48 protein-coding genes (1 of these 48 only partly in view) are annotated in these 57671 nt (G+C 43.7%); 34 read left to right on the top strand and 14 right to left on the bottom strand.

From position 1 onward, the window contains the following. Positions 1–104: 104 nt before the first annotated feature. Positions 105–1343, top strand: a complete 1239-nt coding sequence (locus OCU50_RS05395; RefSeq protein WP_060467474.1) for a CinA family nicotinamide mononucleotide deamidase-related protein — start codon at positions 105–107, stop codon at positions 1341–1343. A gap of 164 nt (positions 1344–1507) precedes the next feature. Here the strand turns inward: OCU50_RS05395 and OCU50_RS05400 are convergent, their stop codons facing one another. Genes OCU50_RS05400 through OCU50_RS05410 form a run of 3 tightly spaced genes read right to left on the bottom strand, consistent with a single transcriptional unit; the run spans position 1508 to position 5425 of the window. Continuing rightward, on the bottom strand, positions 1508–2353 hold the full coding sequence (locus OCU50_RS05400; RefSeq protein WP_060467475.1) for a dimethyl sulfoxide reductase anchor subunit family protein: 846 nt from the start codon (positions 2351–2353) through the stop codon (positions 1508–1510). Position 2354: 1 nt separating this feature from the next. Next, positions 2355–2975, bottom strand: a complete 621-nt coding sequence (locus OCU50_RS05405; protein WP_004733360.1) for a DMSO/selenate family reductase complex B subunit — start codon at positions 2973–2975, stop codon at positions 2355–2357. An 11-nt stretch (positions 2976–2986) separates the two neighbouring features. Then, entirely contained in the window at positions 2987–5425 is a 2439-nt protein-coding gene (locus OCU50_RS05410; protein WP_060467476.1) for a DmsA/YnfE/YnfF family dimethyl sulfoxide reductase, read from the bottom strand. Between the two features lie 198 nt (positions 5426–5623). Here OCU50_RS05410 and OCU50_RS05415 point away from each other — a divergent pair, with 198 nt between their 5' ends. Together OCU50_RS05415 and napF are read left to right on the top strand one after the other, a co-directional pair. After that, positions 5624–6190: a molecular chaperone TorD family protein gene (locus tag OCU50_RS05415; RefSeq protein ID WP_060467477.1), complete on the top strand. Its 567-nt coding sequence runs from the start codon at positions 5624–5626 to the stop codon at positions 6188–6190. Further along, the gene (napF, locus tag OCU50_RS05420) at positions 6190–6705 is read left to right on the top strand and encodes a ferredoxin-type protein NapF (protein ID WP_060467478.1); all 516 of its coding nucleotides are present in this window, start codon (positions 6190–6192) and stop codon (positions 6703–6705) included. The genes OCU50_RS05415 and napF overlap by 1 nt, the downstream gene beginning before the upstream one ends. Before the next feature lie 193 nt (positions 6706–6898). Here napF and yfaE read toward each other — a convergent pair whose 3' ends face one another. The 4 genes from yfaE to ubiG form a co-directional block, all read right to left on the bottom strand. Beyond that, positions 6899–7177: a class I ribonucleotide reductase maintenance protein YfaE gene (yfaE, locus tag OCU50_RS05425; protein WP_017632068.1), complete on the bottom strand. Its 279-nt coding sequence runs from the start codon at positions 7175–7177 to the stop codon at positions 6899–6901. After that, positions 7177–8310 carry a class Ia ribonucleoside-diphosphate reductase subunit beta gene (nrdB, locus tag OCU50_RS05430; RefSeq protein WP_060467479.1) on the bottom strand — a complete coding sequence of 378 codons (1134 nt, stop codon included), beginning with the start codon at positions 8308–8310 and terminating at the stop codon, positions 7177–7179. The genes yfaE and nrdB overlap by 1 nt, the downstream gene beginning before the upstream one ends. Before the next feature lie 101 nt (positions 8311–8411). Then, the gene (gene nrdA / locus OCU50_RS05435) at positions 8412–10694 is read right to left on the bottom strand and encodes a class 1a ribonucleoside-diphosphate reductase subunit alpha (protein ID WP_060467480.1); all 2283 of its coding nucleotides are present in this window, start codon (positions 10692–10694) and stop codon (positions 8412–8414) included. Between the two features lie 508 nt (positions 10695–11202). Beyond that, on the bottom strand, positions 11203–11913 hold the full coding sequence (gene ubiG / locus OCU50_RS05440; protein ID WP_060467481.1) for a bifunctional 2-polyprenyl-6-hydroxyphenol methylase/3-demethylubiquinol 3-O-methyltransferase UbiG: 711 nt from the start codon (positions 11911–11913) through the stop codon (positions 11203–11205). Between the two features lie 292 nt (positions 11914–12205). On the opposite strand from ubiG, the gene gyrA reads away from it, so the two are divergent. Next, a complete protein-coding gene (gene gyrA, locus OCU50_RS05445; protein ID WP_060467482.1) occupies positions 12206–14866 on the top strand; it encodes a DNA gyrase subunit A in 2661 nt (886 codons plus the stop codon). Between the two features lie 237 nt (positions 14867–15103). Next, a complete protein-coding gene (locus tag OCU50_RS05450) occupies positions 15104–15733 on the top strand; it encodes a TPR domain-containing protein (protein ID WP_060467483.1) in 630 nt (209 codons plus the stop codon). Between the two features lie 120 nt (positions 15734–15853). Here the strand turns inward: OCU50_RS05450 and OCU50_RS05455 are convergent, their stop codons facing one another. Both OCU50_RS05455 and nrfA read right to left on the bottom strand, forming a co-directional pair. Continuing rightward, positions 15854–16198, bottom strand: coding sequence for a rhodanese-like domain-containing protein (locus OCU50_RS05455; protein WP_060467484.1), 345 nt, complete (start codon positions 16196–16198; stop codon positions 15854–15856). 146 nt (positions 16199–16344) lie between these two features. Continuing rightward, complete coding sequence (gene nrfA, locus OCU50_RS05460; protein ID WP_201023941.1) at positions 16345–17775, bottom strand: ammonia-forming nitrite reductase cytochrome c552 subunit; 1431 nt, start codon at positions 17773–17775, stop codon at positions 16345–16347. A 483-nt stretch (positions 17776–18258) separates the two neighbouring features. Between nrfA and nrfB the strand changes: the two genes are divergently transcribed. From nrfB to OCU50_RS05535, 15 genes are all read left to right on the top strand, one after another. Continuing rightward, positions 18259–18843, top strand: coding sequence for a cytochrome c nitrite reductase pentaheme subunit (gene nrfB, locus OCU50_RS05465; protein ID WP_060467486.1), 585 nt, complete (start codon positions 18259–18261; stop codon positions 18841–18843). Between the two features lie 3 nt (positions 18844–18846). Beyond that, the gene (nrfC, locus tag OCU50_RS05470; RefSeq protein ID WP_060467487.1) at positions 18847–19533 is read left to right on the top strand and encodes a cytochrome c nitrite reductase Fe-S protein; all 687 of its coding nucleotides are present in this window, start codon (positions 18847–18849) and stop codon (positions 19531–19533) included. A 2-nt stretch (positions 19534–19535) separates the two neighbouring features. After that, positions 19536–20510, top strand: a complete 975-nt coding sequence (gene nrfD / locus OCU50_RS05475) for a cytochrome c nitrite reductase subunit NrfD (RefSeq protein WP_060467488.1) — start codon at positions 19536–19538, stop codon at positions 20508–20510. A gap of 128 nt (positions 20511–20638) precedes the next feature. Then, the gene (locus tag OCU50_RS05480) at positions 20639–22555 is read left to right on the top strand and encodes a heme lyase CcmF/NrfE family subunit (RefSeq protein WP_060467489.1); all 1917 of its coding nucleotides are present in this window, start codon (positions 20639–20641) and stop codon (positions 22553–22555) included. After that, positions 22536–23090 carry a DsbE family thiol:disulfide interchange protein gene (locus tag OCU50_RS05485; RefSeq protein WP_060467490.1) on the top strand — a complete coding sequence of 185 codons (555 nt, stop codon included), beginning with the start codon at positions 22536–22538 and terminating at the stop codon, positions 23088–23090. Before OCU50_RS05480 ends, OCU50_RS05485 begins: the two co-directional genes overlap by 20 nt. After that, a complete protein-coding gene (locus OCU50_RS05490; RefSeq protein ID WP_060467491.1) occupies positions 23087–23527 on the top strand; it encodes a cytochrome c-type biogenesis protein in 441 nt (146 codons plus the stop codon). The genes OCU50_RS05485 and OCU50_RS05490 overlap by 4 nt, the downstream gene beginning before the upstream one ends. A gap of 89 nt (positions 23528–23616) precedes the next feature. Continuing rightward, complete coding sequence (locus OCU50_RS05495; protein ID WP_017055143.1) at positions 23617–23793, top strand: hypothetical protein; 177 nt, start codon at positions 23617–23619, stop codon at positions 23791–23793. A 259-nt stretch (positions 23794–24052) separates the two neighbouring features. Beyond that, positions 24053–24649: a GTP cyclohydrolase II gene (locus OCU50_RS05500; RefSeq protein ID WP_060467492.1), complete on the top strand. Its 597-nt coding sequence runs from the start codon at positions 24053–24055 to the stop codon at positions 24647–24649. 176 nt (positions 24650–24825) lie between these two features. Beyond that, positions 24826–26085 carry an imelysin family protein gene (locus OCU50_RS05505; protein WP_060467493.1) on the top strand — a complete coding sequence of 420 codons (1260 nt, stop codon included), beginning with the start codon at positions 24826–24828 and terminating at the stop codon, positions 26083–26085. Between the two features lie 110 nt (positions 26086–26195). Further along, positions 26196–27584 carry a di-heme oxidoreductase family protein gene (locus OCU50_RS05510; RefSeq protein ID WP_060467494.1) on the top strand — a complete coding sequence of 463 codons (1389 nt, stop codon included), beginning with the start codon at positions 26196–26198 and terminating at the stop codon, positions 27582–27584. Between the two features lie 176 nt (positions 27585–27760). Continuing rightward, the gene (locus OCU50_RS05515; RefSeq protein ID WP_060467495.1) at positions 27761–28822 is read left to right on the top strand and encodes an imelysin family protein; all 1062 of its coding nucleotides are present in this window, start codon (positions 27761–27763) and stop codon (positions 28820–28822) included. Next, complete coding sequence (locus OCU50_RS05520) at positions 28812–29891, top strand: DUF1513 domain-containing protein (RefSeq protein WP_060467496.1); 1080 nt, start codon at positions 28812–28814, stop codon at positions 29889–29891. The genes OCU50_RS05515 and OCU50_RS05520 overlap by 11 nt, the downstream gene beginning before the upstream one ends. A gap of 80 nt (positions 29892–29971) precedes the next feature. Further along, entirely contained in the window at positions 29972–31510 is a 1539-nt protein-coding gene (locus OCU50_RS05525; protein ID WP_060467497.1) for a L,D-transpeptidase family protein, read from the top strand. Positions 31511–31709: 199 nt separating this feature from the next. After that, complete coding sequence (mepK, locus tag OCU50_RS05530; RefSeq protein WP_060467498.1) at positions 31710–32258, top strand: peptidoglycan L,D-endopeptidase MepK; 549 nt, start codon at positions 31710–31712, stop codon at positions 32256–32258. Between the two features lie 100 nt (positions 32259–32358). Next, complete coding sequence (locus OCU50_RS05535) at positions 32359–33012, top strand: MBL fold metallo-hydrolase (RefSeq protein WP_060467499.1); 654 nt, start codon at positions 32359–32361, stop codon at positions 33010–33012. A gap of 119 nt (positions 33013–33131) precedes the next feature. Here the strand turns inward: OCU50_RS05535 and OCU50_RS05540 are convergent, their stop codons facing one another. Continuing rightward, positions 33132–33932 (bottom strand): DUF2982 domain-containing protein, encoded by an 801-nt coding sequence (locus tag OCU50_RS05540; RefSeq protein WP_060467500.1) that lies wholly within the window; start codon positions 33930–33932, stop codon positions 33132–33134. Positions 33933–34152: 220 nt separating this feature from the next. On the opposite strand from OCU50_RS05540, the gene OCU50_RS05545 reads away from it, so the two are divergent. The 9 genes from OCU50_RS05545 to OCU50_RS05585 all read left to right on the top strand — a co-directional run bounded on the left by OCU50_RS05545 (position 34153) and on the right by OCU50_RS05585 (position 46079). Beyond that, entirely contained in the window at positions 34153–34545 is a 393-nt protein-coding gene (locus OCU50_RS05545; RefSeq protein ID WP_060467501.1) for a hypothetical protein, read from the top strand. A 509-nt stretch (positions 34546–35054) separates the two neighbouring features. Beyond that, entirely contained in the window at positions 35055–36155 is a 1101-nt protein-coding gene (locus tag OCU50_RS05550; protein WP_370736473.1) for a TRAP transporter substrate-binding protein, read from the top strand. Between the two features lie 196 nt (positions 36156–36351). Then, a complete protein-coding gene (locus OCU50_RS05555; RefSeq protein ID WP_060467503.1) occupies positions 36352–36897 on the top strand; it encodes a TRAP transporter small permease subunit in 546 nt (181 codons plus the stop codon). A gap of 9 nt (positions 36898–36906) precedes the next feature. Beyond that, a complete protein-coding gene (locus OCU50_RS05560) occupies positions 36907–38190 on the top strand; it encodes a TRAP transporter large permease (protein WP_060467504.1) in 1284 nt (427 codons plus the stop codon). A 104-nt stretch (positions 38191–38294) separates the two neighbouring features. Continuing rightward, positions 38295–39650 carry a cache domain-containing protein gene (locus OCU50_RS05565; protein WP_060467505.1) on the top strand — a complete coding sequence of 452 codons (1356 nt, stop codon included), beginning with the start codon at positions 38295–38297 and terminating at the stop codon, positions 39648–39650. After that, positions 39643–40281, top strand: a complete 639-nt coding sequence (locus OCU50_RS05570) for a response regulator transcription factor (protein ID WP_060467506.1) — start codon at positions 39643–39645, stop codon at positions 40279–40281. The genes OCU50_RS05565 and OCU50_RS05570 overlap by 8 nt, the downstream gene beginning before the upstream one ends. Before the next feature lie 169 nt (positions 40282–40450). Then, a complete protein-coding gene (locus OCU50_RS05575; RefSeq protein ID WP_060467507.1) occupies positions 40451–42049 on the top strand; it encodes a BCCT family transporter in 1599 nt (532 codons plus the stop codon). A 258-nt stretch (positions 42050–42307) separates the two neighbouring features. Next, on the top strand, positions 42308–43879 hold the full coding sequence (locus OCU50_RS05580; protein ID WP_060467508.1) for a BCCT family transporter: 1572 nt from the start codon (positions 42308–42310) through the stop codon (positions 43877–43879). A 316-nt stretch (positions 43880–44195) separates the two neighbouring features. Next, positions 44196–46079, top strand: coding sequence for a methyl-accepting chemotaxis protein (locus tag OCU50_RS05585; protein ID WP_060467509.1), 1884 nt, complete (start codon positions 44196–44198; stop codon positions 46077–46079). A 327-nt stretch (positions 46080–46406) separates the two neighbouring features. On the opposite strand, the gene cydC is transcribed toward OCU50_RS05585, so the two are convergent. The 3 genes from cydC to trxB form a co-directional block, all read right to left on the bottom strand. Beyond that, positions 46407–48134, bottom strand: coding sequence for a heme ABC transporter ATP-binding protein/permease CydC (gene cydC / locus OCU50_RS05590; RefSeq protein ID WP_060467510.1), 1728 nt, complete (start codon positions 48132–48134; stop codon positions 46407–46409). Next, positions 48127–49911, bottom strand: a complete 1785-nt coding sequence (gene cydD / locus OCU50_RS05595) for a heme ABC transporter permease/ATP-binding protein CydD (RefSeq protein WP_060467511.1) — start codon at positions 49909–49911, stop codon at positions 48127–48129. The genes cydC and cydD overlap by 8 nt, the downstream gene beginning before the upstream one ends. A 162-nt stretch (positions 49912–50073) precedes the next feature. After that, positions 50074–51033 carry a thioredoxin-disulfide reductase gene (trxB, locus tag OCU50_RS05600; RefSeq protein ID WP_060467512.1) on the bottom strand — a complete coding sequence of 320 codons (960 nt, stop codon included), beginning with the start codon at positions 51031–51033 and terminating at the stop codon, positions 50074–50076. Positions 51034–51463: 430 nt separating this feature from the next. On the opposite strand from trxB, the gene OCU50_RS05605 reads away from it, so the two are divergent. The 3 genes from OCU50_RS05605 (at position 51464) to OCU50_RS05615 (ending at position 54884) form a co-directional block, all read left to right on the top strand. Further along, positions 51464–51997, top strand: a complete 534-nt coding sequence (locus OCU50_RS05605) for a porin family protein (RefSeq protein WP_060467513.1) — start codon at positions 51464–51466, stop codon at positions 51995–51997. Between the two features lie 1008 nt (positions 51998–53005). After that, positions 53006–53665 (top strand): 2OG-Fe dioxygenase family protein, encoded by a 660-nt coding sequence (locus tag OCU50_RS05610; protein ID WP_201023942.1) that lies wholly within the window; start codon positions 53006–53008, stop codon positions 53663–53665. Next, positions 53649–54884 carry a cysteine desulfurase-like protein gene (locus OCU50_RS05615; RefSeq protein ID WP_060467515.1) on the top strand — a complete coding sequence of 412 codons (1236 nt, stop codon included), beginning with the start codon at positions 53649–53651 and terminating at the stop codon, positions 54882–54884. The genes OCU50_RS05610 and OCU50_RS05615 overlap by 17 nt, the downstream gene beginning before the upstream one ends. A gap of 217 nt (positions 54885–55101) precedes the next feature. On the opposite strand, the gene OCU50_RS05620 is transcribed toward OCU50_RS05615, so the two are convergent. Continuing rightward, positions 55102–55926 (bottom strand): DUF2797 domain-containing protein, encoded by an 825-nt coding sequence (locus OCU50_RS05620; protein ID WP_060467516.1) that lies wholly within the window; start codon positions 55924–55926, stop codon positions 55102–55104. Between the two features lie 291 nt (positions 55927–56217). On the opposite strand from OCU50_RS05620, the gene OCU50_RS05625 reads away from it, so the two are divergent. Both OCU50_RS05625 and OCU50_RS05630 read left to right on the top strand, forming a co-directional pair. After that, entirely contained in the window at positions 56218–57513 is a 1296-nt protein-coding gene (locus OCU50_RS05625; RefSeq protein WP_060467517.1) for a GGDEF domain-containing protein, read from the top strand. A gap of 122 nt (positions 57514–57635) precedes the next feature. Further along, a protein-coding gene (locus OCU50_RS05630; RefSeq protein WP_060467518.1) for a GlpM family protein crosses the window boundary here: on the top strand, positions 57636–57671 show its start. Its footprint extends 315 nt past the window's final position; 36 of the gene's 351 nt are visible here — the first part of the coding sequence; the start codon lies at positions 57636–57638; the stop codon falls past the right edge of the window.

Here is a 57671-nt window from a genome sequence, read left to right on the forward strand (position 1 = left end):
GTTCAGACATGGTCAATACTTATGAAAGGTGAAATGTATCAAATTCAACCATAGACTAGTTTGTAAATAATACAGTGTCTTTTTATGACAACAAGGGAAGTAATATGACGAAAATCGCAATGTTAAGTACAGGTGAAGAAGTTCTTCATGGAGACATTGTCGACACAAACGCAGCCTGGATGTCTGCTGAGTTTTATCAGCACGGTTTTGCTCTTGCGAAACGTTCCACTGTGGGTGACCAAATGAATGCTTTGGTTGAAGAATTACTGATGCTGAGCTTTAACTATGATGTGGTTATCGTCAATGGTGGTTTAGGGCCGACAACCGATGACATGAGTGCCGCCGCCGCTGCCGCTGCTTCCGATCAAAAGCTAGTCATGTTCCCTGAATGGCTCGCTCGTATGGAAGAGATGTTCTCAGGACGAGGTATGCCGATGCCTGACAGCAACCTTAAGCAAGCTTTGTTGCCAGCAAGCTCTGAGATTGTCGATAACCCTGTTGGCACTGCATGTGGCTTCAAGATGAAAATCAACGATGCGACTTTCTATTTCACGCCAGGTGTACCGAGTGAATTCAAGCGCATGGTGATCTTTGAAATTCTGCCCGATTTGTCTCGCACGTATCCTCAAGTGGTTGCCTCTGAATGCAGTCGTTTGTTTACGTTCGGCTTATCTGAGTCGGGTATCTCGGATGTGTTAGACCAGTTAAAGCTGCCTGAAGGCTATGAATTAGGCTATCGCTCTTATCTGCCGTTCATTGAGGTGAAACTGTTTGGGCCTAAGTCTGGCTTAGAAACGCGCGTTAAACTGCTACAAATGGTGTACAAGCTGCTAGAGAGCAACGTAGTCAGTGTTGATGAGCCGATGATTGATCATATTGGCCACATCATGGCAGAGAGAAAGAAAACCTTGTCTGTATCTGAAGTGTCGACTAAAGGTGCGCTTTCGGCTTGGCTACAATCGAGTGAGCAGGTTGAAGATTGCTTCGGTCACTCATGGGTGATGGCTGAACCCAAAGAGAGTGAGCTCGAAAAGAGCGACCCATTAGCGGCGACTTTTGCCTTGGCGGGCGCAACCAGAGAAAAGTGCGGCACGGAATTGGCCTTGGTGACTGGCAAATTAGAGGGCAATACATTCAGTATTGCGCTATCGAGCGAAGCAGGTGAGTGGGGACAAGTGCTCGAGTTCTACCGCCAATACAACCGCGAAGATGCACGCACCATTATCAAAACCGTGGCCGCAGATATGCTGAGAAGACACTTAGATAGCAAGCCTATGTTTGGTGACTATTCTTCACTAAAACGCGTGAAGGATATGTTTATCCCTTCGGCGATCATCAAGTAAGCAGCTCTTGTAGCCAACTAAGTTCTTTTGAACCAACATTAAGACAGAACAAATAAAAAGGCCCCACATCCATATGGTTGTGGGGCCTTTTGTTTATCTAGCCTTCTAGATAAGTCAACAGGTGGCGAATAGCTTTGTAGCTAGCATTTAAACTGAGTAAGTGATTACAAACCGCTTGTCATGTGTAGGCTGTAGAACAAACCACGGCCAATTAATTCTGAAGCTAAGAACAGTACCAATGCTAGGCCTAGGTTTACTGGGTTCACTTTTGCTTTGTTGAGCATAGGTAGAATCCAAATCAGTAAGCTTGCCATCAGCAATGCAACTTGAAGAATCACATAGCTGCCTAAACCGTCAACCAACTCAGATGCTTTTGTTGCTGAAGTTTGGATGTCACCGATTAGGTTCAGTTTGCCTACTGTCACAAGTAAGCTTATCGCAACAGCAATTACAGCCAGCATGGTAATGTTACGGTCAACCGTAAAGCGACTGTCGTTGGCGAACACAATCACGAACTGAGACAGCAGCAAGCCACCCACAACCATCGTCATGATGAAGCTCAGTGGTGTGTAGATGTTGTCCCAAGTCGGTACAGTGTTGATCATGTAGACGTTGATCATCGCGTACATGAAGATAACACCCAACACCATAGCGCCAACCATCAGTGCTTTTTGGATAGCCACGCTACCTTTCTTAACTACAGATAGTAGCCATTGCAGGCCACCTACTGCGAAGAATGCCGCACCGAAGAACACTTCGTTAGACAACCAAGCCGAGCCTAGTTGGTTAAAGGCATTAAACGCGCGCAGTGGAGAGCCCAGGTGCGTTGTCGAGAACATAAAACCAAGGCCCATTAATGCCCACAGAATGAACATTGGAACCTTGTAGCTGTTTAGTTTCTCTTCGTCATGACCAAGTACCAGTGCACGTGCGCCAATAAGTAAGTAACCACCCACGGCTGTTTGAGCCAGTACCGTAAAGAAGATCAAAGACCACTCATGAAAAATCATCTTACACCTCCTTCGGGTTTGCTAGGTGACCACTGGTATCGCCAGTCGGCTTCGCGTTTTTGTTCAGCTTAATCACGATGTTCGGTAGCGTTTCTGTTGAAGATGGCAGTGGCGCCACATCTGCACCAGAACCGTACTTCTCACGAAGTGTATTGATTTCACCAAACTCCAATGCACGAAGTGGGCAAGATTCAACACAGATAGGCTGTTTTCCTTCAGAAACACGTTGGTAGCAACCATCGCATTTGGTCATGTGACCTTTCTTCGCATTGTATTGTGGTGCGCCGTAAGGACACGCATTGCTACAGTGCTGACAACCAATACACACACTCTCGTCAACCACAACCAAGCCGTCTTCATCACGTTTGTGCATTGCGCCCGAAGGACACACTTTCACACACGCAGGGTTGGTACAGTGGTTACAAGCGATAGATAGGTAGTAAGAAAAAACATCTTTCTGAACCCAGGTATCACCATCTTGAGTGAAACCACCACCTGCGTATTCGTATACGCGACGGTAGTTCGTTTTGATGTCTAGATCGTTATAATCTTTACAAGCAAGCTGACAGGTTTTACAACCCGTGCATTTACTTGAATCAATGTAAAAGCCGTATTGTTTCATTCCAACCTACCTTATGCTTTCTTTAGCGCTTTGATTTGAACTAGGTTTGTATGCTGAGGGTTACCCTTAGCAAGTGGGCTCGGGCGCTGAGTAGTCAGCACGTTGATAGAGCCTGCATGGTCGATCTTCTGACCATCGGGTGCGTACCATGCACCTTCGCCTAGTGCGACAACTCGAGGAAGAATCCTTGGTGTCACTTTCGCTGGAATATGTACTTCGCCACGGTCGTTGAAAATACTCACCATGTCGCCGCTTTCAATACCACGCTCTTTCGCATCGATTGGGTTGATCCACAACTCTTGCGGTGCTGCAGCTTTGATCTCTGCAACGTTGCCGTAAGTTGAGTGAGTACGAGCCTTATAGTGGAAACCAGTTAGCTGTAGTGGGTACTTCTCTGCTAGTGGATCGTTATGACCTTCAAAAGAGTCCGCGTAAATCGGAAGCGGGTGGATCACTTCGTCTTCTTTTAGCTTCCAAGTCTTCGCGATATCAGCCAGTTGCTCTGAGTAAATCTCGATTTTTCCACTTGGTGTAGTAAGCGGATTTGCTTCAGGGTCTTTACGGAAATCTTCGTAAGCGATGTAGTGGTGGTCGTAGCTACGCTTGTAGATACCCAGCTCTTTCATCTCTTCGAAGGTTGGTAGTGTTGGATCGTTCTTACGAGTTTCTGCGTAAAGGTGCTCGATCCATTGCTCTTGAGTTCGGCCTTCTGTGAACTCTTTTTCTACGCCCATGCGCTTAGCAAGTTGAGTACACATCTCGTAAATAGATTTTGCTTCGAACTGAGGTTCAATCGCTTTCTGTGCATAGATGAAGTAAGGCATATTCGCTGCTTTACCATCCATACACCAGTCGTCTTGCTCTGATGTTGTTAAATCAGGCAGGATGATATCGGCGTATTTCGCAGAAGACGTCATGTGGTTATCGACTACAACAATCATTTCACATGCGGTGTCATCTTGAAGGATCTCATGTGTTTTGTTGATGTCTGAGTGCTGGTTGATAATACAGTTACCCGCATAGTTCCAGATCATCTTGATTGGGTTCTTAAGGCGTTCAGCGCCGCGAACACCGTCGGTGATGTCAGTCATTTCATGGTGACGGTAAATAGCGTCTGTCCACATGAACATTGAAATAGACGTTTCAACTGGGTTTGGCACAGTAGGGAAGCGCACAAACGGAATGTTGATGTCGCTTTCACGGGCACCGGTAGAACCGCCCGACACACCCACAGAGCCGGTTAGTAGCGACAGCATCGCGATTGCACGACACGCTAGCTCACCGTTCGCAGTACGTTGTAGGCCCCAACCTTGGTGGATAGCACACGGTTTCGCTGTGCCCATTTCACGGCCAAGCTTCACGATAGTATCAACCGGAATGCCTGTGATCTTAGAAGCCCACTCTGGTGTCTTCTCTACGCCATCTTCACCTAAACCTAGGATGTAAGATTTGTAGTCACTGTTTTTAGGCGCTGATGCAGGAAGGGTCTTCTCATCGTAACCGACACAGTATTTGTCTAGGAACGGTTGGTCGACTAGGTCTTCAGTGATCATCACGTGTGCAAGACCCGCTACCAATGCAGCATCGGTAGAAGGACGAATTGGGATCCATTGATCTTCTCGGCCACCGGCAGTATCGGTGTAGCGTGGGTCGATGATGATCGTTCTTGCGTTTGACTTGTTTTTGCTTTCTACGTAGTGGTGGATCAGACCGCCGCCAGACATACGAGTCTCAGCAGGGTTGTTACCAAATTGGATGTTAAGCTTAGTGTTCTCTAAGTCAGAGAAAGAGTTGTTGTTTGCCCAACCACCATAGGTGTAGCTCAACCCTTTCGTGATTTGCGCTGTTGAGTAGTCACCATAATGGTTTAGGTAGCCACCACTTAGGTTCATTAGGCGAGCAATCAACGTTTGAGCTGGTGGCCAAGACTTAGTGACCGTACCACCAAGCGTACCTGTACCGTAGTTTAGGTAGATAGTGTCGTTACCGTAATCTTTGATAAGGCGTTGCATAGTGCCAGCGACTTCATCAAAAGCCTCTTCCCAGCTAATACGCTTGAACTTACCTTCACCACGTTTGCCCACTCGTTTCATTGGGTATTTGAGGCGATCTGGGTTGTAAACACGGCGGCGCATAGAGCGACCACGTAGACAAGCACGCACTTGGTGATGACCGTATTCGTCAGTACCTGTGTTGTCGGTTTCTACGTATTTGATTTCACCGTTTTGCACATGCATACGCAGTGGGCAGCGAGAGCCACAGTTTACCGTACATGCACTCCATACGATTTTCTCATCCACGTTCTCAGCAACCGCAGCCGCTACTGGTTTGGATTTGAAAGGTAAAGCGATACCGCCCGCGAGTGCGGCTGCACTACCTACCGCCGAAGAAGCTTTCATGAAGCCTCTTCGAGTAAGATTCATTACCCCAGATTCTTTCTTATTCGTCATTCTAAGATGCCTATTGTTATTGATAGCTAGCACTTTATAGGTAGTTTGGCTTCTATGTTTTTATTTCTGATTATTGATTGATTGGCATCAAATAAGAGAGGAATTTAAATCTTATGAATCGAATGTATAAAATAGATCAAAGAATCCAGTCGTCGTATTTATATAATTGTCGTTAAACCAATGACGGTATAAATAAGAATGATTATTGATACGCATAAATTGCTCGGTTCATTATTTTATCAAGCAACAAATAAAGAACAGTTATTAGATATTGTTCAGGCACTAGTAGAGAGCCAAGTCTTATCAGAAGGTTGTTTACTGGCACTTCAAAACGAACAGGAAGATGCGCTAGCTGCAGAGTTCAGCCGCTTGTTTGAAGGCGTTGGAGACATGCCAGCTCCGCCTTGGGGGTCTGTGTACCTAGATAAAGACCGTGTCGTGTTTGGTGCATCGACTGTGGAATATCGACAGTTTTTAGAATTAAACCAAATTGAATTGGATACAGGTTTAAGAGAGCCAGAAGATCAATTTGGTTTAATGTTATTCGCCCATGCGTATTTGTTAGAAAACAATAATATTGATTCATCTCGTGAATTGTTAGAGTATCATTTATTAACTTGGTCCTCTGTTTATTTAGAAAAATTTAATTCAGTATCAGAGTTATCTTTTTATAAGAAATTATCAAATGATGTAATAGATTGGCTTAATCAATTAACATCTGAATATGATTTAAACGTTGCCACTAAAAAGGTATATATCGACTAATGCCTGAGCAAATAAATTCAAATAGACGTGGTTTCTTAACTCGACTCTCTAAGCCGGTTAAAGCTGCGGCAAGTTATGAAGAGAAATCACTGCGCCTACATGCTAGGCCACCTAGGGCGGTCGATGAGGTGCTGTTTGAGCGTCTTTGCGACGGTTGTGGGCTGTGTGAGAAAGCGTGTCCGAATAGCGTTATTGAGATGCTAGAAGGCAGTGCGCTGCTGAATTTGGATTACAACAGTTGTTCTATGTGTAACAAATGCACTGAAGTGTGTCCGACTGGCGCACTTCATCAAACAGTGACGCCTTACATCGACTTGAAACCTAGCTTTGCTGATAGCTGCAATAACTACATGCAAATGGATTGTAATGCGTGCCAAACCGCGTGTTCTGTCGGTGCGATACACATTGAAGCAGGAGAGTTGCCTACGGTCGTTCAAAATAAGTGCAATGGCTGTGGAGAGTGTCGAAGCGCTTGTTACATTGGCTCTGTGACTCTTAACCTGATTCAACAGTAACGATCTGGTTTGGCTTGGTGGTTGAGATCTAAAGACACGAATAGAAAAAGGGTCCGCATTCCAAGAGGAGGCGAACCCTTTTTAATACTTATCATCTTTGATTAAGTGTTGCTTTTAAAAGCGTTTGAACTTACGTGACTCTATCTAAAGCGAAACCAAATAAAACTAAGCAAACGAACTTAAATCGAATAGGTTAGGCGCGCTTCTGTTTGCTTCTGTGAATCACGTTACTCAGCGATAAATCGGTTTTTGCTTTGCAGATGCATGGCAAAATCTCATCGCCTTGTGTGTAAGCCATAGCAAAACCAACGTACTCAACCTCACCAGAATCCAACGTACAGCGGCATGCACCACAGTGACCATCTCGGCAGTTGTATTCTGGTTCTAACCCAGCTTGTTCCATTGTTTCCAACAGAGTGTTTGAAGGGTTAGATTCAATCGAAGTCAGCTTGTTGATTTTGATTGTCGGCATTACAGCTCAAATCCTTCAAAGTCGTCAGCTTTTACTTCGTTGTCGATTTGACCAACTAGGTAAGAACTGATTTCAGCTTCTTGCGGAGCAACTTGTACGTTATCTGAAGATAACCAAGCGTTGATCCATGGGATTGGGTTCGACGTTGCTTCTGGGTAAGCAGTACCTAGACCAACCGCTTGCATACGGATGTTGGTAATGTACTCAACGTATTGGCAAAGAATGTCTTTGTTCAGACCTATCATAGAGCCGTCTTTGAATAGGTATTCTGCCCACTCTTTCTCTTGCTCGGCTGCTTCTTTAAATAGGTCAAAACACTCTTGCTTGCACTCTTCTGCGATTTGCATGAATGCGAAATCGTCTTGACCGTTACGTAGCAAGTTGATCATGTGCTGAGTACCAGTTAGGTGAAGCGCTTCATCACGAGCGATTAGCTTGATGATTTTAGCGTTACCTTCCATTAGCTCACGCTCAGCGAATGCAAATGAACATGCAAAGCTCACGTAGAAACGGATTGCTTCTAGTGCGTTTACAGACATTAGGCATAGGTAAAGTTTCTTCTTCAGGTCATGAAGTGAAACCTTAACGTCTTCGCCGTTGATGCTGTGGTTGCCTTCACCGTAGCGGTGGTAGTCAGCCGTTAGCTTGATTAAATCGTCGTAGTAAAACGCAATGTCTTTCGCACGCTTAAGGATCTCTTCGTTTTCAACGATGTCGTCGAATACTACGCCTGGATCATTCACGATGTTACGGATGATGTGCGTGTAAGAACGAGAGTGAATCGTTTCAGAGAAAGACCAAGTTTCAATCCAAGTTTCCACTTCTGGTAGAGATACCAATGGAAGCAGGGCAACGTTAGGGCTGCGGCCTTGGATAGAATCTAGAAGCGTTTGGTACTTCAAGTTAGAGATGAAGATGTGCTTTTCATGATCAGGTAGCTTGTTGTAGTCGATACGGTCGCTAGACACGTCTACTTCTTCTGGACGCCAGAAGAAAGAAAGCTGCTTCTCGATAAGCTTTTCGAAGATCTCGAATTTTTGTTGGTCGTAACGTGCAACGTTTACCGACTGACCTAAGAACATTGGTTCTTTTAGTTGATCATTTTTTTTCTGAGAAAAAGTACTGTAAGCCATAAATGCCTCAAATCCTTTAAAGATCCGTAATAAAACGGACCCTGTTAATGCTTTAAACCCAGAGAAGATAACTTCTCTGGGGTCTTAATGTTTATTGCAGTTTAGATCTTACAACCGCCGCCTTCACAATCTTCTTCTGGCACTTGAACTGCATCGCCTTGGTCGTCTTTAGCACCATCACGAGTGTTATGGTAGTAAAGCGTCTTAACACCGTATTTGTACGCTGTTAGTAGATCTTGAAGCAGTTGCTTCATTGGTACTTTACCGCTGCCGTAAATACTTGGATCATAGTTAGTGTTTGCAGAGATAGCTTGGTCAACGAATTTTTGCATGATACCCACTAGGTGCAGGTAACCATCGTTAGAACCAATGTTCCAAAGCAGCTCGTAGTTCTCTTTAAGATTTAAGAAATCAGGAACTACTTGCTTCAGGATGCCGTCTTTTGATGCTTTCACAGAGACATAGCCACGTGGTGGCTCGATACCGTTAGTTGCGTTCGAGATTTGAGACGATGTCTCAGAAGGCATAAGTGCTGTTAGCGTAGAGTTACGCAGACCGTGCTCCATGATCTCTTCACGTAGAGAATCCCAATCGTAGTGCAATGGCTCTTCACATACTAAGTCGATATCTTTTTTGTAAGTATCGATTGGCAGTAGGCCTTTCGCGTAGTTGGTCTCGTGGAAAGATGGGCAACGACCTTGCTCTTTCGCTAGGTCAACAGATGCTTTTAGCAAGTGGTATTGAATTGCTTCAAATGTGCGGTGAGTCAGGCCATTTGCACTGCCGTCAGAGTACTTAACACCATTTTTAGCTAGGTAGTATGCGTAGTTGATTACACCCACACCTAAAGTACGGCGGTTCATTGTTGACTTGTATGCAGCTGGAAGCGGGTAGTCTTGGTAATCAAGGAGCGCATCTAGGGCACGAACAACCAATTCAGAAAGCTCTGCTAGGTCATCAAGTTCATTGATTGCACCAAGGTTGAATGCTGAAAGCGTACATAATGCAATTTCGCCTTCGTTATCTTCTACGTTAGAAAGCGGCTTAGTTGGTAGCGCGATCTCTAAACATAGGTTCGATTGACGAACAGGGGCAACTTCAGAATCAAACGGGCTGTGTGTATTACAGTGGTCAACGTTCTGAATGTAGATACGACCAGTAGAAGCACGCTCTTGCATTAGCAGAGAGAATAGCTCAACGGCTTTGACTGTTTCGCGTTTTACTGAAGGATCGTTTTCATACTTAACGTATAGCTCTTCAAAACGGTCTTGGTTTTCGAAGAACGCATCGTAAAGGCCTGGTACGTCTGACGGAGAGAACAGACTGATGTTGCCACCTTGCACAAGGCGAGAGTACATAAGCTTGTTCAGCTGCACGCCGTAGTCCATATGACGAACACGGTTCTCTTCAACACCGCGGTTGTTTTTCAGTACTAATAGAGACTGAACTTCACCATGCCATAGTGGGTAGAATACCGTTGCTGCACCACCACGAACACCACCTTGAGAACAACATTTCACTGCTGTTTGGAAGTATTTGTAGAAAGGGATGCAGCCAGTGTGGAACGCTTCACCATTGCGGATCTCAGAACCAATCGCACGAATACGACCTGCGTTAATACCAATACCAGCACGTTGCGACACGTAACGAACAATTGAGCTTGCTGTTGCGTTGATTGAATCTAGGCTGTCACCACATTCGATCAGTACACAAGAACTGAATTGACGAGTAGGTGTACGTACACCAGACATTATTGGTGTAGGTAGAGAAATCTTAAACGTAGATGATGCATCGTAAAAACGTTTGATGTAATCAAGACGAGTCGATTTTGGGTATTTAGCGAATAGACACGCAGCAACTAGGATGTAAAGGAACTGAGCACTCTCGTAGATTTCTTTTGTTACACGGTTTTGCACGAAGTATTTACCTTCAAGCTGCTTAACCGCTGCATAAGAAAAGTCTAAGTCACGTTTGTGGTCGATATACTCGTCAAGCTCGTCGAACTCAGCTTTCGTGTAGTCTTCCATTAAGTGTTTATCGTACTTACCCATACCAACCAGTTTTGTCACGTGGTCATAAAGCGCAGGCGGCTCGTATTCACCGTATGCTTTTTTACGTAGGTGGAATACTGACAGGCGTGCTGCTAGATATTGATAATCAGGAGTCTCTTCAGAGATTAAATCCGCTGCTGACTTGATGATTGTTTCATGAATGTCAGTTGTGGTGATGCCATTGTAAAACTGAATGTGAGCTTTCAATTCTACTTGTGATACAGAAACATTGTGCAAGCCTTCAGCTGCCCATGTGATCACGCGATGGATCTTCTCTAGATCGATAGTTTCTTTGCGCCCGTTACGCTTGGTAACAGTAAGTTGTTGGTTCATTCTGCTTAATTTCCCTAACAAAACTGAACAAGGCCGTGTTTTTGTGTGTTTCTTTGTAATTTTTGTAAATTACGTTCCGGCCTTGTGATCTTGGTCTACCCATACATTGTAGTTGAAACACAACATATAGGGGTCATTTGTTTGTTGGGTTACAAGATAGTGCTACATCCGATATTTTTCAAGGTAAAGAAATGGGAGTGCTTGTGGATAAGTGGTGGATTGAAAAAAAACTGTAAGTGACCACTAACTGATGAAGTTAGATGCGACTTGATTGTATAAAAGTCGGTTTTTCATGATGCTTTATTTTTGCTCGCCCATAAAAAAAAATCCCTTGATCTTTGAGCAAAATGGGCGACGGATTTTAGACGATTAAATTTAAATCGAGGTGGTCAAAATGGAAGCTAGCGCACGAAATTTAGACTGAAAAAAGTCGCAAACTTATGTTAATTGCAACCTTTTTCGTGAGCCTATTTGCTAAATAATTTTACGGTTGGGGTGTCGATATTTTTTAGGCGAAATTTTGGGTGTGAACGATGTAGTTAACGTCTACATTTATCCCTAAACGGTAAGTGTCCGTTAATGGGTTGTAGTGCAGCCCTGTAATCCCTAATTCTTGCAGCGGTGTGTTATCAATCATCTTGATAAGTTCAGCAGGGCGAATGAACTTCTCGTGCTCGTGAGTGCCCTTTGGAACGATCTTTAATAGTTTCTCCGCACCAACAATTGCAAACAAGTAAGATTTGAAATTCCGGTTCAAGGTAGAAAAGAATACGTGGCCGCCAGGTTTCACTAACTTTGAACATGCGCTAATCACCGATTGTGGGTCAGGCACATGTTCTAACATTTCCATACAAGTCACCACATCGTAAGTTTGTGGGTTTTCTTCTGCGTGGTCTTCGATTGTGCTCTGAATGTAATCTAGCTTGGTGCCGGTTTCTAATGCATGCAAGCGAGCCACTTCAAGCGGCTCTTTACCCATGTCTAGACCTGTCACTACTGCGCCTTCAACGGCCATGCTTTCAGCCAAAATGCCACCGCCGCAGCCAACATCGAGTACTTTCTTGCCAAACAGGCCTTCGGTTTTCTCTAGTACATAATTTAGGCGCAATGGGTTGATTTGATGTAATGGCTTAAACTCGCCTTCTAGATCCCACCAGCGTGATGCCATATCTTCGAATTTCTTGATTTCTGCTGGGTCTACATTCTGTGATTTAGTCATAATCGGGCATTTCCAAGTTAAATAATGCATCCATGAAATTGCAGGCATTATAGCTTGCCTTTTCGCCTTGACCAGAAGATCTACAATTTTGCTAATTTATTGGGTGTAAAGTGACCATGTTTCAGCGAGATATGACGCGGAGGTGCAATTTCTCATCAATTGATTGGCTACAAGGGTCACAAGATGGTAAAAGGAGAGGGAAAGTGATGCCTCCGTAGGTAAATTTGTGTTATATTTTTCGGTCTTATACGTATTCAAAAATACGATCTGACTATAGAGGGAAAATGGCTCTATGAGCGATCTAGCGAAAGAGATCACGCCCGTAAATATTGAAGATGAGCTTAGAGGTTCATACCTAGACTACGCGATGTCCGTCATCGTTGGTCGTGCCCTTCCAGATGTGCGTGATGGCCTAAAGCCTGTACACCGCCGCGTTTTGTTCGCGATGAATGTACTAGGTAATGATTGGAACAAACCATATAAAAAGTCTGCTCGTGTAGTAGGTGATGTAATCGGTAAATACCACCCGCATGGTGATAGTGCGGTATACGATACGATTGTTCGTATGGCTCAACCGTTCTCACTGCGTTATATGCTAGTTGATGGCCAAGGTAACTTTGGTTCTATCGATGGCGACTCCGCGGCTGCAATGCGTTATACCGAAGTTCGTATGGCGAAAATTGCTCACGAGCTCCTGGCTGACCTTGATAAGGAAACTGTGGATTACGTACCGAACTACGATGGTACAGAGCAAATTCCAGCAGTACTTCCTACAAAAATTCCTAATCTATTGGTAAACGGTGCTTCTGGTATCGCAGTAGGTATGGCTACTAACATCCCACCACACAACCTTGGTGAAGTTGTTGATGGCTGTTTAGCATTTATCAATAATGAAGATATTACTATTGATGAGCTAATGGACTATATCCCTGGTCCTGATTTCCCGACAGCAGCACTTATCAGTGGTCGTAAAGGCATCGTTGATGCTTATAAGACTGGCCGCGGTAAAGTTTACATGCGTTCAAAAGCGAATATTGAAGTAGAAAATAATGGTAAAGAAACCATTATCGTTACTGAAATTCCTTACCAAGTAAACAAAGCTCGTTTGATCGAGAAGATAGCTGAACTGGTTAAAGATAAGAAAGTTGAAGGCATCAGTGCTCTGCGTGACGAATCTGATAAAGATGGTATGCGTATTGTTATTGAATGTAAGCGTGATGCTGTAGGTGAAGTTGTTCTGAACAACCTTTACTCACAGACTCAACTGCAAACGACTTTCGGCATCAACATGGTTGCGTTGAACAACGGTCAACCACAGTTGTTCAACATCAAAGATATGCTTAAGTGCTTCGTAGACCACCGTCGCGAAGTAGTGACTCGTCGTACTATCTTTGAGCTGAAGAAAGCACGTGACCGTGCACACATCCTTGAAGCACTGTCTCTAGCACTGGCTAACATCGATGAAATCATCGAGCTTATCCGTAACGCTCCAACACCAGCTGAAGCAAAAGCTGGCTTAGTGGCTCGCGGATGGGATCTTGGTAACGTTGCTTCCATGCTTGAACGTGCTGGTACTGATGCGGCTCGTCCTGATTGGTTGGAAGACCAATACGGCATCCGTGATGGCCAATACTTCCTAACGGAAACACAAGCACAAGCTATTCTAGAACTTCGTCTTCACCGCCTAACTGGCCTTGAGCACGAGAAGATTCTAGATGAGTACAAAGCACTTCTAGAAGAAATCGCTGAGCTAATGCACATCCTTGCGAGCACTGAGCGTTTGATGGAAGTTATCCGTGAAGAACTTGAAGCGGTACGTGAAGTCTATGGCGACGAGCGCCGTACAGAAATCACAACGGCAGTTCATGACATCGACATGGAAGAGCTGATTGCTCAAGAAGACGTTGTAGTAACGCTTTCTAACGCAGGTTACGTTAAGTACCAAATCCTAAGCGATTACGAATCTCAGCATCGTGGTGGTAAAGGTAAGAGTGCAACTAAGATGAAAGATGAGGATTACATTGAGCGTCTGCTTGTCGCTAATACTCATGATAACATCTTATGTTTCTCTACACGTGGTAAGACATATCGTCTGAAAGTTTACCAACTACCGTTAGCAAGTCGCACAGCTCGTGGTAAGCCTATCATTAACATTCTTCCTCTAGAAGAAGGTGAGCGTATTACGGCTATTTTGCGTGTTTCTGAGTTCTCTAACGAGAAATTCATCTTCATGGCAACAGGCGACGGTACTGTTAAAAAGACACCTCTGGATCAATTCGCAAACGTACGTGCTAATGGCCTAATCGCTGTTAATTTACGCGACGACGATTCATTGATTGGCGTTGACATTACTAATGGTGATAGCGACATTATGCTGTTCTCTCAATCGGGCAAGGTTGTCCGCTTTAATGAGGACAAAGTACGAGCAATGGGTCGTACTGCCTCTGGTGTTCGTGGTATGAAGCTTCCAGAAAACGATCAAGTGGTTTCATTGATTGTTCCTTCAAATGAAGGCGATATCTTAACTGTGACGCAAAACGGTTACGGTAAGCGTACTGAATTAGCTGAATACCCAACGAAAGGTCGTGCAACGCAAGGTGTAGTATCTATCAAAGTCTCTGAACGTAATGGCCCAGTTGTTGGTGCTGTTCAAGTTGAGGAAGGCGATGAGATGATGATGATCACTGACGCAGGTACACTGGTACGTACTCACGTTGCGGAAGTAAGCCAAGTGGGTCGTAACACTCAAGGTGTAACACTGATTCGTACTGCTGAAGACGAGAATGTTGTAGGCCTACAACGCATCGACGAAGTAGAAGAAGCTGAAATTGTTGAAGGCGAAGCTGAAGCAGCAGATGCTGAGACTATCAACGCTGAAGTTTCTGAATCAAGTGAAGAGCAAGCATCAGATGCTTCTGACTTTGAAAGTGATAGCGAGCAAGATACTGAGTAATCTCGATTACGTTAAGTAATTAAGCTTACTAATGAAAAAACCGAGCCTAAGTGCTCGGTTTTTTATTACCTGTCATTTCATTTTTCTTCTCACTTCGTTTAGGTCTTAGAGCTGACCTTAACCCGTCGCTTTTATGCAAAAGTTTGAGCTCTAAATCTCGAACGCTAAACTTTGATCAATAACGAGGCAGGACGAAAGCGATAGAGTAGGAGATAAAGCTAAATAAAAGGATGTGGAATGGATATCTGGTTGTTGGTTGCTTTACTATTAATGAGTCTGTTTTTTATCGCGTTTGTTATTGCCGCGAGCAAAAATGGCCGTCATTTAAAAGGCAATGCGATGATTTCGCTTATCTCTGTGGTTTTGAGTGTGCTTGTCTGGTTTCAGCTTAAACAAGAGTTACCTCAATTTCCTTTAGATGATAGCGATAGTTACACAGCAACAGATTTCCAAGATGAGCTTCAGAAAAGCCTTAAGCAAGACCCGAATCAATCCGATTTGTGGTTTAAGCTTGGTGGTGTGTACATGCAGAAAGGGGAGTTTGATGCAGCGTTCACTTGTTACGACTACGCGATTCGATTAGACCCTCAAGCGCCTTCTGGCATTTATGCCGCTAAAGCTACTGCACTTTATTACCTTAGCTCTCAGGTGATGAGTGATGAGGTCAACAGATTATTAAATCAGTCGATGCAGCTTGATCCAAACGATCGGACTGCATTAATGTTGATGGCGACCGATCACTTCATTAGCATGCGCTATCAACAAGCGATCGATGCGTGGACCCAAATTCTCGACTCCAATCAAAAGGGCATTGATCGTGTGTCAATTATCCATTCGATCAACCAAGCCAAACAGATGATCCGCTAGACTTGGTCAATAGGCTGTTCTTCCTGGTTAGCTTTTGAAGCTATTTGCTTTTGAAATGATTTGCTTTTGAAATGATTTGCCTTTGAAACGATTAGCCTCTAAAGCCATTAATCTCTCAAGTTATTGGCTTTCTTGCATTTCGATTAACCCACCTGCGTTATGGATTTGAGTAAACCCTTGAGCGCGCAAGAACTGGTAAGCTTGCCCTGAACGATTGCCACTGCGGCAATACAACACGATGGGTTGGTCTTTATCTATCTTAACAAAATGAGCAGCCACTTCAGAAAGAGGGTAGTTGACGGCGTTGCCTAGATGCCCTTGTGCGAACTCTGCAGGTGTTCTGACATCAACAACTAACGCACCTTTCTCTATTAACTCCCACCCTGTCTCTGCGCGCTCTGATGCGTTAACGCCTGAACTGAGTAGTGCAATGCATAATGCTGAAAGCGAAAATAAGGTCTTCATTGTTGACTCCTTGAATGAGTAAACGGTCATTGGAGAGTAGGTATTGATTTGAATGCTTTAAACCTAAAACTGAATATTTAAAACAGAAAAACCAGCCACACAACACTAGTGTGACTGGTTTTTACCTAACGGTCTATTTGAAGAAACTAGTATTCGTAGTTGGCTTCACGCTTTTCAGCTTGCTCTTCCCATTTAGGAACAACCGTGTCTAAGAAGTGTTGTTTCTCGGCGTTCATCTTATCCATGTCCATTCCAAGCGCTTTTTGAGCGGCTTCTTTGGTCGAGATATCTGGAATCTCGATTGGATCGGTGATGCCTTTCTTAGCTAGTAGACGAACAATCTTAGTACGAGCGTCCGCTGCACGGTCAACGGCAGTACCTAGCACTTCTAAAGCGATTTCAGGAGCGTGCATATGGATACCGTGAGATGCAATAGCGTAGTCCCAACGCCATTGAGCGTGACGTATATCCAGTAGGATAGGTTCCATCTCTTGTTCTGTCGCACCTGCGTCCCATGCTGCGCCCGCTTCAAAGTGAGCGGCGACAATTTGTTTCTCAGCCGTCAGCTTCATGTTCAGAACTTGCGCTTTACGGCTTGAAACGATGTTACGCATGGTTTCTTTAGATTGAGTGTGACAGTTTGCACACGTATCTTCGAAGCGGTCGAATGGGTTGCCCACTTTATGGTCGGTATAAACGGTTCCATCTTCTTTGGTGACTTTAGGCATATGACAGTCTGCACAAACGACTTTGTTTTTGCCGTGGATACCTTCACGCCATGTTTCGAAACCAGGGTGCTGTGCTTTCAGCATTGGCGCTTTCGATACTTTATGCGTCCAATCTTTAAAGTTGATCGCATCATAGTAACGTTCCATATCGCCGACGGTTGTACCTTGGTCCCAAGGAAATTTCACGCCTTTGGTTGGACCGGTGAAGTAATATTCCACGTGACATTGGGCACAAACTGACGCTTGTTGGTCTAAGCGGCTTTGCTCATCAAACTTTTTACCAATTGCTTCAAATGCACGCTCAACGTAAGGACGAGTCACCTTCAGTGCTGGCTCACCATTTTTGAAGCCTTCGCTTTGGGTATCGTGACAGTCTGAACAGCCAATAGGGTTAATGATCTCGTTGCCAAGACGCGCCCACTTACCGTCGAAATAACCATCTTCGCCACGCTCTTCGATAACACGTGCTACATCTGGGCTCTTACAGCTCCAACATGCCATTGGCATCGGGCCCGAACTTTCGTCAGTTGGGCCACCAGTACGAAGTGTTTGTCTTACGTCGTCAATTGCATAAAAGTGACCACGGGCTTTGTTGTAATCTTTTGCGAAGCCGTAGCCAGCCCACATGATAACCATGTTGGGATCTTCTTTTAGTGCATCTTCAATGGTTTCGCTTTCTGAAGTTTGTCTCCATGAATGATATTGATCTGGGTGGTTTTGCTCGAACTGGTCGTTACGAGGATCGCCAATTTCTTTTTGTTCAGACGCAGCAAAACTGGCCGCGCTTGCTAGTGATGCGCTAACCATTAATAGTGTTGTGACCGAATTACGTATCCAATGCTTTTTCACAGTGATATCTCCAATATACTGATTCTTATACCAAGCGTTGTGAGTTTGCTATTCAAATTAAGAACTGGAGAATTCCTGTTTATATTAATTCATAAATAAACATATTTTGTTACGTGTCGGGAGTTTGCTTGTTTTAGATCAATTAATGGCAGTGACCTTAATCACGTTGAAGTTTATATAACCCTAAAGTGGTATAAGTGGTTAGGTTGATTAGAATTTAACTGAGAATTATTATCATATTTGGACAAGCAATCACCTAAATTGACCATGTTTTAAATAGGGTGATTGCGTTCACAGATTAACCTATCGAAATTTCGTATTACCCAATTAGAGGTATATTCTGACAATAGAAAGCGTTGTGGCTTATCCAAAATAAGAATTGATATCATTTAAACGGTAATAATATCGTTTAAGGGTACTTTTGTTTAACCGGAATATTATTTAGTTGAGAGTTAAATAATGCCGGTATAAGGAAAGGATAAAATGGGCAATATTAAATTGGCCATAGTCATAATGCTTAAATCCCTTCTAGCATTCTGCCTCTATGGTTATTCCATTCATGCTGTTGCTGAGCCTGCTGTTACGCCAGTAGGAGAATCAACAAGACATGAAGTCGAATTAATACGCGACAAAGACTACAAGTGTGTTCAATGCCATAAAGATTCAAAAGAAACGGTATTGGGTTCACATGGTGAAAGTGCACACGCTTTACTTGGCCGTGAAGTAAATTGTACCGATTGTCATAGTTCAATTAGCCCCGATCACCGTGAAGGTGCGCCTGAAGTGGTGAAGTATCGCGAGGCTCAATCACAACCGGGAACTGAAAAGGTTTTCCTAGAACCAAGCTTAATTCTAGATGCCAATAGCCAATGTATTGATTGTCACAAGCCTGATGATCTTCGTGAAGCGAATTGGACTCACGATGTTCACGCGCAAAACTTAACCTGTTCAAACTGTCATGACGTTCATGCCACTGAAGCGAAAGTGTTGGGTTTAGATAAAAAGCAAACCATCAAGCTGTGTGTGGATTGCCATTCAGACTTCAACCAGAAGAAAGAAGAGGAGTAATCTATGAGCTGCTCAAGAAGAAACTTTTTAGCAGGCGCTGGTGCTGTTATTTTTACCACAGGTGTAGCGGGAACGGCAGCGGTAACAAGTCGTAAGACGTTGGCCAATGTTCAAGAAGATGGCACTAAACGTTATGGAATGATTCATGACGAAACCGCTTGTATTGGTTGTACCGCCTGTACCGAAGCATGTCGTGAAGTAAACAAAGTACCCGAAGGTGTATCGCGCTTAGAAATTATTAAAAGCGAGCCTCAAGGCGAATATCCAAATGTTGATTACCGTTTTACTCGTAACTCTTGCCAACATTGTGATAATGCCCCTTGTGTGATGGTCTGCCCAACAGGGGCGGCCTACAAAGATGAGAAGACAGGCATTGTTGATGTGCACAAAGAGAAGTGTGTTGGTTGTGGTTACTGCTTATTAGCCTGTCCATATCAAGTGCGCTTTTTCCATCCCGAGAATAAATCCGCAGATAAATGTAACTTCTGTCGTGATACCAATCTTGCACAAGGGAAGTTGCCTGCTTGTGTCGAATCTTGCCCGACCAATGCGCTGGTATTTGGCGATCTCAATGATCCTGAGAGTGAGATAAACCAGGTGCTTCAATCGGAAGTGGTTTACAGAGATAAAGCTTATCTAGGTACTCAGCCAAAACTCTATAAAGTGCCACACCAAAAAGGGGAGATTTGATTATGAGTGCATGGGACACAGCTTTTCAGTCTGGTACCGTGGTATGGGACTGGATTATAGCCATCTATCTATTTCTGGCGGGGATGTCGGCGGGTGCCGTCATGATTTCCATTTACCTTAAGCGTGAGGTCATTGAAGGCGATCCTTCTCATAATGGTGTATTAAAGGCGACAGCTTTTCTTGCGCCATTTGGGATCATTTCAGGTCTGCTGATCTTGGTTTTCCACCTGACAAAACCATTGTCATTTTGGAAGATCATGATCTTCTATAATCCAACGTCTGTGATGTCGATGGGTGTGATCTTATTCCAAGTATATATGGTGATCTTGTTTCTTTGGATCGGCATTATATTTAGAGATCAAATCGTCGTGTTCTTGAATGACCAAACCTGGTTAAAAGGGCGACTCGACTTTGTCGGTAACTGGATTGGCAAATTAGAAGTGTTTGAGAATGCTCTGGAAATATTCTTAGCGGTTCTTGCTCTTATGCTTGCCGCTTATACCGGATTCTTGCTTTCAGCTTTAAATACCTTCCCACTATTGAATAACCCCGTGTTACCGATTTTGTTCTTATTCTCGAGCTTATCCTCGGGCGCGGCGGCGTGTATTTTATTTGGTGTGCTGGTCTTTAAAGAATCACCTCATAGCCCGACTATTTCATGGATCCACGGATTCGAACGTCCAGTCGTGATGTTTGAATTGTTTGTTCTAATTACTTTCTTTACTGGGCTTATCTTCGCTGGTGGTCAAAGTGAGCAAGCCGTATGGAACGCAATTGGCAGTGGCTTCTGGGCAAGTTGGTTCTGGTATGGCGTCATCGGTGTGGGCATGATTTTACCGTTGTTGCTGAATGCCGTTACGCCGACTTCAATTCGCCATAGCTCGGTGTATATTTTCTCCGTGACTTCGCTAAGCCTAATGGGCGTATTAATGCTGCGAACTTTTGTCCTTTATGCAGGGCAGTTAACGATAGCTTAATTTCGCGCAAGTTTATTAGTGAGCAGATGTTGGATACTAGACATCTGCTTATTAATGAACATGCTTTTAGTAAACATGAGATGCGTGTTCAGATCGGCTCTGCTCTAGCGGAGCCTTATTGAGGTGATATGGTCGGTTCTTTGGGGCTGTTTAGTTTAGTGTTGGTTGCTGTACTCAGTAGCATTATTGGTGTGCATTCGTTTTATCAAATGCTAAACAAACGGACGCAAAATATAAGTTTAATCCGCAGTTTCTCTCTTTCAAGTGCATTGTTTTCTCTCACTTCTGTCGCATTGCTTGGCTATGCCTTTGTCAGTGATGACTTCTCTATCCTCTATGTTGCTGAACATTCAAATACTCAATTACCCTCATTTTTTAAGTTAGCAGCTGTATGGGCTGGTCATGAAGGTTCGTTGTTATTTTGGGTACTGACCATCAGTTGTTGGTCGGGTGTTATTGCCTTACAAAAACACTATTCGAATGAATACCAAAGCCGTGTGTTGTGGGTGATGAACGTACTATTGGCAATCTTCGCTTGGTTTACTTTGCTTGCATCAAACCCATTTGAGATGAACTCGACCTTACCGCTTGAAGGGCGTGACCTTAACCCAATGCTGCAAGATGTCGGCCTGATCTTTCACCCTCCATTACTTTACCTTGGCTATGTCGGATTTTCTGTGGTGCTGGCATTTGCCGTTGCCGCTTTGCTGGTTGATCCTATTGAGTTTGATTGGGTTGCCCATTGTCGCAGTTGGTGTCTAGTCGCTTGGATCTTTTTAACCGCTGGGATCATTCTTGGATCTTGGTGGGCGTATTACGAATTAGGTTGGGGCGGCTGGTGGTTCTGGGATCCGGTTGAAAATGCGAGCTTGTTGCCATGGCTTACTTCGACCGCTTTACTGCACAGCTTAGGTGTTGCAAAAGGAAAGCGACAGTTGTTGAAGTGGTCTCTGAGCCTTGCTTTCATAACGTTTTGCCTAAGTATTCTCGGCACCTTTATTGTTCGATCTGGCGTACTCACATCGGTACACGCTTTTGCAGTCGACCCAACCAAAGGGATCGCACTGCTGCTTATATTAGTTCTGGTGCTGGTGAGTTCATTTTCTCTGCTTATCGTCAGAGGAGAGTCTTTTGAATCTAATCCGATTACCAGCTTCGCCAGCAAAAGCTTTTTGAGCTTAGTCGCGGTGCTTATTTTTGTTCTGGCGACTGCTGTCGTGGTGTTCGGAACATTTTATCCAATGGTATTTGAACTGCTCGGGTTGGGAAACATCTCGGTCGGTGCACCTTACTTTAATCTATTGATTGCACCTTTGGCTTTGCTTGCGTTAGCCGTCGTCGGCTTAGCCCCTTTGTTGAGCATTAAGCCTCAAGCGTCGAAAGGCGTTATGATGCTGATCGCTTTAGTATCTATTTGCCTCGGGTTCGCCTGTTACGCTTGGCAAGTAGAGAAGATCCAAGTGATGGCTCTGATGACATGGTCACTCGCATTTTGGGTTTTACTCACTCATGTTTATGGCTTAGTGGTGACGCGAAGCTCCAAGTTCCAACGCAAAGTCTGGGTGATGATGTTGGCTCATGTTGGGATTGCCGTTCTAGCCATAGGCGCTGCAATGAACAGTTACCACTCATTCGAACGCAGTTATAAATTGAGCCCAGGCGAACAGGTTGAGTTTATGGACTGGACGCTTGCTCATGAAGATACAGAGCTTTATGTCGCCTCAAATTTTACTGCTGAAAAGGCGATACTTAAGCTAGATACTGGCGAGAAAAGTTTTTCCATTACACCTGAAAGAAGACATTACCAAGTTCGAGTGATGAACATGAGCGAGCCTGCAATGAAGTGGTTCTGGCATGGCGATGTGTATATCACCATGGGTGAGAAAGTTGATGCTACCGCTTATGCATTTCGAGTTCAGTACAAAGCGTATGCTCGTTGGATATGGTTTGGTGGGCTGTTCTCAATTCTAGGTGCTGTGCTTTCACTGACCAATCGCAAAAAGAAAACCGTTAAGGCGTCACAGTATGCATACCAGCGTTCGTAACAAGCTCATCACGTTAATTATCTTGGCATTAATGGTGGTGTTGGGTTTTGCCTTTGCGCTCAATAATAAGCAGCAATCGACGATTGTGTCGGAGCAAAAAAGGGCATTTCCAGAATTCATATCTACTGCGTTAGCGAATAGTGAAGGCATCAGTAGTAAACAGGAAATTACGTTGGCTGATGTCACTCAGCATCCTTATCAACTGGTTAATGTATGGGCTTCGTGGTGCGGTATATGTAAAACTGAGCACGCTTTTTTGCTCAAACTTCATGATAAAGGTATTCCAATTGTTGGGCTCAATTATCGAGATAACTCCGGGGCAGCGATCAATGTGTTATCGAGCGATGGCAATCCGTACTCAACGGTGATCAGTGACCCTCAAGGGAAGTTGGCTTTAGAGGTCGGTGTCATAGGAACCCCTGAGACGTACTTGGTCGATGGCGATGGCCAAATTATTAAGAAGTTATTGGGCGTGATTAATGACTCTATATGGAAAGAGGAGCTTGCCATGTATTTTAATGGTGCGAATGGATGATGAAATATTTGGTGCGAATACTGATTATACTCTCTTCGACTGTTGCTATTAGCTTTCCGGGAATGGCAGGAGATCTGTTTACAGCCAACAATAAGAATACAAGCATTCAAGTTGAACTGTTTGAGTTTGACAACTCAGAACAGCAGCAGCGAGCTATTTCCTTGGCAAAAAGACTACGTTGTCCGCAATGTCAGAATCAAAATCTTATTGAGTCGAACTCTCCCATCGCAAAAGATTTACGTCTTGTTGTGTTCAATAGGGTAAAAGCTGGAGAGAGTGATCGTGAAATTACTCAATATATGACGGACAGGTTCGGTGAATTTGTACTTTATAAGCCGGAAATGAACGCTTCAAACTTATTACTTTGGCTACTACCCAGTCTATTATTTCTATTGTTTATATATCTATCAGTAAAAAGTGTTAGAAAGAGCTCATAAAAGTCATGTATTATTGTTTACCAATTGACCTGTATTTTGTAACATTAAAAGATTATAAAGGCTAAGCACTGTTATATAAGGATGTATTCGTGGATAACGTAATCTCAAATCTAAAAAAAGAGTTTCATACCCATGTCCAAGCAGATAAATGGGGTGAAAAATACAGTGCTAAGTCAAGTGTATCTACTCTGACCCCGGAAGAGTTGACCGAATTGCAAAACGCCTGGGTTCAATTAGTCATCTGGAAGCAAACACAAGTTGGTTGATAAGCGGTCAAGGTATAACTACAGTTTTAGTCAACCACTACAAGTAGACTTATTTATAACCCATATTGGTCACGCCAATGTGGGTTTTTTTCTTATGTGAACATTTATTGTTATAACATAACAATTTGTGCCTGTTCGATCTTGAAAAAAATTGTTAACAGCCTCATAGTGTCTATCATTAGATAGTTCGCTACAAAATATTGCCTAGATATATAATGTAGTGTTGTTAAATACATCGAATTTTCAAGTGAGTATAGCTATGGCGGAAGTGCGTGCCAGAATAGATTTCAAAGTAGGGGTAACAAGCAGTATTGATGCTGAGCTTCTGTCTTTTCATGGTTTGAAAACAGATAAAGAGCATGTTGCTGTGATATTTAGGTCAGCAGATAAGACACAAGACATACCTCTTGTTCGCATGCATTCTGAGTGTCTTACTGGTGATGTTTTCCATTCATCTCGTTGTGACTGTGGTGAGCAGTTAGACGAAACCATAAGGATTATGGGTGAAACGGGTGGCGTGATTCTTTATTTACGCCAAGAAGGACGCGGTATTGGTTTGTATAACAAAATTGATGCTTACCGTCTTCAAAGTGAAGGAATGAACACGTATGAAGCAAATAATCACCTAGGCTTTGGTGATGATTTGCGTGATTTTACAGAAGCGGCTGAAATGCTACGAGCTTTAGGTACCACTAAAATCCGTTTGCTGACCAATAACCCTAAGAAGATCAATGAGCTTAGATCTTTTGGTATTGAGATTGAAGAAGTGGTAAAGACCTCTGCTCATATAAAGTCGGGTAACGAAAGCTACCTCAAGGCAAAAGTCTCACACGGAAAACATAATTTGGATATCTGACTCGTCTCTTTGTTGCGTATAACACAAAAATGTTTAAAGACCTCACCAGCGTGAGGTTTTTTTGTATTTATCTTGCAATAAAATTGTAAGTTTGTATTATTTTAATCCGTAGTGTAAATGATAATAGTTTGCACTATTACTACGAATAATAATTTAAAGCTCAACAAGGATGCTTCATGACCATTAAATCTTTAGTGACAAAAGCCGTAACTTCGTCACTCATTTTTGCCTCTGCTTCTTCTTTCGCAGCAGTAACTCAAGATCAAGTTGTAGAACATTACGCAGATATCGCACATGCAGTGTTTGCCGATTCAGTAGTTACAGCAAAAGCGTTGAACTCTTCTATTGATACCTTCTTAGCTTCTCCTTCTGCTGGTAACTTCGAACAAGTCAAACAAGCTTGGCTTGAGTCTCGTGTTCCTTACCAACAATCTGAAGTGTTCCGCTTTGGTAACGTTATTGTCGATGATTGGGAAGGCCAACTAAACGCATGGCCACTAGATGAAGGCCTGATCGATTACGTTTCTTCTGATTACCAATATGAGCTTGGAAACGAAGGCGCTAGCGCAAACATCGTTGCGAACAAGACTTTCCAAATTGGTCAGACAACTGTTGATGCAACGAACATCACCCCTGAGCTAATCGCAGACCTTAACGAGATCGGCGGTTCTGAAGCGAACGTAGCATCTGGCTACCACGCGATTGAATTCCTACTTTGGGGCCAAGATTTAAACGGTACTAACAGCGGTGCAGGTGAGCGTGCTTACACTGACTTCGTTGTTGGCGCTGAGTGTACTAATGGTAACTGTGACCGCCGTGGCGCATACTTAAAAGCATCCGCTGAACTACTTATCCAAGACCTAGAGTGGATGGAAAAGCAGTGGGCTGAAGGCGAGAAAGGCAACTACCGTCAAGAGCTTCTTTCTGAATCTAGCGAGAATGGCCTACGTAAAATGCTATTCGGCATGGGTTCACTGTCTCTAGGTGAGCTAGCGGGCGAGCGTATGAAGGTGGCACTAGAAGCTAACTCAACAGAAGACGAGCACGATTGTTTCTCTGATAACACGCACAACTCTCACTACTACAACGAGCAAGGCATCTACAACGTTTACACGGGTCTATATAAGCGTGAAGACGGCACTCTGCTTTCAGGTCCAAGCCTGTTTGACCTAGTAGAGCAAAAAGATGAGCAAGCTGCGAAAGAGATCCAAAAGCAGTTTGACCTAGCACGTGCACAAGTTGGTCAACTAGTAACGTCTGCTGAGAAAAACAACCAGCACTTCGATCAGCTAATTGCTTCTGACAACGCTGCGGGTAACGCACTAGTAAACAAAACGATTGTGGCGCTAGTGTCTCAAACTGCTGCAATCGAGCGTGCTGCTGGTGTTATTGGTATTGATAGCCTTAACCCAGACACGGCTGATCACGAGTTCTAAGAACCCAAGACGAAAATCATAAAGGGCTCTCTTTGAGCCCTTAATTGTTTGTTACTCATGAAAGTCACTCCCAAATAAAAACTAAAATCAAAAACACAGCAAGGCAATGTATGAAGTCGTATCTCTCAGCCTCACTATTAACCGCACTGTTTTTCGTATCTCCATTACATGCTCATGAAACCTACTCTGGTGGCAAAACGACCGTGAAGAAAGAGGGAGCGAATGCTTTTTCTCTTCCTGCAGCCAATCTACCAATGAGCAAACGCTTGGATTTCAGTGTCGGTAACAGCTTCTTTAGAAATCCTTGGGTACCTGCACCCTCATCAACTGATGCTCGTGATGGATTAGGACCACTATTTAATACTAACGGCTGTCAAAACTGCCACATCAAAGATGGTCGTGGTCACGCGCCAGAAAAAGGCGATGAGAACGCAGTATCCATGTTGGTTCGTTTAAGCATTCCGGCTGAAACGCCAGAGCAGAGACAAGCCTTTATTCGTGATGGTGGTATTCCAGAACCGACTTACGGCGGTCAGCTACAAGATTTCGCACTTCAAGGTGTTAAACCAGAGGGTAAAGTGAACATCAGTTACACCGATGTTCCTGTTGAATTCAAAGACGGCACTGTCGTTACTCTGCGTAAACCGATTTTAAAAATTACGGAACTTGCGTTCGGTGAGATGCACCCTAAAACTGAATTCTCAGCTCGTGTTGCACCGCCAATGATCGGCCTTGGCTTGCTTGAGAGAATTCCAAAAGAAACAATTTTAGGATTTGCCGAGCAACAATTGGCAGACAAACAGGGCGTGTCAGGCAAAGCCAACTATGTTCTTGATGTTCAAACCAACGAGATGGCGCTTGGTCGTTTCGGTTGGAAAGCCGGACAGCCAAACCTAATGCAGCAAAACGCAGCGGCATTTAACGGTGACTTAGGCCTAACAAGCCGCTTGTTCCCGAACGAAAACTGCACATCAGCGCAATCGACTTGTGATGACTTCCCAAATGGTGGTGAGCCAGAAGTGAGCGACAACATTCTAGATTTTGTTGAGTTCTATTCGCAGCACTTAGCGGTTCCAATTCGTCGTAATGTTGATGTTCCAGCTGTCGTGCAAGGTAAAAAACTGTTCAAAGACGTTGGTTGTCAAAGCTGTCACCAAGCCGAATTCCGAACGGAAGATCGTGAAGGTCTGCCTGCATTATCTAACCAGTTAATTAGCCCATACACGGACATGTTGCTACACGACATGGGTGAAGGCTTAGCGGACAATCGCCCTGAGTATCTTGCCAATGGTCAAGAGTGGCGCACCACGCCATTGTGGGGATTAGGCTATACCAAAGAAGTGAACGGTCACACCTTCTTGCTTCATGACGGTCGTGCAAGAAACGTTATGGAAGCGGTCCTATGGCACGGAGGCGAAGCTGAAATGGCGAAACAAAAAGTTTTGTCTTTGAATGCGACTGAGCGTGAAGCACTGCTGGCGTTTTTGAACTCGCTATAGTCGGACTGATATTCAGTAGCTCAACGGCCCAGTTAACTTAAAGAACAAGCTAACCCCAAGAAAACGTTAACCTAAAGAATACACCACTGAACTTGTAGGAATGCGAGGCCAGCGGTAATTTTTAAATCTGTTGAACTCATATAATTAAAAGAAAAACTAGGAAGTAAGGTAACAGCATGACACATAAATTTTTGTTAATGCCTTTGTCGGTATTAATCATGGCAGGCTGCCAATCATCGGGTGAGCAAACGGCTTCATCTGAGTTTAACGGTGTCTCTTATCAAGCAGACACGACCGCTCATATCAGTCGTAGCGTGTATCAACAAGAGTTTGATTCAGCGTTGCTATTTGCTAAGCAAGCCAGTGAACTAGAAGTCTTGATGCAGGGTTACTGTGAAACCAATAATGTTGAGCTAGATGCTTTGAAAGATCAGTGGCAGCTCACGATGAACAATTGGATGGCACTGCAAGGCCAAGAAAGAGGCCCAACAGCGGCACTTGAAGAGAGTTGGAATGTTCAGTTTTGGCCAGATAAAAAGAACACCACAGGCTTAAAAATGCGTCAGCTGACTCAGCAAGATAAAGCTTGGTCACAAGACGAAATCGCGCAGCAGAGTGTGACCGTTCAAGGGCTAGGCGCGTTGGAGTGGTCTCTGTACGACGAACAGTCTCCATTGCTTCAAGATAAAGCGCTAGGGTGTTTATCTTCACAAGCTATCGCACAAAACTTGGCAATGAAATCGGCTTCTATTGCTGAAGCTTGGCAAGTTAACCCTTGGTTAGCGCAAGACGAGACTCGTTGGGAATCGGAATACATCGCTTTATTGACTAACCAACTTGATTACAGCATGAAAAAACTGAGTCGTCCGATGGCGAAAATCGGTCATCCGCGTCCTTACTTCTCAGAATCATGGCGTGCACAAACCTCGATGACTCAACTAAAAGCGAACGTAGCGGCGCTAGAGAAACTGTACCTAGCAGATGGCAATGGCCTAGATGGCTTATTGAGAGAGAAGGGCTTAAGCGACCTTGCTGATCGTGTTGCTGACCAATTTACGCTAACGCTAGATACTTGGCCTACAGAATCAAGCTTGTTCGAGTTATTGCAGAGTAAAGAAGGCTACCGAACGGTGCTTACTCAATACAATAAGCTAGAACACTTGAAGTACCTGATTCATGAAGAAGTGGCGATAGAGCTTGGCGTGGTAATAGGATTTAATGCTACCGATGGTGACTGATAATACGAGAAGAATGCTACTCAAGGCTGCACTGGGTTGCGCAGCTGTTCCAGTACTGCCATTTGGGTGTGCGACTCGAAAGAGTGTATCGAATGATCCCCAGTTGATTGGCTGTGCGCTAAATGGTCGTGGCCAATATTCAGCGGTTGTGGCTGACGAATATGGGATGCCATTAAACCAACTACCGATCCCCGATCGTGGTCATGGCGTCGCTATTTGCCCAACCTCATCGCATGCTGTGGTGTTTGCTCGTCGTCCTGGTGACTATTTTATGGTGTTTGACTACAAAAAGGGCGAACAGATCAAAATGGTGGTGAAAGGTAACAACCGCCACTTCTATGGTCATGGTGTTTACTCATTAGATGGCAAATTACTGTATGCCACTGAAGGGAAAACGGACAGCAGCCAAGGTGTGATTGGCGTTTACGATGTCGCGCAAGGGTATCGTAAGGTCGCAGAGTTCACCGGTTTTGGCATTGGCCCTCATGAAGTGATCGTCATGCCCGATGGTAATCTCGCGATCGGCGTTGGTGGTGTTCATACTGATGGCAGAACACCGAAAAACTTGGATTCAATGCAACCGAGCTTAAGTTATGTATCTCCTGAAGGTGTACTACTTGAGCAAGTGGAGCTGTTGGACAAGAAGCTAAGCATTCGACACTTAGCCCATGATGGTGCTGAAACCGTGCTTTGTGGCCAGCAATATCGTGGTGAGCCAGATGAGTATCCTTCGCTTTTGGCGATGCATACTAAAGGCGGGCAGTTTGAATCACTGAACGCAGAACCAGAACAATGGGCAAGGTTCAATCACTACATCGCCAGCATTGCGGCGTCAGATGACTGGATTATTGCGACCTCACCACGAGGGAATTGCTACGGTATTTGGTCTAAAGAGACGAAAGAATTAGTAGAACTCTCTGCGCTGTCGGATGCTTCTGGTGCAGTGCTGCTTGATGGAGAGTTTCGACTTAGCTCTGGGGCGGGTAATGTGATTAGCCAACGTACACCTTATCAAAAGTCGACACAGCAGTCGCCCATCCAGTGGGATAATCATTGGAGCTCTATCTGATTTATATCGCCTCGTAAAAATAACATGCTCACTCCGATTTTTTTGCCATACTTATTGGATGATAGGAAATGGAGTGAAGCATGTTCGCGAAATACTTCTGTGGATTGTTGGCGTTAGTTTCTGTGCATGCATGGAGCTATACGAGTTCTGACGAGAGTCGATTTATACCGGCTGATTCAGAGCTCTCTTTTATGCTGATTTATCCAGAACTCACCCAAAGTATTTATCAAGACTCTTCTCTTCCTATTCTTTGGGATTCACCTGAACTTGTTAAAGCGTTTGAATTTCAGCTGTCGCTTTTAGAGCAAGCGCAAATGGCCCCCCTTTTTGATCGACAACTTAAGCAAATCCGTCAATATCAATCTCGAGGTCAATGGCAAGAGTTAGACATCTTACTCACCGACACCTTTATCTATTACTTAAGCTACGTTGAAAACGCGCCACTAGCCGGTAAGGCGTGGTACTTTTCAGGTAAATTGCATTCTAAGCTGCCAGCGCCTTCCCCTCATATTCTTATGAGATTAAAAAGCAGTGTAGCCGATGATTATTTGTTAGAAATGGTGCTGTCTTACGCGCCTCCTGTTGGTAACTTCGATCAATTTAAGGCGACTTACTCTGTCCTAAAAACTGCTTCTGAACTCTCTATTGATCGATATAAACAAAAGGGTTTGAAACGGTTGGGGGACTTGATTTCAAACAAAACCGTTCTCGTGGAGCGCATAGCTTTAGTGGGTGTCGACACATCAATGATTGCTGTCGATTTTCCCAAGTTTGATCACGACTTAGAAAGCGCGGTTAAGTTGTTTCAACACATGCATGGCCTGACAGCCGATGGAATTATCGGGCCTAATACGATCAAGTGGATAAACATGGGCTTCGATGATCGATTGAATGCGTTAGCCTTAAATGCAGAACGCGTTCGCTTGTGGCCAAGAAATAGAGACTCTCTCATTGTGGTGAATGTTCCGAGCTTTGATATGAAGTATTGGGAGGGTGGCGAAGAGGTGTTTGAGTCCAAAGTCGTCGTAGGCAGAAAGTCGCGAAAAACACCACTTTTAGAGATAAACCTAGATTCGGTCATCCTAAACCCGACTTGGAATGTGCCATGGAAAATCATGGTGAAAGACATCCTGCCCAAGGTAAAAGCGGATGAAAGCTACCTAGAAACGCACAACTTCCAAGTGATTGACGGTTGGCGCACTATGGAGACGGTCGATACCACAGAGATCGATTGGCAGACCATCAATTTTAACTCGTTTCCATATCGCATGCGTCAACAGGCTGGATCGAGTAATGCATTAGGTTTGTATAAATTTAATACTCCTAATAAACGAGCGATCTATTTGCACGATACGCCAAGTAAAAGCCTGTTCAATAGTGACTCCCGTGCCTATAGCTCAGGCTGTATACGTGTCGAGTATGCGGAACAACTAGCAAAGTTGTTGTTTGCAACTAAGGTAAGAAAAGTTCCCAATCAGAGCTATGAGCTTGCTCCTAACACTAAGGTTCGTCTCAGAAAGAGGATTCCGGTACATATCATCTATCAAACCGTGTTGTTTGAAGAGGAGGGGATCCAATACCGTAGTGACATCTATCAATACGACAAAGAGGGCGGTTGATTCAAATCTGATTAGAAAAGGCGATATTGACCAAAAAATGACAACGTCGATTCTATTGATAAAATTATAATGTGTATCAATAACTAACGTTTAAAAGGTTAGAGTTACTGGCCTTTTGGTGCGTTTTTGTACGTTGACGCAACAATTTTCATTATGTATCGTGCGTTTTTTGTTCGATATAATTGGATTTTCTTGCTGTATGTCTCAAAGTTTATTTTCTCGCCGTCAGTTTTTGGCTTACGCTGGTGGTACTGCTGTTATAGCTTCAATCACTCCTTCTATTGCTTTTGCTTCGTACCCAGATCGACCAAGAACGATTAGTATGAATAACCTTCACACCGGTGAGAGATTAGAAACTTGTTATTTCGATGGCACTAATTATGTTGGTGATGAGATGGCTCGCCTAAGCAAATTATGTCGTGATTTCCGCCGAAACGAGATTCACCCAATGGATAAGAATCTATTTGATCAAATAACTCAGATTCAAAATGTCCTAGGTATTCAAAAAGAAGTTCAAATTATTTCTGGCTACCGCTCTCCAGCGACGAATGAAGCGTTACGTTCTAAGTCGAGTGGTGTGGCGAAGAAGAGCTACCACATGTTAGGCAAAGCGATCGATTTTCGTATTGATGGTGTGGATTTGAAAGAGTTGAGAGACGTAGCTAAAAGCTTAAATGCAGGTGGTGTGGGTTATTATGCGCGTAGCAACTTTATCCATATTGATACTGGTCCAGTACGCAGCTGGTAGAGCTAAGCTTAGTGGAAGAGCGATACGGTAGACACTTGTCAAAGTAGACATCCAATGTCATAGTTTGCCCAAATTTCAGTTTGCCCTCTAAGGTTTGTATATGTCTCTTAAGTATCAAGTTGTACCTGTTACCTCTTTTTCTCAAAACTGCTCGATTGTATGGTGTGATGAAACCATGGAAGGCATCGTCGTCGATCCGGGCGGTGATGTTCAACAATTAGCGGCTATCATCGAAGAACTAGGTGTTAAGGTGGTGAACTTGGTATTGACGCACGGTCACTTAGATCATGTCGGCGGCACTGTACCCCTTGCTGAGATCTTGAAGGTTAATATTGTTGGTCCACACAAGGCAGATAATTTTTGGCTTCAAGGCCTAGAGAATCAAAGCCAGATGTTTGGTTTCCCTCTGTGTAAAGCCTTTGAACCAAATACTTGGCTAGATGAGGGTGACAAAGTGACTTTTGGTCACCAAGTTATCGATGTGTTCCACACTCCGGGCCACACACCTGGCCACGTTGTACTGTTCAGTGAGCAAGCTCGTCTAGCATTCGTTGGTGATGTGTTGTTTAACGGTGCGATTGGCCGTACTGATTTCCCTCAAGGGGATTTCAACACGCTGATTGCTTCAATCAAAACTAAGCTTTGGCCGTTAGGCAATGACGTAACATTTGTTCCAGGTCATGGCCCTGAATCTACATTTGGTCGTGAGCGCGCATCTAATCCGTTCGTCGCGGATGAAATGCCTCTATACTAATTAAGTCTTTGATTGACAGTCGATTATTCGTGCTGTTCGATTGATTGAAAAGGAAGCTTAGTTTTTTGAAAGCTAAGCTTTTTTATTACGTGTTTGTTTTAATCTCAAACGTGTTCACTTTAATCAGAAAGCCGCTCAGCGGCAGCCAAGTAGCGTCGAGCTAATCCAATAAACTCTTCTCCACTCATATCCAAATCTTGAGTTGATATGAAAATATCATAACCGTGGAAACTTCTTTGGTACTTCATCCTATTCGCAAGCATTGCCTGTAACCCAGAATAGTTTTTAATGACTGTGTTTTGATTCTTCGGTTCATTGGATGAATCAGAGCTAGTCTGTGTTTGGCTATCGCTGAAGCTAACTTCGTCAGTATTTTGTGATTCTTTATATTGGCTCAGTTCAACACAACCATTTTCAGTACAGCGAGTGTGGTAATGCGATGAGTCGAGCACTATATCCTCAAAGTTTGACTCTTTACCCGCTTGTTTAGCTCCTAGGTACAAAAGTGCTCGTTGGCTCAGTAATAACTCACAAGTGATCTTTGGGCAGATAGAGTCAAGATAGGGCGAGTAATCCTTAATCTTAATACCGACCCAAGGTAAAGGTTGGTGCCACCCTTCTTGTTCATAAGTACAAAGGCCAATTTTTTGAATGTTGCGCCATTGTAAAACCCAACCACCTTTATAAAAGTGTTGCTGAAAATGAGTTGGAGTGAGTGTAAGCATCACTCTACTTCGCAGCATTAAATAATACCCAGTCCCCAGAAGAACAATAATACAAAATGCGCCGACGATTAGTAGCTTTGCATTATCGCTGTATAGAGCAACGATTAAGCAAATGAAACCCAAGGTAACAGCGATAATTCGGTACGAGCGTGTGAATGAAGGTAAAGATAAATTTGTAAGGTGACGAGTGTCCATAGGCAACACCAAGTTTTCATATTTTTGTCTGGATGGATAACCAGTATATATGACCCTGAATTAATAAGTCGATGTTTAAATAATAGACTCTAGTAGACAATATCGGTATTTTTCGTCGACTTTCGACGCTTCACTCTACAAATAGTTCCTGTTTTTTGGTATAAATCGCGCTTCAAATTTTCACCACTGCGATAAGAGCAGTGAACTGGAGAAATATTCAATGAGACTTGCTCATAAGCGTAAGGTGCAGGCTAAACTGCAGAAACGCATTAAAGCGGCTGTAGTAAACGCAGTGGCAACGCCTAAAACAGCGAAGCCTGTCGCAGAGAAAGTGGTAGCAGAAAAACCTGTAGCATCAAAACCAGCGGTAGAGAAAACAGTAGCAGCAACTAAAGACGTCGCTGTCGCACTGACTCCTAAGCAACAACAAGTTCTAGATATCGTTGTTAGCAATGCTGATGGCATTAACCCTAAAGGTATCGGTCTAAAAGCTGGTCAAGAAGACGCGAAAGCAGCTTCATGGGCAACAGGCGCATTGAAAAAACTTCTTGAAGAAAACCTAGTAGCGAAAGAACAGCTAGCAGGTAACAAGGTTATCTACAAAGCTATCTGATCCCTTAGGATTATATTCGCTTCGTTAAGTTTTTAAGCCTCGATCATCGAGGCTTTTTTGTATCTGAAGAATCGTGCCAAACTCAGTTTTACAGCTTCACATCTCATCTTTTGCTCTTCGAAAATGATTCCCTTGTCTGACGTTCATGCGCTTTATTAGCAAGTATTAAAGTAGGGCGTCTGTAGTGATAAATCGCTGGTTGATATCCCCAGAATGTAGCAACGAATTGATTCTTATCACGCAATGGGAATCAATTGTTAATTTCGGCTCAATAGATCTACTTAAGTATTTATCAATAAGCACTCTTCTCGTGAATAAAGTGAGTCCTTTAAAATCGACATCTCTCAATGATCTCCTACGTAGTTCTACGTAATCCTTTGGTCTAATACGCAGTTTGTGTGAGTCCGTGGTGCGTGCTCTCCCTGATATCTAGTTGCCTCATCAAGGTGCACTCTTATGTTGAATCACAAAAAATACTCAAAGAAAGAGTATTAACCCAACAAAAGGACGTGAACATGAGTCTCATTTCTAACTCCCTCACACGAGTTTTTAAAAACGTTGCGGTAACTGCAGCGGCTTGTTTAGCTTTGGTCGCTACCGGTGCAACTGCTGCTGATAAGGTTTATCGCTTGAAGCTTGCTGAAACATGGGGACCAAACTTCCCTGTATTCGGTGACGCGACCAAGAACATGGCTGCGATGGCTGAGAAAATGTCGAATGGCCGACTGCAAATCAGAATCGATTCAGCGAACAAACACAAAGCACCACTTGGCGTTTTTGACATGGTTAAGTCTGGTCAATACGATATGGGTCACTCAGGCTCTTATTACTGGAAAGGTAAAGTTCCAAATACTCTTTACTTCACTTCTATGCCTTTTGGTATGACCCCAGCAGAGCAATACGCGTGGTTCTATCACGGTGGTGGTATGGAGTTGATGGAGCAGGTTTACTCTCCACACAACTTGATGTCATTTCCCGGCGGTAATACTGATGTTCAAATGGGCGGTTGGTTTCAAAAAGAGATCAACAGTGTCGAAGATCTACAAGGTCTGAAAATGCGCATCCCAGGCTTTGCCGGTGAGATTCTAGCAGAGCTAGGCGCTAAACCTACCAATATTGCCCCAGGAGAGCTTTACACGTCGCTAGAGCGTCGCACAATTGATGCACTAGAGTGGGTTGGTCCATCACTTGATTTACGAATGGGTTTTCACAAGATCGCGCCGTACTACTACACAGGTTGGCATGAGCCGGGTTCTGAGCTTCAATTCCTAGTAAACAAACGCACTTGGAACAAGCTTCCTGAAGACCTACAAGAAATCTTACGTGTTTCAATGCGCACCGCGGCTTACGACATGTACACGCAAGCTACACATGAAAGTGGCAAGAACTGGGTTTCAATGAAGACAGAATACCCAGATGTACAAGTGAAAGATTTCCCACCAGAAGTAATGTCTGCATTGAAAGAAGCGAACGATCGCCTACTTGCTAAGCACGCTGAGAAAGATGCATTGGCAAAAGAAATTCAAGCTTCACAAGCTAGTTACCTAGAGCAGGTTCGCTCGTGGACGGATATTTCACACAGAGCTTACCTTAATAGCCAAGCGAAATAATCGACAGCTGTTGAACTAAAGCTAAATGAACCCAAAGTTTTTCTTGTTAGGTAACTAAGAGTGACTAAGCGGTGGGTTCATTTTAACCATAATAATTAAGCGGGATAAATCCTGTAATACGCCCAAGAATCCTTTCTACATCGAACAGCTTGTTAGCCCGCTGAGCGATGTCTTTTCAAATTCCATGGAGTCGGGAATGCGAAGTCTAATTTATATTGAACGCCTATTTAATCGTATCGGTGATGCACTGGGATGGCTTTCCAGTATGTTGTTTATTTTACTTATCGCCAACGTCGTGTATGACGTTGTCATGAGATATGCCTTCAACGATGTCTCTATCGCCTTCCAAGAGATGGAATGGCACCTATTCTCAGCCGTTTTCTTATTAGGTGTTCCTTATGCCATCAAGGCTGGTGGTCATGTGCGAGTGGATGTGTTCTATGAACAATTGAGTTTTAAAGCCCAGGCAATTATTGATTTACTTGGCACATTTATCTTTTTGATGCCTTTCTGTTTATTGGTTGCTTGGTTTGGTATTGATGTTGCTAAAGAGAGTTATGAATTAGGTGAGACCTCAGGCGATCCCGGCGGTCTGCCGTATCGCTGGATCATTAAAGCTATGATCCCGCTGTCATTCTTCTTAATGGCACTCAGTGGCGTCGGTTTGATCCTGCATTCATTGAACAAGATTTTTAATCCGCACCTTATCCATGCAAATAATATTCATGCAAAGAACAAGTAGAGGCTGAACATGATTGGAATAGTAATGTTTTTTGTCGCCTTGTTTGCACTTCTACTTGGCTTCCCAGTAGCATTTACCTTTGGTGGTATCGCGTTAATCTTTGGTGTTTGGGCTGAGGGCATCGAAATGTTCGCCTTCATGCCATATCGAATTCAATCGATCATGGAAAATACGGTGCTGATGGCCGTTCCCTTGTTCGTTTTTATGGGGCTTGTTCTACAAAAGACCAAGCTTGCTGAGCAGTTACTTGAGTCAATGGGTCGACTGTTTGGTGGTGTTCGAGGTGGTATTGCTATCTCGACCGTACTCGTGGGATCGTTACTTGCCGCTTCAACGGGCGTAGTAGGGGCCTCGGTGGTTGCCATGGGGCTTATCTCTTTACCAGTTATGCTCAAGTACAACTACGACAAAGGCTTAGCCTGCGGCACCATTTGTGCTTCTGGCACGCTTGGGCAAATCATTCCACCATCGATAGTTCTCATTCTATTGGGTGATGTACTGGGTGTGCCAGTTGGCGATTTGTTCCAAGCGGCGATTTGGCCGGGCGTGATGTTAGTCGGTGCTTATATCGTGTACATATTGATATACGCAAAGCTAAACCCTGAGTCGGCTCAGCCAATCGAGCGCGATGACTCGATCAGCCGCAAGAAAGAAGTGTTTAATGCGCTTAAAGCGATTCTCCCACCTCTAGCGCTCATCATTGTGGTATTGGGATCTATCTTTGCAGGTGTGGCAACGCCAACTGAATCGGCAGCGTTGGGTGGTGCCGGTGCATTGGTTCTCGCACTGTTATACGGTCAGTTTAGTTGGTCGATGGTATTTGCTGCGTCTAAAGAGACTGTGAAGGTTACCGCAATGGTCTTTGCTATCTTGCTTGGTGCCACTGCATTTTCGATGGCGTTTACTTATACCGGTGGCGACTATCTGGTCGAAGAGTGGATGCTGCAACTGCCAGGTGAAAAGTGGGGCTTCTTAATCATCACCATGTTGGTTATTTTGATTTTGGGTTTCTTCATCGACTTTGTAGAGATCTGTTTCATCATCGTCCCGATCATAGCGCCAGTGGCTGAATTGATGGGCATCAACATGACTTGGTTCGCTATCCTTATCGCAATGAACCTACAAACTTCATTCCTAACGCCGCCATTTGGCTTCAGTTTGTTCTATTTGAAGGGAGTTTCACCGAAAGGAATCACTACCAAGGATATCTACCGAGGTGTGATGCCGTTCATTCTGATTCAAATCATCGTACTTGGATCACTTCTCGCTTTCCCATCTTTCTATGGAATGTGAGTGAAGCCTAGAATGTGAATGATATGTTTCAACGGCTATCTATAAATTGGTAAAGTAAAACGGCTTATTGGTATTCAGTAAGCCGTTTTTTGTGAGGGAAAGGAATGCCTCTTAAAGCTAAGCTGATTTTGCTGACGTTACTCCCGTTGCTGCTGGTAACGGCGAGCATAAGTTGGATCTCGTTACACCAAACCAAAACGTTGGGTGCGAAAGAGGTCGAGATCTTCAGAGACAGCTTAATTAAATCTCGTGAAAACGCCCTCAAAGATACGGTCGATCTCGCATTTGATGCCATCGAGCACATCTACAACGACCCAGAGATCCAAGAAGCACACGCCAAGACTGAGGTTCGGAGTATATTATCTAAACTTAGATATGGGTCCGATGGGTATTTTTTCGCATACGATCGTCATGGAACCAATTTAGTCCATCCAATACAGCCTGAATTGATAGGGAAAAACTTACTTCAACTGCAAGATGAAGATGGTGACTTTCTTATAGAGGCCCTGCTGAAAGAGGCTCAAACGGGTGGCGGGTTTCACCAGTATTTGTGGCAAAAACCATCAACGAGAGAGGTCGTTCCGAAGTTGAGTTATGCTGCTTGGTTAGAACGATGGGGGTGGATGATTGGCACGGGCTTGTATATTGAAGACGTGCATCAGGAAGTAGCTTCAATGCAGGATGCGATCAACAAAAATATTGAAACCACGTTCTTTTCTATCGTTGTAATTATTAGTGTGACAGTGGCGGTCATCATTGTGCTTACATTAGCCATTAACATGCATGAACACCGTATTGCCGATAACAATTTAAAGGAACTTGCCCATAAAACGGTAATGTTTCAAGAAGATGAAAAGAAACACTTAGCTCGTGAACTACATGATGGTATTAACCAGCTACTAGTCTCAAGTCGTTGTCATTTGGAGTTGTTAGGTTATAAGTTACAAAGTGAAGATCTGAAGTCCCATTTGAATAAGTCTCAGCACTCATTAATGAGAGCAATTGAGGAGGTCAGGCATATTTCTCACCAGCTTCGCCCTAGCTCTCTGGATGATATTGGCTTGGAAGCGGCTTTATCGTCATTACTCTTAGATTTTCAGGCTCACTCTGGCATTGAAGTTGATACTTTATTTAAAACCAATCCTGGAAAATTGAAATCGGAGGTCGCAACGACCTTGTATCGAGTTGTGCAAGAGTCATTGAATAATATAGAGAAGCACGCAAAAGCGACCAAGGTAACGGTTATTGCACAACAAATCGGCAATGTATTGCAATTGCTGATTCAAGATAACGGTGTGGGTTTTAATACTTATAAAGCGATGGAAAAACGAGGGATTGGGCTACGCAATATGAGAGAGCGAGTGGAGTTCATTGGTGGTGATTTTGAATTGATGAGCGAGATTGGCTTTGGAACGGAAATTACAGTGTTGTTGACACTAGAGGGATTAGTGAATGAGTGAAGTTATTCGAGTTGTGATCGCTGACGATCACCAAGTGGTACTGGATGGCTTTATGGCGAGGTTGGAGCTTGAGTCAGAGATTAGCGTGATAGGTACTGCTAGCAATGGTTTAGAAGCGGTAGAAATAGTTAAAACTCTTCGTCCTGACGTTGTGTTAATGGACATCAGTATGCCCATCATGAATGGTATTGACGCGACTAACCAGATCAAAGAAGAGGACTCTGAAGCGAAAGTACTGATGTTGACCATGCATAACAACCGTGAATACATCATGAAAGTGATGCAGTCAGGAGCGGTTGGATATATGTTGAAAGAGATTTCCGCAGAAAAGATGGTTCAAGCGATCAAAACGGTGAATCAAGGGTCGACTTATTTTTGCGAAAAAGTGACGCAAAACCTATTTACTCAGCCGATTACCCCACCACAATCGGTAAAGAATCCATTGAGCAGACGTGAAGAAGCGGTGTTGAAATTGGTAGCGAAAGGGGAGAGTAGTAAAGAAGTCGCGAAGACACTGAATATCAGTTATAGAACAGTCGAAACCCATAGGCAAAATATTAAGCATAAGCTGGATATTCACTCAACTGCGGAGTTGGCTAAGTATGCTGTTAATTCTGGTCTTGTAGAGTGATCTTACGCTAATTCACATTAAAAGTGTAATTTAATTACTAACTTTGCCATTTAGGCCAACTTTTTAGAGGTTTTTTTAGTATTTTTGTGATAGGTTGATATTATTTTTTTCAAAATGTAAGCGCCGAATGCAATGTTGCAAATTGTGCGCTACAAATTAGAGAGGAAACATGAAGCCTGTAAAAGATAGGTATAGTATTGAAAATACCGATTATACAGTTGGACAAGATAACATTCAGAAATGGGGTTTTGATGTTCATAACCCTGTATTTGGAATCAGTGCAGGAGCGATCATCATTTTCCTGATTGCTCTTCTGGTGGCAGATCCAGAAACCGCTAAAGCCGCACTTGATGGAATTAAATGGCAGGTCATCGGTAACTTCGATGGTTTGTTCATGTGGGCTGCAAATATCTTCTTAATTTTCTGTTTTGCCCTCATTGTATCCCCTTATGGCAACATCCGCCTAGGTGGCAATGATGCCAAAGCAGAGCACTCTAGCCTTTCTTGGATGTCGATGTTATTCGCTGCGGGTATGGGGATTGGTTTATTGTTCTGGGGTGTTGCAGAACCTGTTGCTTATTTCACGGGTTGGTATGAAACCCCACTGAATGTTGAAGCCTATTCTCCTGAAGCGGCAAAACTTGCATTAGGTGCAACGATCTATAATTGGGGCTTACACGGCTGGTCTATTTACGCCATTGTCGCGTTAGCGCTTGCCTTTTTCACATTCAATAAAGGATTGCCGTTGTCAATTCGCTCTGTTTTCTACCCTGTCTTAGGGGATAGAACTTGGGGGTGGTTTGGCCACATTGTGGATATCGTTGCGGTATTAGCGACATTATTTGGTTTAGCAACATCGCTAGGTTTAGGGGCACAGCAAGCTACCAGTGGTATTAACCATGTGTTTGGTACTAATGGTGGTATTGGCATGCAGTTGATTGTTATTGCTGTAGTTACCTTTTTGGCGACGATATCGGTTATCCGTGGTATCAACGGTGGTGTCAAGCTTCTAAGTAACGTCAATATGTTGGTTGCTTTAGCTGTGTTGGTCTTCGTAACCATTGCAGGTGGTATGGCGGGCATCAAATCGATACCAACGGCACTAATGGGTTACGTAGAAAACTTTATTCCTCTAAGTAATCCACATGGTCGTGATGATGAAACTTGGATGCAAGCTTGGACAGTATTCTATTGGGCATGGTGGATATCTTGGTCACCATTTGTAGGCATGTTTATCGCTCGTATCTCTAAAGGTCGTACAATTCGTGAGTTCATGGTCGCTGTGTTATTTATTCCAACATCGGTAATCATTATTTGGATGGCGATCTTTGGTGGTATCGCTATTGATCAAGTGGCAAATAAAGTTGGTGAGATCGGGGTGAATGGCCTACAAGATATTACGCTTTCTCTATTCCACACTTATGACGCACTTCCTATGAGCTCTGCGCTATCTGTTGTATCAATCGGCTTGATTATGGTGTTCTTCATTACTTCTTCAGACTCAGGTTCGCTAGTGATTGATAGTATTACCTCAGGGGGGAAAGTTGATGCTCCAGTTCCACAGCGTGTATTTTGGGCGTTGATGGGCGGTGCTATTGCGGCTGTTTTACTGTGGGTTGGCGGTACTGAATCAATTCAAGCATTGCAGGCTGGAACAGTATCAATGGCATTACCATTTGCGTTCATATTGTTGTTCATGTGTCTAAGTTTAACGCTTGGTTTACGAACAGAAAATCAATTGGTTCAACAACAAAGTGCTTTGAGCTAAAAGTATTTTTGAGTACAAGGTCGATGTATTCGGCCTTTGTTTCTTCATAAATTTGAGTAATTACGTGAATTTTGTTTGAAAATTAATCGAACTGATTCTGATTTACTGAAAACAATAAGTTAACCTGCTAAACTTCCAACATCCAAGTATTTGAATTGTTGTGACCACATGCTTGTTCTACTTGGATCGTATGTTCGAGTTTATGATTAAGTCACAGGTAAATTAAAGGATATTAGTAATATTCTGTAGAGAGGGATAATGACTAAAGGTATAGATAAATACAGTATTGACAGTACGGATTACACTGTCGGTCAAGATAACGTCCAAAAATGGGGGTTTGATGTTCACAACCCTGTGTTTGGTATTAGTGCAGGACTTATTGCTCTTTTTCTGATTGCTATTTTACTGACAGATACTGCATCAGCAAAAGCAGCTCTAGATGGTGTAAAAGGCCAAATCATCAATTCATTTGATTGGTTGTTCATTTGGTCGGGCAATATTTTTGTTATTTTCTGCTTGGGCTTGATAGTTTCTCCGTTTGGTAAAATCCGCCTTGGCGGTATTGATGCAACCGCTGACTATTCATTTATTTCTTGGCTCTCCATGCTATTCGCTGCAGGTATGGGTATAGGCTTAATGTTTTGGAGCGTGGCAGAGCCTGCTGCGTACTTCACTGGTTGGTATGAAACGCCGCTTGGTGTTGAAGCTAACACACCTGAAGCTGCTCGATTGGCACTTGGTGCAACCATGTATCACTGGGGTCTACATCCTTGGGCGATCTATGGGGTAGTGGCACTTTCACTTGCTTTTTTCTCTTATAACAAAGGGTTGCCTCTTTCTATTCGTTCTATCTTTTACCCAATTTTAGGTGATAGAGCTTGGGGCTGGGCTGGTCACATTGTTGATATTCTTGCGGTTCTGGCGACACTCTTTGGTTTGGCTACATCGCTAGGCTTAGGTGCTCAACAAGCGGCAAGTGGTATTCAACATGTATTTGGAGTTGAAGCTGGTCTAGGGCTACAAGTTATTGTTATTACGGTCGTAACTTTACTTGCCGTGGTTTCTGTAGTCCGTGGTATTGATGGCGGTGTTAAAGTAATTAGTAATATCAACATGTTAGTTGCTTTTATGCTACTAGTTCTGGTTGCGCTGATTGGTTATGCCGTTACTTTTGCTTCAATACCAACTACATTGATGGCTTACATCGAAAACATTATTCCGTTGAGTAACCCTCACGGCCGTGAAGATGAAGCGTGGCTGCACGGTTGGACTGTATTCTACTGGGCTTGGTGGATTTCATGGTCTCCATTCGTAGGTATGTTCATCGCACGTGTTTCTAAAGGCCGTACTGTTCGTGAATTCATTACAGCTGTACTGATTGTTCCTACCACTGTGACTATTATTTGGATGTCAGTGTTTGGCGGGATGGCGATTGATCAAATCGTAAATAATATTGGCATACTTGGCCAAGATGGTCTGACAGATGTATCACTAGCAATGTTCCAAATGTTTGATGCTCTGCCATTTGGTACGCTGCTATCAATCATTGCGATTGTATTAGTTCTTGTGTTCTTCATCACATCATCCGACTCTGGCTCTTTAGTTATCGATAGCATCACCTCTGGTGGTAAGGTTGATACTCCAGTTCCTCAACGTATCTTCTGGGCTTTCCTCGAAGGTGCTATCGCGGTAGCTTTATTGTGGGTTGGTGGTACTGAAGCAGTTCAAGCTCTGCAAGCAGGTGCAATATCAACTGCATTACCGTTCACTATCATTCTATTGCTGATGTGTGTGAGTTTGCTAATGGGTATGCGTACTGAAAAGCGCTAACTTCTAAGATTCACAGTGATACATGGTTTTTGTATCATCGTTGAACATTAGATAATACGAAAAGCAGGAAAGGTAACTTTCCTGCTTTTTTTTGTGACTGTTTACCACCTAATAACAAATCTCCTTCCCCCCACACTTTCTAAATAACCATGCTTAAAGTGCCGCCTTTATTTTGGCAAAATGCCAAGGAATTGACATAATTTAAGTTTATGGTTTATCTAAATTATATAACGATATTAAATTGTGAAATCGCTCGAATTTAATACTGATATTGGGTAATATGCGCAGGATTTCCCACCACTCGTGAAAACTTATAATGAAAATAACACTTAAACAGAAGCTTATAGGCGCTAGCCTATCTGCTGTTGTCGTTATGGCAACAGCATTGACTTGGCTATCAGCAAATCAATTATTTGAACAGACTCATAATGGCGTATATCTACGAGCAGAAAGCGTATCAGAAGCAGCATCTGAAGGTATTAAAAACTGGATAACTATTCGTAAGGATATCGCTTCGGCATTTAATGAGTTTTCACAAGAAAGTGATGTTGTCCCTTTCCTTAAGCAAGCTCGTATCGCGGGTGGCTTTGACGATATTTTTTTAGGTACTCCAGAAGGCGGAATGTACCGTTCACATCCTGATCGTAACCGTGCAGATTACGACCCTCGTCAACGCCCTTGGTACCAAGAAGCAAACGCGGCTGGCAAACAAATTATTACTACTGCTTACCAAGATGCGATCACGAAAGCGCTTTTAGTAACGATTGCAGAGCCTGTTCGTCACAACGGCAAGCTTGTTGGTGTAGTCGGCGCAGACGTACTGATCGACCAATTGGTTAACGACGTAATCAGCCTGGATGTGGGTGACAACGCATACGCAATGCTAATTGATGCCTCTGACGGCACGTTCCTAGCACACCCAGATTCAGCGTTAAGCTTGAAGCCTGTGAGCCAACTTTCAAGCGATATCTCGATGTCTATCATTGAGAATGCTGTGCGCACTGGCAGCATAGAGAGCTTTACACAGCGCGGTGCTGAGAAGCTTCTTTATTTCACGAAGGTTCCTAACACTAACTGGATCTTTGCGGTTCAGATGGACAAAGCAACAGAAGAAGCGAACCACTCAACACTACTTACTCAGTTGATCACAACGGCTGTTGTGATCACATTAATTGTGATCGTACTGGTTTCTTGGTTAGTGAGTTTCCTCTTCCGCGACTTAAATCGTGTTTCTGCTGCGTTAGAAGAAATTGCATCAGGTGAAGGTGACCTTACTCAACGACTTGAGCCTAAGAGTGATGATGAGATTGGTAAGCTTGCTGAAAACTTTAACCGCTTTGTGGGCAACATGCACACTATGGTTGTTAAGCTAAGCGAAGTGTCTGCTGCATTGGGTAACCAAGCACGTCAAACGGCTTCTCAAGCTGAAGAGCGTAGCTCTCGTATCCAAATGCAACAAGACGAAATCAATATGGTCGCAACAGCTGTTAACGAAATGGCTGCTGCAACACAAGAGATCGCGGGTAACGCCGACCACACCGCCCAGAACTCATCTGAAGCCGTTGGCGCGTGTGAGCACGGTACTGGTCAAGTGACACAGACTCAAAGTTCAATCCAAAACCTTGCTCAAGAAGTTCAAATCGCAACTAACGTGATTCTAGAACTAGAAGAGCACGGTAATAGCATCAACACTATCTTGTCTAACATTCAAGGCATCGCTGAGCAAACTAACTTACTTGCACTTAATGCTGCTATTGAAGCTGCACGTGCCGGTGAGCAGGGTAGAGGCTTCGCAGTTGTAGCGGATGAAGTTCGAGTGTTGAGTCAACGTACACATGGTTCAACGCAAGAGATTCAACAGACTATTGAACTGCTGCAAGGCACAACAGGCAAAGCGGTTAACATCATGAATGATAGTCGTACTCTTGCTGAAACCAGTGTCGATGACGCGAACTCAGCCGCTGCGAGCCTAACGCAAATTCATGCAGCCGTTGAACGTATCAGTGATATGGCGACACAGATTGCTTCAGCTGCAGAAGAGCAAGCTTCAGTAACATCTGAAATTACTCGCAATACCGAAGGAATTCGTGACGTATCTAATGAACTAGCAGACGAAGCGCACCAAGCCGCCGAACAAGCTGCTCAGCTTTCTGAGCTGTCTCATGAACTAGAAAGCGAAATTAGCCGCTTCAAGCTTTAAGTGAATAGCTAAAAAGTAGAAGAAAGTAACGTTTAGTCGTTAATACGCTACAATGAAATTGAAAGCCGAATGTGATTATCATATTCGGCTTTTTTGCATTTACGCAGGAGAGAGTTATACCAATCAGAGTAACTCAGCGCTCATAAATAGCGCGTTATCAACTTGCAGTTCTGGTAACGTCGGTTTGACATTGGTACTACCATTAGTCTCCAGTGGGCGTTACCGACTTGGTGTGTATCGAGGGACTGATAGTTCGAGCGAATGGATAAAAAAGCCCGAGTATAAACTCGGGCTTGGAATCGTTTTCTTTATAGCAACGAAAGAAGACTAACTAGAGATAGCCTGACGTAGTTGGAAGTAACGTCCTTCTTCGTTTAACAGCTTCTCGTGAGAGCCATTTTCTACAATCTCGCCTTGTTCAATCAGAACGATCGAATCCATGGATTCCAGACCAATCAAGCGGTGCGTAATGAAGATAACCGTCTTGCCTTCAAAGTGCTTCTCGAACATTGTCATAATACTTTGCTCTGTTTGCTTGTCTAAGCCTTCTGTTGGCTCATCGAGAAGCAGGATAGGGGCATCATGAAGAATCGCACGTGCGATACCAATACGGCGCTTCTCACCACCAGACAGTTGACGACCACCATCACCTAACCAGCTATCAAGAGCGTTATTCTCTAGCAACTTTTCTAGACCAACATCTTTAAGAATGTTCGCTAAGTGCTCATCGGTTGCTTCTGGCCTTGCAATCAACAAGTTGTCACGCAGAGTACCATTCAAGATGTCGACACGTTGGCTGACCACGCTGATTGATTCACGAAGTTGTGATTCATTCCAGTGTGTCAGTTCAATGCCCGCAATTGAGATATAACCCTTTTTCGGATCCCAGTAGCGCGTTAGCAGCTGAATCAGAGTCGATTTACCAGAGCCCGTTTGACCCACAATCGCAACTTTATTCGTTGCCGGGATCGTTAGGTCGACAGCGTTCAGAACACTGCGCTCAGAATCAGGGTAGTTGAACGTCACATTTGAGAACGTAATATCAAGCGGTTTGCTGATGTCGAGTTTTTCTTCAGCGAACTGAACTTCTGGCTCTGACAGAATCACTTCGTTCAAGCGACGTGCTGAAGACAGAGTTTGACCTAAATGCTGGAATGCACCTGCGATTGGCATCAGCAGTTCAAAACTTGCCATGGTTGCGAATGCCATTAGTGCGATGAACGGGTCTGGTGCATTACCGCCCACGCCATCAGCGGCAAGCCAAAGCATAAGAACAAGCGTCAAACCGTTGAATAGCATCAGTGCAGCTGACGCCATACCGGTTAAGTTGGCGTTCACAAACTGATTCGCCATCAGCTTCTGCTGCGTTTCTAAAATCGCATTACGGTAACGCTCTTCAGCACCAAACAGAGTTAGCTCGCTGCAGCCTTCAACCCAATCTAGTGTCGTAACACGCAGATCTGCTTTGTTTTGTGTCAGTTCACCGCCGTTACGTTTCCCCAGCTTGTAAAACAAAACCGGCCAAACCAGAAGCATGATGAGAAGGATTGAACCTAAAATTAAACCAAGCGAAGTATCGAACCACATCAGGAATAGAGTTAGGAAGAAAATTCCGAACACACCAACCGTCACTGGGCTTACTAAGCGCAAGTACACGTGGTCCATGGCGTCGACATCGGCAACCAAGCGGTTGAGTAGATCGGCGTCACGAAGGTTTGAAATACGACCTGGGATCAGCGGAGCCAGCTTCTTGAAGAAGAAGATACGCAGATCAGTCAGTAGTTTGAATGTCGCATTGTGGCTCACAACACGTTCACCCCAACGGCCTGCAGTACGGCTCATTGCCAAACCACGTACACCGCCACCCGGTAGCATGTAGTTGAAGGTTTCACGCGCAATCGTCAGGCCTGCAACCGCAGAAGCTGAAATGAACCAACCCGATAGCGTTAACAAGCCGATAGAAGCCGACAGAGTAGCAAAAGCCAATAGCATGCCTAGCGATAGGCCAAACCAATGCTTTTTATAGAGTTTCAGGTAAGGCAGTAAATCACGCATCTAAATTACCCTTATTGTCTTGTTGAGCTAAGTTCGCGTTTAGCATCTCTTCGAATAAACCACCCGCAGTCGAAAGCTGAGAGTAATGACCTTGTTCCACAAGACCACCATCGCGCATAACCAGAATGTTATCGACCGATTGAAGAGGAGCAAGTTGGTGCGTTACAAGCAGAGCAGAGCGACTTTCGATGTTGCTATTAATGCCTTTCATCACGAGCTGCTCACTGCGAGTATCTAGACTGGCAGTAGGTTCATCTAACAACCAGAATTGGCCGTCTTGAATCATTGCACGAGCCAAAGCCAAACGCTGAGATTGACCAACAGACAGGCCACCTGAACGATCAGAAATCATGTAATCCAAGCCGTGCTCGTTTACAAATTCGTTAGCAAAAGATTGCTCTAGTGCGTTTTGAACCGTTTGGTCAGTGATATCTTGCTTACCTAGAGTGACGTTGTCACGAATACTGCCGTGCAGCAACAATGGGTTTTGACCAACCCAGCTGATCGTCTTACGCCAAGATGCCAAGTCTAAGTCACGCAGTTCAACTCCATTGATTTTCAAGCTTCCTTCATAAGGCATGAAACCAAGAATGGCATTGATCAAACTTGTTTTACCCGCACCGCTTGGGCCAACTAACGCAGTCGATTGGCGAGTATTCAGTGCAAACGAGATAGGGCCAACCAGTTGAACACCTTCAGGGCTCAACACTTTAAGGTCTTGAGCCTCAATATTGATGTCTTGAGTTGGGTCTAGTTGAGTGTCACCTGATTTAACCTTAGTGATGTCAGTTTCTAGGAACTCGACAATACTCTCGGCAGCACCCACCGCTTGTTGCTTCGCGTGGTAGAAAGTACCTAAGTCACGTAGAGGCTGGTAAAACTCAGGTGCCAAAATAAGGATAAACAAACCAGCGAATAGAGTAATGCCAACGCCGTAGTGGCCGAAGTTAAGCTCGCCGATGTAAGTGAAACCAAAGTAAACCGCCGTCATCGCAATCGAGATAGACGTAAAGAACTCAAGCACAGCAGAAGACAAGAAAGCGATCTTCAATACATCCATAGTGCGGGTTCTGAACACCTCTGATGCACCTTTCAATACTTCTGTTTCAGCGCTAGTGCGATCAAACAAACGAATCGTTGTCATGGATTGCAAACGGTCGTAAAAGTGACCTGAAAGACGCTGAAGCGCTTTGAAGTTTTTACGGTTTGCATCGGCTGCTTTCATACCTACAAGTGCCATGAACATCGGCACCAGTGGCGCAGTCAGCAAGAAGATAAGGCCAGCTGCCCAGTTTACTGGGAACACCACGACCAAAATAATGAATGGAATCATTACCGACAAAGACATCTGAGGTAAGTAACGAGAGAAGAAGTCTTGCATGTCTTCAACTTGTTCTAGCAACAACGTTGCCCACGTACCTGCAGGCTTACCTTTAATGTAAGCAGGGCCAAGTTCGCGTAACTTATCGAGAATGAGCTGCCTAATGTAAACACGGATCTGTTCACCACAGCGATAACCTGCGATTTCACGACCCCATGTACAGCCCGCACGGCCAACGACCGAAAGTGCCAAGCCAGCAAAATGACCAACCAGTTCTGATTTATCGACATTCTCGATGATCAGCTGGTGAAGAATAGAGGCGAGAAGAGCTGCTTGAGCAATTAAAAACACGCTTGAAAGTACGCCAAGGCTAATCGCAATCATAAGCCAGCGTTTTGCTAACTTACTTTGTTGCTTCAGCCACTTATTCAAGCTGCGTTGTTTTTTCTTATCCATTATGAAGGCTTAATGATAATTATTATTCGTTGAGGGCCAGTAGTATACAAAAGAAAGCCCAGTGGATATACCACTGGGCTCTAGGGATTTATAACAAATTGTGATGACGCCCTGCATCCACTGAGGCGAGAGCTTCGATATTTAAATCTGTAATCTCAGATTTTATTTATCGTTCAGGCCGTCTAGGAAGCGTTCAGCATCCAGTGCAGCCATACAACCCGTACCGGCAGAAGTGATTGCTTGGCGGTAGTTATGGTCCATTACGTCACCTGCAGCGAATACGCCTGGGATGCTGGTTTGTGTTGCGTTACCTTCCAGACCAGATTGAACGATGATGTAGTCATCTTTCATGTCGACTTGGCCTTTGAAGATTTCAGTGTTCGGCTGGTGACCGATAGCGATGAACGCGCCCATTACTTCGATGTCTTCTGTCTTGTCAGACTGAGTATCTTTAATACGAACGCCCGTTACGCCCATGTCGTCGCCTAGAACTTCGTCTAGCGTGCGGTCAGTGTGAAGAACAATGTTACCGCTCTCTACTTTGTCCATTAAACGCTTCACTAGAATCTTTTCAGCGCGGAATGTGTCACGACGGTGAACTAGGTGAACTTCAGACGCGATGTTAGATAGGTAAAGTGCTTCTTCAACCGCCGTGTTACCACCACCGACAACCGCTACTTTCTGGTTGCGGTAGAAGAAACCATCACACGTAGCACAAGCAGAAACGCCGCGGCCTTTGAATGCTTCTTCAGACTCTAAACCTAGGTACTTAGCCGATGCGCCCGTTGAGATGATCAACGCATCACAAGTGTACTCGCCAGAATCGCCTTTAAGACGGAAAGGTCGGTTTGATAGATCGACTTCGTTAATGTGGTCAAACAGGATCTCTGTTTCAAAGCGCTCTGCGTGCTCTTTCATGCGATCCATTAGTGCTGGACCCGTTAAACCTTCAGCATCGCCCGGCCAGTTTTCTACTTCTGTCGTGGTTGTAAGCTGACCACCTTGCTGCATACCCGTAACAAGTACTGGGTTTAGGTTTGCACGAGCAGCGTAAACTGCAGCTGTATAGCCAGCAGGGCCAGAACCAAGAATCAATAAATTACAGTGCTTTACGTCGCTCATGAGGACTCCGAAATTGAATTTGTTTTTATTTATAATCGCTTAGGATTGTATGGAAAATATGGAGGCAATAAAAGGTTAAACAAGGGCAGAAGTGTAATTAATCGTTATAGGTTAGAACTTAATCGAGACAAACGTTTTCGTAGCTGGAAGAACAGTAAAAAAATCCAAAGGTTTATGGGGGATTGGAGTCGGGATTACGACAACGACCAGAGCACTAACTCTAGACTTGCATTCCGGTAACCAACCTTCCTCTTGTCTATTTTGAAACCGACCTTGAAGAAGCGTCAAGGTTTTGGTGTACGCAAGAGTAGCAGCCGGATCTTAAAAGAAATTACTCAAAGAAAGGGCTTAAATCGGTAAAAATGAAATTAGTTACACATGAACTACACTTTATTTGCAACGTGTTAATAAATATAGGGAGATAATAAGTATGAACAAACACATTAAAATTTGTGTTGTCGGCATACTACTCATCGTTAGCTCATCGGCTTACGCTAAGGGGGTATTCGAGGAATACGGTTATATTGGACTAGGTTACTCATATGTAGACGCTGATATTGGAGGTATAACATCTGTCGATAATAGTCTGCTAGGTCTAGTCGGTGGTTATCGATTTCATGAAAATTTTGCAGTTGAAGCTAGGGGTTACGGCAACATATCTAATGACAGTACTTTGGGGGTTGATATCCAAATAGATCATAGCTTCAGTTTATTTGGGAAAGCGGTATTACCAGTTTGGAAATACTTAGATATTTATGGTCTTTTAGGTTTTGGACAATTAAAGGCGTCAGTCACGGGACAAGGGAATAATATAAGTGATACTGATTCAGATTTCCAATACGGTATTGGGGCTGCCTTTAATAAAGGTAACCCCTTAGAGCTTCAGTTGGAGTGGGTTAAATGGTATGACAACGATGGTTTGGACGTAGATGGCATTAACTTAAATTTAGTATGGCATTTGTAGAACGCTCACCGCTATATCATTTTTTAAATCCTTATTACTAACAGCACAGTGAAATAGTTATTATTCTGTGCTGTATTTTTCGTCTTCTATTCTTACGACTTTAACAACACCTATATCTGTAAATGTTGCTCGAGACAAAGGTTACTCTAGCGGTAAGAATTAACGAGGAGTAGTATCTTGAAATTAAAATAGTATTGTTGATGCTTATAGATCCGAGGTTCTAACTAATTTCGGGGCATAAACGTGTTAGCGAAGAACGTCTAACATTTGTGATCACCAAGCGATTCTGTCTTACACTAACTGCATAATCATCAAAGAACCTTTCTAAAAATAGGTGCTATCGCCTTTCTTCTGATCTGAGGTAATGTCTTTTGAATGGTCTGTTCAAACGCTTCATGCTTAGGTTGCCAGATACCACTGAGTAAAATCCATCCGCAATATTCCACTTCAAACACCTTCGATACTGAAAGAAGCAATTAACTCGCTTCTTTAAAAGGAAGAAAATCAATTGAGGGAGGCCGAGCTCCCCCTGTCCAGACGCGCAAGAAAAGGCTTGTGAATTTTGGTTTACTCGTAAATTAACTTGTTTATTTTGTAGGCTAAGTTGTCAGTAGCTTGGCATCTGATAGGTAGGTCGTATTTTGCTGTGCAAAAATATAGAAATGAATAATGGCGATAGTGAGGACTGAGCTTATGTAAGGAGGCTGGCATATTGAAGAGAAAGGGCTAATAGAGTGTGAAATTTATTAGTCTAGTTAATAATATCGCCATATAAAAAATTTAAGGTATTTTTAACTAGCTAGTGGAGTGTGCTAATTTTAAGAGTTGGTCATCTTTTATTCTGGTGTTATACACTGTCTTTTAATATTATTTTGGTTGCAGTATCTGAATTATTAAATTTGACGGGATAAATGATTGTTTATTGTTGATTTGGCAAGATCTTTAAGTATCCTTTATGTAAATAAAACGTTAAATGCCGAATGTGGATTAACAATCATTAAGGAGTCGATGATGTTACATGCTCACGAAAATACCCTACATATTACCCATCTCAGTAACCACGCGGTTGAGGAGCTGTCACCTTCATTCTCTAAGCTTCCAAGTACGGAGCATGCAGATGGTCAGTTTCGATTGAGAAGGTACTCTGTGGTTCAATTCCGTAACGGACAGGTCGTTGAGCTAAACAAACATAACTTTGTTCAGTCTGAAGATATTAACCATTTTCAAGGTGATGTTGTTCGCCAGTTTGAGCCGATTGAAGCGAAAATTATAAGCAGTGAAGGCATGCAAGAGATGTGTGAACTGTTTATTGAAACGAATGGGCTTGAAGACGGGCAAGAAATTGAAATTCATCAGATCCGTATTGCCGCTATCTTTGAAGAAACTCAGGTCGCTCCGGAAGGTGTTCACCAAGATGGTTTTGATCATATCGCCTTAATCGGTGTGAACCGACATAACATTGTGGGCGGTGAAATCATGTTGTATCAAGACTCACATGAAGCGCCATTCTTTAGAAAAGTATTAGGCGATGGTGAAGTGGCAATGCTGGCTGACAGTAAGCTTTGGCATAATGCACAACCAATTCGTACCATAGACCACGGCGAGATGGGCTATATGGATGTGTTTGTTCTTACGGCAAAGGATGCGCGCAATGTCCTTCACTCTTAACGATGTGCGCCAGCAGTTTAGCGCGTTAGGCCAATACCATAACGGTAAGCCTGTGACCTTTTTTGATGGGCCGGGGGGCTCTCAGGTTCCTGAAAATGTTTTGGCATCCATGACTGAATATCTCGGGCACTTTAATTCAAACCTAGGCGGCCACTATTTTTCGAGCCAAAAGACGACAGGCTTAATGCAGCAAGCGAGAGAAGCGGTACAAGCGCTACTCAACGCTGAATCTTCAGGCAATGTTGTGTTCGGCGCGAACATGACATCTCTGACTTTCCAACTGAGCCGAGCGATCAGCCGCGATTGGCAAGAGGGCGATGAAGTTATCGTCACGGCGTTAGACCATTACTCGAATGTATCAAGCTGGCAGCAAGCGGCAGACGACAAAGGCGCGATTGTTCGCCAAGCTCGTGTAGACGAGTCGGATTGCAGCCTAGACATGGCGCACTTTGAGTCGCTGCTGAATGAGAAAACCAAGCTTGTCGCGGTGACGTTTGCTTCGAACACCACTGGCTCAATTGTTGATATGGCCAAAGTTATCGAGCTTGCACATCAGCATGGTGCGCAGGTTTATGTTGATGCCGTGCATTACGCTCCACATCATTTGATCGATGTTCAGCAGCTGAATTGTGATTTCTTGGCATGTTCAGCTTATAAATTCTTCGGCCCGCATGTTGGCATTGCTTATATTTCACCTCAATGGCTACATACTTTAAAGCCTTACAAGGTAGAGCCTGCCACTAACATTGGCCCAGGCCGTTTTGAAACAGGAACACAAAGTTTCGAAGGCCTTGCAGGTGTGATTGCAGCGGTGGATTACTTGGCACAGTTTGGTGAACCAACCGACTCATTACGTTCTCGCTTAGAGCAAAGCTACGCGCTGTATAATAAGCATGAAAGCAAGCTTAGTGAGTACTTCCTAAAACGTTTGTCCGATCTGGAAGGGGCAAAACTCTATGGTAAGACAGAATTTGATTCGAACCTGAGAACCCCAACGTTCGCAATTACTTTTGATAACCACTCTCCAGAGTTTATCGCTAAGAAGCTGGGTGAGCATAATATCTGTGTGTGGAACGGACACTTCTATGCGCTAGGTTTGGTGCAGCAGTTGGGTATCGAAGAGCAGGGCGTGGTACGTATTGGTTGTATGCATTACAACTCGATTGAAGAGATCGACTTGCTGTTCAATGTGCTTGAAGGGATCTTGCGAAGTAACTAGCAAGAAGTAACTAATACCTTGGCCGTTACCGAATTAGAAAAGAGCATACTTGCCTCAATAGTATTGAGTAGGGAGTATGCTATTTTTATTTCATTGAGCTTATTGATTCACAATAGCCACATCGGCTTTGCATGTACTGGTCTGGTTGTGAGTGGTTCAGCATTTAATTTACTGAGAGCTAAAGTTAAGAAAGACTTCGTCTCGTGTTAGCAAATGATTAAGCTGATACTTCCACTTCGTAAGAGCCAAATTTACGGATGTTAATCACGCCCGTATCTAGGATTAGGTATTGGCCTTTAATGCCTTGAAGTACACCTGTAACCTCAGGGTTCTTATCAAAGTTGTGCGATACAATCTTCACTGGGTGTTGCTCTACAGGGTAGCTCAGTGAAGTGATGTTCTCACTCAGGATCTCGATAGCATCGTCACCAAATTTCGCTCTGATCTCTTGGATTTTATCCTCAACCAATGGCAAGAGTTCTTTGGCTTTTTCTGCCAACTCCATATCGTCACCGTCGCCTTTTAGCAACGTGCGCCAGTTGGTTTTGTCGGCAATGTGTTTTGCTAATTCAACTTCAATCAGGCCAGAAATCTGACGTGTTTTCACTTTCAAGATTGGCAGGCCTTGAGTGGCACCTTGGTCGATCCAGCGAGTCGGGATTTGAGTATGACGAGTGATACCCACTTTAAGGCTTGATGTGTTCGACAGGTAAACGAAGTGGTCAACCATGCAGTTGGCTTCGCCCCATTCAGGTTCACGACAAGTACCTTCATCGTAGTGGCAAGTCTCTGGCTTCATGATGCACATGTCGCAGCTTGCTAGCTTTCTCATGCACACAAAGCAGTGGCCTTGAGAGTAGCTTTTCTTGGTTTTCTTGCCACACGAGCAGCAAAAAATATTACCCGTGTGAGTGAGGTTGATGGTTTTACCAATCAGAGGGTTTAGCTCTACAAACTCTTCACCGACAGGTAAACGGTAGGTAACCGCACCATCGAGAGAAGCACTCATTTTCTTGAGTGTTCCTTTTGCTAATAAAGACATGACATTACTCGTTATATTTTGATTATTATTTCGTCGACTCGGACGCTCTGTAAGTAGGCGCCACGGCTAACGATGATTATGCGGTGAGTATAACAAATAGAGTCCGTTTTTATACGTAAGATTATTTGATTGTCGGCGTGAATAATTCGCAGATAAAATTATGGTATGACATTTTGTTCAGGCGTGATATAACGTTTTTTAGTAAATTATTGGCATTAAGAACACTAATTTACCTAACTTATTTTTTATCGTTAAATCCCACTATAGGGACTTTAAGCCGGAAGCTTAGACGTGAAGTGGATCCATAAAATAGTCATCTGTCTAGTTATCACGACACTGGCGATTGTCCAGTATTACCGTGTAAGCGGGAATCGTGTGATAACAGCAATTACGCCTGACAAGTATGAATTTATCGCGACCAGCGATCAAGTAGATAGGGGAGTCAGTACGTCCCAATTATCCTATCAAAATGGGCAGTATATTCTCGACTGTGAGCTTAAAAAGTCAGAGTATCCTTGGCCTTATTGCGGCCTCTCGATTCGTATTAACCCAGACATTACCGTTGGTCTTGACCTTTCTCAGTACCACACGTTTAGAGTGAATATTGATTATCATGCGGAAGCGGATTCAAGCGGCCGTTTAAGAACTTATTTACGCAACTATAATCCTGCTTACTCAATTCCCGATAATGAGTACACGCATAAATACAACGGTATGGAGTTTTCGCCTGGCGTGGATGGCGGAGTTATTGAGATTCCGATCGACAATTTACAAGTGATGACATGGTGGCTCGCCGATAACGATATCGCGTTGGAGCATTCATCGCCTGAGTATTCGAACGTTAACATGGTGGAATTCGCGACGGCATCAGGTGCGAAGCTTGGTCACCATCGAATTGTCATACGAAGTATTGAGTTCGAAGGCACGTATATCACGGGTGAAAGCTTGTTTATGATCTTGCTGTTTGTTTGGGTAGGTACGGGCACAGTGTTCCTGCTTTTAGAGTTGCACCGATCAAGAAAGCGTATGGTGATTGCAGAGAAAAGACATCATCACTTGAAAAACGTCAATCGAGCATTGAGAGAACAAAACTTCGAGTTTTCAGAAATGGCTCACCGAGATGAGTTGACTGGAATATTCAACCGACACGCGATTCGTGATTGGTTGAAGATGCAGTCACAGTATGTGAAGCAGGGTCATGGAAAGCTGAGCATGCTGTATTTGGATATTGATTACTTTAAGAGTGTGAATGACAAGTACGGACACCAAATGGGCGACCATGTTTTGCGTGAGTTCAGTATGGTGGTGGGCAGTTCTATCAGCGCGACAGATAAATTGGCGCGTTGGGGCGGTGAAGAGTTTATTGTTTTTTGCCCTGAAACCGAAGCGGGTGAAGCGCAAAGAAAAGCTGAGAAGATTCGACTTTTGGTCAGCCAACACCTTTGGATTCATGGTGACTCGCTCACTTGCAGTATTGGCATTGCTGAAATGAAGCAAGAGAGGGTGACAGAGACGATCGCACGCGCTGATGAAGCCTTATATCAAGCGAAGCATTCTGGACGAAATCAGGTGATCTTGAGTCACTAATCTGAAAATTGTGTTGATTACTTTATAAGCCACACGTGCATATGTGACGTGTGGCGTTTTTATGGACGCTATATGAGTTTACCCTCTAGAGCCTTTGTTGGTTTGTTGGATAACGTATTGAAATGATCTCACTGTTTTTTAAATGCTTGCTTGGTGCA

The sequence above is a fragment of the Vibrio toranzoniae genome (assembly GCF_024347655.1).
GTDB lineage: Bacteria > Pseudomonadota > Gammaproteobacteria > Enterobacterales > Vibrionaceae > Vibrio > Vibrio toranzoniae.

Bases quoted from the DNA above. Each gene is read 5' to 3' on its own strand.
- nrfC (WP_060467487.1), top strand. From the start codon at position 18,847: ATGAGCTGCTCAAGAAGAAACTTTTTAGCAGGCGCTGGTGCTGTTATT.
- OCU50_RS05490 (WP_060467491.1), top strand. From the start codon at position 23,087: ATGATGAAATATTTGGTGCGAATACTGATTATACTCTCTTCGACTGTT.
- OCU50_RS05395 (WP_060467474.1), top strand. From the start codon at position 105: ATGACGAAAATCGCAATGTTAAGTACAGGTGAAGAAGTTCTTCATGGA.
- OCU50_RS05605 (WP_060467513.1), top strand. From the start codon at position 51,464: ATGAACAAACACATTAAAATTTGTGTTGTCGGCATACTACTCATCGTT.
- OCU50_RS05560 (WP_060467504.1), top strand. From the start codon at position 36,907: ATGATTGGAATAGTAATGTTTTTTGTCGCCTTGTTTGCACTTCTACTT.
- nrfB (WP_060467486.1), top strand. From the start codon at position 18,259: ATGGGCAATATTAAATTGGCCATAGTCATAATGCTTAAATCCCTTCTA.
- nrdB (WP_060467479.1), bottom strand. From the start codon at position 8,310: ATGGCTTACAGTACTTTTTCTCAGAAAAAAAATGATCAACTAAAAGAA.
- trxB (WP_060467512.1), bottom strand. From the start codon at position 51,033: ATGAGCGACGTAAAGCACTGTAATTTATTGATTCTTGGTTCTGGCCCT.
- OCU50_RS05455 (WP_060467484.1), bottom strand. From the start codon at position 16,198: ATGAAGACCTTATTTTCGCTTTCAGCATTATGCATTGCACTACTCAGT.
- ubiG (WP_060467481.1), bottom strand. From the start codon at position 11,913: ATGACTAAATCACAGAATGTAGACCCAGCAGAAATCAAGAAATTCGAA.
- OCU50_RS05405 (WP_004733360.1), bottom strand. From the start codon at position 2,975: ATGAAACAATACGGCTTTTACATTGATTCAAGTAAATGCACGGGTTGT.
- OCU50_RS05615 (WP_060467515.1), top strand. From the start codon at position 53,649: ATGTCCTTCACTCTTAACGATGTGCGCCAGCAGTTTAGCGCGTTAGGC.
- OCU50_RS05570 (WP_060467506.1), top strand. From the start codon at position 39,643: ATGAGTGAAGTTATTCGAGTTGTGATCGCTGACGATCACCAAGTGGTA.
- OCU50_RS05480 (WP_060467489.1), top strand. From the start codon at position 20,639: ATGGTCGGTTCTTTGGGGCTGTTTAGTTTAGTGTTGGTTGCTGTACTC.
- OCU50_RS05575 (WP_060467507.1), top strand. From the start codon at position 40,451: ATGAAGCCTGTAAAAGATAGGTATAGTATTGAAAATACCGATTATACA.
- OCU50_RS05610 (WP_201023942.1), top strand. From the start codon at position 53,006: ATGATGTTACATGCTCACGAAAATACCCTACATATTACCCATCTCAGT.
- cydC (WP_060467510.1), bottom strand. From the start codon at position 48,134: ATGCGTGATTTACTGCCTTACCTGAAACTCTATAAAAAGCATTGGTTT.
- nrdA (WP_060467480.1), bottom strand. From the start codon at position 10,694: ATGAACCAACAACTTACTGTTACCAAGCGTAACGGGCGCAAAGAAACT.
- OCU50_RS05500 (WP_060467492.1), top strand. From the start codon at position 24,053: ATGGCGGAAGTGCGTGCCAGAATAGATTTCAAAGTAGGGGTAACAAGC.
- OCU50_RS05555 (WP_060467503.1), top strand. From the start codon at position 36,352: ATGCGAAGTCTAATTTATATTGAACGCCTATTTAATCGTATCGGTGAT.
- OCU50_RS05565 (WP_060467505.1), top strand. From the start codon at position 38,295: ATGCCTCTTAAAGCTAAGCTGATTTTGCTGACGTTACTCCCGTTGCTG.
- mepK (WP_060467498.1), top strand. From the start codon at position 31,710: ATGTCTCAAAGTTTATTTTCTCGCCGTCAGTTTTTGGCTTACGCTGGT.
- napF (WP_060467478.1), top strand. From the start codon at position 6,190: ATGCCTGAGCAAATAAATTCAAATAGACGTGGTTTCTTAACTCGACTC.
- OCU50_RS05515 (WP_060467495.1), top strand. From the start codon at position 27,761: ATGACACATAAATTTTTGTTAATGCCTTTGTCGGTATTAATCATGGCA.
- OCU50_RS05505 (WP_060467493.1), top strand. From the start codon at position 24,826: ATGACCATTAAATCTTTAGTGACAAAAGCCGTAACTTCGTCACTCATT.
- OCU50_RS05620 (WP_060467516.1), bottom strand. From the start codon at position 55,926: ATGTCTTTATTAGCAAAAGGAACACTCAAGAAAATGAGTGCTTCTCTC.
- OCU50_RS05520 (WP_060467496.1), top strand. From the start codon at position 28,812: ATGGTGACTGATAATACGAGAAGAATGCTACTCAAGGCTGCACTGGGT.
- OCU50_RS05450 (WP_060467483.1), top strand. From the start codon at position 15,104: ATGGATATCTGGTTGTTGGTTGCTTTACTATTAATGAGTCTGTTTTTT.
- OCU50_RS05415 (WP_060467477.1), top strand. From the start codon at position 5,624: ATGATTATTGATACGCATAAATTGCTCGGTTCATTATTTTATCAAGCA.
- OCU50_RS05485 (WP_060467490.1), top strand. From the start codon at position 22,536: ATGCATACCAGCGTTCGTAACAAGCTCATCACGTTAATTATCTTGGCA.
- yfaE (WP_017632068.1), bottom strand. From the start codon at position 7,177: ATGCCGACAATCAAAATCAACAAGCTGACTTCGATTGAATCTAACCCT.
- OCU50_RS05585 (WP_060467509.1), top strand. From the start codon at position 44,196: ATGAAAATAACACTTAAACAGAAGCTTATAGGCGCTAGCCTATCTGCT.
- OCU50_RS05545 (WP_060467501.1), top strand. From the start codon at position 34,153: ATGAGACTTGCTCATAAGCGTAAGGTGCAGGCTAAACTGCAGAAACGC.
- cydD (WP_060467511.1), bottom strand. From the start codon at position 49,911: ATGGATAAGAAAAAACAACGCAGCTTGAATAAGTGGCTGAAGCAACAA.
- OCU50_RS05580 (WP_060467508.1), top strand. From the start codon at position 42,308: ATGACTAAAGGTATAGATAAATACAGTATTGACAGTACGGATTACACT.
- nrfD (WP_060467488.1), top strand. From the start codon at position 19,536: ATGAGTGCATGGGACACAGCTTTTCAGTCTGGTACCGTGGTATGGGAC.
- OCU50_RS05535 (WP_060467499.1), top strand. From the start codon at position 32,359: ATGTCTCTTAAGTATCAAGTTGTACCTGTTACCTCTTTTTCTCAAAAC.
- OCU50_RS05400 (WP_060467475.1), bottom strand. From the start codon at position 2,353: ATGATTTTTCATGAGTGGTCTTTGATCTTCTTTACGGTACTGGCTCAA.
- OCU50_RS05510 (WP_060467494.1), top strand. From the start codon at position 26,196: ATGAAGTCGTATCTCTCAGCCTCACTATTAACCGCACTGTTTTTCGTA.
- gyrA (WP_060467482.1), top strand. From the start codon at position 12,206: ATGAGCGATCTAGCGAAAGAGATCACGCCCGTAAATATTGAAGATGAG.
- OCU50_RS05525 (WP_060467497.1), top strand. From the start codon at position 29,972: ATGTTCGCGAAATACTTCTGTGGATTGTTGGCGTTAGTTTCTGTGCAT.
- OCU50_RS05410 (WP_060467476.1), bottom strand. From the start codon at position 5,425: ATGACGAATAAGAAAGAATCTGGGGTAATGAATCTTACTCGAAGAGGC.
- OCU50_RS05540 (WP_060467500.1), bottom strand. From the start codon at position 33,932: ATGGACACTCGTCACCTTACAAATTTATCTTTACCTTCATTCACACGC.